Raw genomic sequence first — 57,671 nt, forward strand, 5'->3', positions numbered from 1 at the left:
AAATCCGGAGTCCGTCGACGGCTGTCAGCCGCTCCGTGGCGCGGCGCAGCAACGCTTCTTCGTGCGCCTCGATCTCCGCCGGGTCGAATCGCTGCATGAATTTTACCGCCTCGCCCAATCCGATCGCCCCGACGAAATTAGCCGTTCCAGCCTCGAATTTCAGCGGCACGGGGGCATAGGTGGTCTTGGCAAAGGTCACCGTATCGACCATATCGCCGCCGCCCATAAACGGCGGCATGGCTTCGAGCAAATCCCGCTTGCCGTAAAGAACGCCGATACCCGTCGGGCCGTAGAGTTTATGCCCCGAAAAGGCGTAAAAGTCACAGTCCATCTCCCGGACATCTACCCCGCCGTGCACCACGCCCTGACAGCCGTCGACCACGACGATCGCCCCGGCGGCATGCGCCACTTCGACAACGGGCCGCAGGTCGGGCCGCGTGCCGAGCGTATTCGACGCCTGCGTCACGGCCACGATACGCGTACGCGCATTGATCAGCCCGGGCAGCAGGTCCATGCGCAGCGCTCCGGCATCGTCGAACGGAAGCACCCGGATTTCGGCGCCCTGGCGTTCGGCCAGCATCTGCCACGGAACGATGTTGGAGTGGTGCTCCATCTCGCTCACGACGATATTGTCCCCGGCCTTGACGAAGGCGCCGCCCCAGGCGTAAGCCACCGTGTTGAGCGACGCCGTAGCGCCCGCCGTAAAGACGATCTCCTCCTTTTCGGCCGCACCGATAAACGAGGCGATCCGCGCCCGGGCGGCTTCGTACTGCTCCGTGGCCTCTTCCGAGAGGAGATGTACCCCACGGTGGATGTTGGCATTCAGGTCGCGGTGGAGGCAATCGACCGTATCGATCACCGACAACGGTTTCTGCGCCGTAGCCCCGCTGTCGAGGTAAACCAGCGGTTTGCCGTAAACCTCCCGGGAAAGGATCGGGAACTCCCCGCGTATTTTTTCGACATCGAACATCGCTATAATTTTTCCATTTTGGCCGACGCCAGTTCCAGGATCGCCCCGCAAAGCGGCTCGATGCCGCAGCGGACGACCACGTCGCCGACGAACCCTTCGATTTGCAACCGCCGGGCCTGGGCCTCGCTCAGGCCGCGCTGGCGCATGTACAAGATAGCCTCCGCATCCATCTGCCCCACCGTCGCTCCGTGCGAACATTTCACGTCGTCGGCATAGATTTCCAACTGCGGCTGGGTCGTGATGCGGGCCGTTTCGCTCAGCAGGATGTTGCGGCTCTGCTGCCGGGCATCGGTGCGCTGGGCATCGGGAGCCACATAGACCATTCCGCAGAACTCGCCCACGGCACAGCCTCCGGCGACACCCTTGACATAGGAATTACTGCGGCAGTCGGCAACATTGTGCGCCGTGTGCAGTTTCAGCACACAGTGCTCCTCGCCTGCGGCAAGGAAGACGCCTCCCAGTTCGTTTTCGGCATCCGCACCGTCGAGATCGATCCTATACGACGCGTTGGCGCTAGACAACTGCACCGTCGTCAGGCGGCAGCGGCTGTGCGCAGCCTGCGTCACGTACACCTCGGCAAATGCCTCTGCCGTGAATAATTCGGTCAGTTCCAGATGCGCTCCTTCGGCCAGTTCCACCCGGAGTTCCGACATTTCGGGTGCAGTGTGCAGCACGACGACCTGCGCCGAAGCGCCTGCCGCGGCTTCCACCCGCAGTTTCCGGGGATCGACCGCCACAAACGGTTCGGCCTCCACCCCGGCGATCCGGAGCACCTCGCCGTCTGCCGTACGAAACCGGCGGATTATGTCGAGAATCGTCTCCATTACTCCTTGTGTTCGTTGATCAGCCAGTCGTATCCGTCTTTTTCGAGCCGGAGCGCCAGCGATTTGTCACCCGAATGAATGATGCGGCCCTTGTAGAGCACGTGCACCACGTCGGGCACGATATAATCCAGCAGACGCTGGTAGTGCGTGATGACCACCGTAGCGTTCTGGGGCGTGCGCAGTTTGGTCACTCCCGTAGCGACGATCCTGAGGGCGTCGATGTCGAGGCCCGAATCGGTCTCATCCAGGATCGCCAGTTTCGGGTCGAGCATCGCCATCTGGAAAATCTCGTTCTTCTTCTTCTCGCCGCCCGAGAACCCTTCGTTCACGGCCCGCGAAGTGAGTTTCGACGAGAGTTCCACCACGGCACTCTTCTCGCGCATCAGCTTCAGGAACTCGGCAGCGGTCAGCGGTTCTTCGCCGCGGAACTTACGCTGCTCGTTGACGGCCAGCTTCATGAAATTGGCCATCGTGACACCCGGAATCTCGACCGGGTACTGGAAACCCAGGAACAGGCCCAGGCGCGCACGGTCCTCGATCGGCATCGACAGCAGGTCGTGACCCATGAATTCAGCCGAACCTTCCGTGACGGTAAATTTTTCATTGCCCGCCAGCACCGAAGCCAGCGTCGACTTGCCCGAGCCGTTGGGGCCCATGATGGCATGCACCTCGCCGGCCTTGACTTCGAGGTCGATGCCCCGGAGAATCTCCTTGCCGTCGACCGAAGCGTGTAAATTACGTACCTTTAACATATCTTTTTTCTTTTATTATCCTACACTTCCTTCCAACTGCAAGGCCAGCAGCTTCTGGGCCTCGACGGCAAACTCCATCGGCAGTTTCGACAACACCTCACGGGCATAACCGTTGACGATCAGCCCCACGGCATCTTCGGTCGAAAGGCCGCGTTGGTTGCAGTAGAAAAGCTGGTCGTCGGAGATTTTCGAAGTCGTGGCCTCGTGCTCCACCACGCCCGTACGGTTGCGGACATCGATCACGGGGAACGTATGCGCCCCGCACTTGTCGCCGATCAGCAGCGAATCGCACTGCGAATAGTTGCGGGCGTTCTCGGCCCCCTTCGCCACACGGACCATGCCGCGGTAGGAGTTCTGGCTCCGGCCTGCGGAGATACCCTTCGAAACGATGCGGCTGCGGGTGTTGCGGCCGATGTGGATCATCTTCGTACCCGTGTCGGCCTGCTGGAAATTGTTGGTCATAGCCACCGAATAGAATTCACCCACGGCATTGTCGCCTGCAAGGATGCAACTCGGGTATTTCCACGTGATCGCCGACCCGGTCTCGACCTGCGTCCACGACAGGCGGGCGTTCTCGCGGCAAAAACCGCGTTTGGTGACGAAGTTATAAATGCCTCCCCGCCCCTGCTTGTCGCCGGGATACCAGTTTTGGACGGTGGAATACTTCACCTCCGCATCCTTCTCGACGACGATCTCGACCACGGCGGCATGCAACTGGTTTTCGTCGCGCTGCGGCGCGGTGCACCCTTCGAGATAACTCACGTAGGAACCCTCGTCGGCCACGATCAGCGTGCGTTCGAACTGCCCCGTACCGGCGGCGTTGATGCGGAAGTAGGTCGACAGCTCCATCGGGCAATGCACCCCTTTGGGGATGTAGCAGAACGAACCGTCGGAAAAAACCGCGGCGTTCAGCGCTGCATAGAAGTTGTCGGTATAGGGAACCACGCTGCCGAGGTACTTTTTCACCAGTTCGGGGAAGTCGCGCAGCGCCTCGGAGATCGAACAGAAGAGGATACCCTTTTCGGCCAGCACCTCCTTGAAGGTGGTCTTCACCGACACGGAGTCCATCACCGCATCGACGGCGACGCCCGCCAGCGCCATCTGCTCTTCGAGCGGAATGCCCAGCTTGTCGAAGGTGCGTTTCAGTTCGGGGTCCACCTCGTCCATCGAGTTCAGTTGTTTTTTGGACTTTGGGGCCGCATAGTAGATGATCTCCTGAAAGTCGATCGGGGGGATCGTCAGGTGGGCCCACGTCGGGGGCTCCAGCGTCAGCCAGTGGCGGTAAGCCGCCACGCGCCGCTCGGTCATCCACTCCGGCTCGCCCTTTTTGGCGGAGATCAGCCGCACGACATCTTCCGAGAGACCCTTGCCGATGGTTTCGGTTTCGATGTCCGTCGTAAAGCCGTACTTGTACTCCTGCTCTCCGATATTTTCCAGTATGTCTTTTTCGTTTTCTGCCATTATGTGCAAAATTTCAAACCTAAGATCGTGCAGCCCGAAGGCAGGGCGGTATCTTTAGCCATGCCATAGGAGCGCCTATCCAAGCCGAAGTCTATATTCGGCAAAGGTACAAAAATCCATTTACTTTTCACAATGCGACCCTGCAAATCTGGTTCCGGAACGGTCAAACGACAAAAAAGGGGCGCGGAATAATCCGCGCCCCTTTCCTGCAAAGCCTCCGGCTATTTGGTGTATTCGATCACGACCGAGCCGACTTCGATATTCGTGGCGGTGTCCGTAAAGTCGATCCGGAAATCGTCCGAGTCGATTCCTGCCGAAGCGAAATCGAAGGTGATTGTGGAGGAATTCGTTCCGGTCGGTTCCGTGGCGGCCAGAACCGTCGCAGAGGTTCCGTAGGTACACGTCAGCAGTTCGGGCTTGCGGGCCGAATTCGGGTTGATCGTGATCTTACGGATTTTACCCAGTCCTGAAGCCGCGACATGCGTTTCCGCCTTGCCCTTGTTGAAATACCACACGATATTCTTCGTAGCGCTGTTGCTGTAATAGATATTACCGGTGAAGGTGATCGTGCTGGTGCCCGTATTGTCGGTTGCCGTCCACGTGTTGTCTCCCCAACTGGCCGGCAGTCCCGAAATGTTGGACGAAAGGACACCTGCCGTAGCCGAGAGGGTCATCGTGTAGTCGGTTCCCGAACCGCCGGGAGTCGATCCGCCTTGCGGGGTCCAGATGATCGAGAATACATTGATACCACTGTTCTTGCTGTAAATCGTGATCGTCGATCCGGCTGAGGCCGACGAACAATCATAAGTCAACTTTGCGGCATTCTGCGTCTTGTCCGGAACATCCTGCGTGGACAACTCCATACCGTCAATGGCCACAGCCAACGGACGGGCAGCATCCCCGCCGGAAACAGCCTCAACGACCAGCGTACCAGGGGCATCCACCTTGAACGACACGTTTGCCTTAGTCAGGCTGCCCGTGCCTCCAAACTGGAAACGGAGCGCCTTTTGCCCGTCGGCATTGTTGTTTTGCGCAAATTTGAACTTGCCACCGCCCATCAGGAACGAAAGGCCCTTATAAGTGAAGCCGTCGGCATCTTTTTTCAGGTCGGCCGTCTCGGTCATTGTCGTCAGTGCCGCTGCGGCAATATCGCCCGTGCTGTTGCCAAACCCGGCCCAGATAGCCGCAAATTCATCCGCGCCCCATACCGAAGCCGTACCAGGTCCCGTCGAAGCGTCGGCGACGGTCAGTTTGGCCGTACCGGCATCGGAAGCCTGCGCCGAAGCGTCGGCGGGATTGGCGACCACCGAGATCGTATACTCGCCCACGGCAAGCGCAGCGACCGTTGCGGCGGAGATCGTGTAGGAGGCTGCATTCACCGTCTCGGAAGTGCCGCCATTGAAGGTGACGGCATACGAAGCCGCACCGTCGACTGCCGCCCACGAAGCCGTTACGGCAGACGAAGCGCCCACGGTAACCTTCGCGGGATCGAGCGTCACGACGGGAGTCGCCAGCTTGGTGTCGTTGACCGTCAGCGTGGCGCTGCCTGCCGGCGAGGGCTTGTAGAGGTAGTCGGAAATGGCGGCCGCAGTCACGGAAATCGTGTAGGTTCCGGGCTTGAGTTTGGCAACGGTGGCGGCCGGAACGGTCATCTCGGTCGTCGAAACAGTCTCCGAGAGGCGTACGACCTCCTCGGTCTCGCCGACAAGCGTTGTCAGCGCGAGACGATAGGTGTAGGCCGAAGCGTTGGGAACAGCGGCCCACGAGAAGGTCACGGGAGCGTTGTCGCCCTTGGTTACCTCGGCGGGATCGGCCGTCACCACGGGAGCATCGAGCGGCGTGGCGTTCTGCCCCGGAGCCTCGGTTCCCTCATACCAGCCGATGCTGTAAATATGGTTGATCGTCGCATCGGTCCAGATCGAAACCTTGGCCGCTGCCGGGATGCCCGGACAGGGAATGTAGACCTTGCCGCGGTTGTCGGCCGTGGGAGCTTCAAAGGGTCCGAAACTCTTGCCCAGTGCATCGACATAAGCGTAGAAGTTACGTCCCGAGCCATTGGCGTAGCAGTCGATGGCGATCACGCCTTCGCCCACGACGGAGAACTGCAAAGCGCGTTCGGTGGGAGCCTCGCCCGTCTTGACGGTCGACTTGCCGCGCAGGTCGAGGTAGTTGTAGCCGTAGTCGGCATCGGCGCTCACCTGGACGTTTTTACCCGAAGAAGTGGCCAGAATCGTGAGCCCGTCGATGGTCTGAACCGATTCCCAGTTCACGACCGGCCACTTCGAGGCGTCGGTGAAGTCCCAGAAAGTGGACTGTCCCAGGGTCGTAACGACCAGGTTGCCCGACTCGACACCGGCGATATAGACCGAAACCGCGTACTCGGTCTGCGCCTTGAGGCCTTCGAACGTATAGGTATGCGCGGCAATCTGGGCATCGGTCAGCGTGACGTTGCGTTCGTCGTCGCCGCCCTTCAGCACGAGGCTCGTAACCTGCTGCTCGGCGCCCCAGGCGAGGGTAACCGTCGTTGCGGTCTTGTCGACCACATCCACGTCGATCTTATCCGAAGCGACGAACGACACCGTACCGCGTACAGCCTCGTCGCGGAGCAGCTCGACCGTGTAGGAAGTACCCGTGACGAGATCGGTCAACTGGTACTCACCGGCGGCGATTTGGGCAGATGTCAGTTTGAGCAGGCCCACGTCGGGCGTGACGTTCAGGTGCGTGACGTTCGAACCAGCAACCCAGCGCAGCAGGGCCGTCGTGGCCGTCACGTCGTCGTCACCCATCTTGCCGTCGTTCAGGAAGAGATTCTCGACGCCCGTTGCGAACGTGCAGGTCGCGGCTTTCGAATCGGCGACACCCGCACGCTGCGACACGGCGACCAGTTCGGCGATCCACTCGCGGTTGCCGGGCAGTTCCCTGAACGAGTATTCCATCGTCTTGACGGTGTTGCCGTCGCCGTCGAGCGGGGCGATCAGGTCGACCTGGTCGTAAACGCCGCCCTCGCCGTCGGTATAGGAGAGCGTCAGCGTATAATCGGCGATTCCGGTCATGACCGTCCATGAGAAGGTTACGTTGACATTGTTGGACAACGTATGGGTGAAATTCAGCGGGGAGAACTCGCGGCCGTAGGTGATGTCGTCGAGAATCCCGTCGGGGTCCGAACAGCTGTGAAGCGCCGCCGATCCGGCGAAGAGCATCACGAGCAGAAGGAATTTATTGATGATCGTTTTCATGCGTTTTCTTGTTTGTTTCCAATTCGGGGCGCTATTGCATCGGATAACCATAGTCGTTGACCAGTTGTCCGTTGGTCGTGATCGACTGTTTGAACATCGGCCAGAACATGTGCACATCGGGATCGTACTGGTAGATCATGTCGATACGTGCCGTGGCGGTCGTGCCGCTCTTGATATACTCCTCCTCGGTCGTGCCGTCGGTCTTCTTCGAGGTGAAGAGCGTCCAGCCCGTGCCCTCGGGATCGCCGGCCTCGCCGACATCCAGTCCGTGAAGCTGGATCGTCTCGCCGTCGGCGTCGTACTTGTAGTAGACCTTCGAGCCGATAAGGTCGAATTCATAGGTTTTGCCCGTCAACTCCGACGTGTATGACATATGGTCGAGCATGGCCTTCATCTTAGCCTTCGTGTCGTCGAGCGACGCTTTGAGCAGCCCCCAGCGGATCAGGTCCTGCTTGCGAACCTGCTCGCAGTTGAATTCGAGCATGCGCTCCCTGTAAATGGCCTTGAACATCGCGTCCTTCGAACCGATCGAAGCGAGGTAGGTATCGACCGCATTGTCGGATTTGAAAGCGCGGTAGCGGACCTTGCGCAACTGCACTTTGGCATAGTCGAGGTCGTTGAGTTCGTTGGCGGCTTCGGCGGCCATCAGCAGCACGTCGGCATAGCGCATAACGATCGGCTTGATGCCGCAGTCGTTGCCCGAGATGACCTCGTTCATCCATTCGTAGCGGTATTTGCCGCTGTACCATTTCTGGATATTCTCCAACTCCTGCTTGCCGGAATTCCAGCGGTAGGGAACGCACGAGATGTCGCGGCGGCGGTCGTTCTTGTCGAACTCGTAGAAGAACGTCGGAACCGGGCCGATCGTACCGCCGGCATTGGCCTTGCCGCAGTATTTATCCGCCGTGTAGTGTTTCACGGCATAGTTGTTCATCCACTGGCCGCGGTTGTCAGCGAAAGGAATCACGAAAAGCGTCTCGCCTCCGGCGGCGACTTCGCGCTTCATCATGTCGCGCCATATCTCCTCGAAACTGCCTTCCAGCCCTACACAGGCATTCTCCTTGGCAATAACCTCCTTGCAGGCATCGAGCGCCGTTTTGTAAAGGGCGTTGTCGCCCCATACCTGGCCGCTTTCGGTGAGTTTGCTGCGACGGTTCTGCCCGACATTGCCCGTGCCGATCTGCCCTTCGTCGGGGCGCTGCGAATACCCGGCGGCCGAGAGGCACACACGGGCCAGCAGGCCGTAGGCGAAAGCCTTGTTAACGCGGGTCGTCAGGCCCGTCTTGCCGGACTCGTTGGGCCAGTAAACATAGTTCACAGCCTCTTCCAGGTCGCCGATAATCTGCTGGTAGATCACGTCGCGGTCGCTCTTGGGCTTTACGACATCGCCCGTTTCGCCGATCGGCTGGAAACGCGCGGGAACGTCGCCCCAGGCCTTGATCAGGTCGTGGTAGAAGAGCGCGCGCAGCACCAGTGCTTCACCCAGCAGGTAGCGCATCCCGGCATTGCTCTCGACGTTGCCGTACTTGCGCAGGCCCGCGATGGCGAGGTTCGCATTCTCGATAGCGGTGTAAGCCAGTGCAAACTGGCCGTTGCTTTCGTTGAGCTGGCTGTTCGCATCGTCGTACGAAGGGTTATAGGTATAAATCAGCGTCTTCGTATCGGTGGGTTTGTCGGGCGACGCACCGACGTACCACTCCGTATCGGTATTGACTCCGTAATAAACCAGCCAGCGGTTGCGATAGGACTTATCGACGCCGAACTGGCGGTAGATATTCATGATAGCCGCCTCGGCATAGGTCTCGTTCGAGAACATGGTCGCCGAATCGGACGAGGAAGACGAACGGGTATCCAGCAGGTCTTCGCCGCACGAGGTGGCCAGCAGGCCGGCGCAGGCAAGGATATAGATTAACTTTTTCATCGTTGAATTGTTTTCTGTCGGTTAAAGGTTAGAAGCTGATGTTCGCACCGAAAACCCACGAACGGCTCTTCGGATAGGCCGAGTAGTCGACGTTGGGGGTCATGGGCGTCGCGCGGCGCGTGTCGACCTCGGGATCGAAGCCGCTGTACGGCGTCCAGCAGAAGAGGTTGGTTCCGGTCGCATAGAGACGCACCTTGCTGATGCGTACCTTGCGCGTCCAGCTTGCGGGGAGCGTATAGCCCACCGTCAGCGACGAAAGGCGCAGGTAAGAAGCATCCTCCAGCAGCCAGCTGTGAACGACCGTCTGCGGCATGTAGGGCGACCACATGCTCGTCGCGGCATTGGCGGCAGCCAGCTCTTCGGGATCGGTGATCAGGGCGCCGGTCTCCCAGTTGACATTGGTCCAGCGCCTGCCCAGGGCCATCGCATCCGACAGGTTGCGGATCACGCCCTTGCCCGTGTATTTCTGCGACGAGGTGAACTCGACGTTGTTGGCATTGAAAACCTTGTTGCCGTAGGAATAGGTGAAGTTCGCAGCCACGTCGAAACCGTAAGCATAGGCCGAGAGCGAGAAACCGCCCGTGAACTTGGGCTGCACGTTACCGATCTTGCCCTGGATGGGATTGCCGTCGGCGTCGCAGAGCAATTTGAGCGATCCGGGACGCATGTCGCCCACCACGCCGGCGCAGTTCGATCCGTCGAGGGTCTTCCATTTGCCCGTCTCGTTGTAGTAGTCCAGGTCGAAATCTTCGACCTCGTAGCGGCCCAGCGTCGTATAGCCCCGGATGTCGCCGATGGCGCCGCCCAGGACGGCATAGTAGTCGGTCACGTTGTTGTTCCAGCCCGACGACTGCGAATAGGTCTCCAGTCCGGCCAGGTCCATGATGCGGCTGCGGTTGAACGCGATGTTGGCATTGAAATTCACCCCGTACTTCGCCTTTTCGACGATCACGGCAGCCACCGACACCTCCAGGCCGCGGTTGCGGATCGTTCCGGCGTTGCGGTACTGGAAACTGTACCCCGAACCGGAAACCGGATAGCGCATCAGGATGTCCTCGGTGGTATTCTGGTATACCTCGACCGATCCCGAGAGGCGGTTGCGCCAGAACCCGAAGTCGAGACCCAGGTTGTGCGAATAAGTCGTTTCCCACGTCAGGTTGGCATTGGCCATGTAGCTTTCGCTGGCGCCGTTGCCGTTGGGCGTCCAGTAAACCGGATCGCCGTAAATGAAGCTGCTGCCCGTGCCGACCTCGTAGAGCTGCGTCAGGCCGCCCATGCCGGTCGGGATGTTGTTGTTACCCGCCGTACCGAAGCTGTAACGCAGTTTGAGGTTGTCGAGCCACTTCTGGTCCTTCAGCCCCCACTCGTCGGAAATGCGCCACGAAGCGGCCACCGAGGGGAAATAACCCCACTTCTGGCCCTTCGAGAACTTCGACGAACCGTCGCCTCGCATCGTAGCCGAAAGCATGTACTTGCCCTTGAAGTCGTAGTTGAGGCGTCCGAAATAGGAAAGCAGGATGTCGTCGGCCGCATAGTTCATGTTCGACGAACTGGCGTTCGAAGCCGAGCCCATGAAGGTCCACGCCTGCTCGGCGGTGTAGAAATCGGGCAGTCCGTCGACCCATGTATTGAACGTCCGCTGCTCGGTGATGATGTATTCCTGGCCGAGCAGCACGTTGAGGTGGTGGTTGTCGTTGCTGATGAGTTTCTTGAAATCGTAGTTCAGCGTATTGGTGTTGCGTACGCGGCGGCGCGACACGTCGTTATAGTTGGTCGAAGGGGTTCCCGGAACGGTCGAACCCGAACCGCCGACCTTCGAATAGTAGGTCGTCACGCCGTAGAACGAGTTGGTCTCCTGGCGGTAATCCTCCAGGCCGGCCTCTACTTTCAGATTGAGGTTGTCGACGATCTCCCACGTAAAGCCCGCATTGGCGGTCCAGTTGGTGCGCTCGCGCTTGCGGTCCGAATCCGAAACGGCGACCGTCGGCATCACGGCGTCGGAGGAGTTCTCCTCCAGGTCGTCGCCACCCTCGATCTGGGCCTTCAGCGGAATGGGCGTATAGAGCATGGCGTTCTTCAGGCGGCCCGTAGTCTGCGACCCCGAGTCGTTGAGCGAGTTGGCGCCCGCGCCGCGAACCTTGATGCGCGAATAACGGATGTTAAAGTCGAGCGTAATGCGCTTGTTGGCCTTGAACTGCGTTTTCAGGCCGAGGTTGTCGCGGCTGTAATTCGAGCCGATCATGATCGCCTTGTCGTACAGACGCGCGTAAGTGGCGTTCCATTTGAATTTATCGCCTCCGCCCGAAACCGTCAGGTTGTGGTTGAACTGCTCGCCCGTGCGGCCGAAGAGCTGGTCCATCCAGTTGTTGCCGGTGATTCCGTCGTAGAGGTCGATGTCGGAGAACGATCCGAAATAGGGTTCGTAGTTGTCCGAGACTTTGTTCTGCATGGCGGCAAGTTCATACTGCCACTTGGCGAACTGCGAGGGGTCGAGCGCCTGCACCTGGTTCTTGCGGGCGATATCCTTGAAACCCCAGTATACATTATAGTTTACATTCACTTTACCCTTCTCGCCGCTTTTGGTGGTGATCAGCACAACGCCGTTGGCGCCGCGCGAACCGTAGATCGCCGTCGAGAAAGCGTCCTTCAGGATGTCGATCGACTGGATTTCCGACGAGGAGATGTCGCTGATGCTCTCCACGGGGAAGCCGTCGACGATATAGAGCGGTGCACCGTCCGACGAAAACGAACCGGCGCCGCGCACGCGGATACGGATTTCGGCATCGGGGTCTCCCTCCGTCGCCGTCACCTGCACACCGGCCATGCGGCCCGTCATCGCCTCGGCGACCGAAGCCACGGGCATCTGCTGGAGCGTCTCGGCGTTGACCGAGGCGACCGAGCCCACGACATCGCGGCGTTTCACGGTGGCGTAACCTACGACCACCACGTCGTCCATCGCCGTCGACTCGTCTTCGAGCTTAACGTCGATCTGCGTCTTGTTGCCGATGGGTATACGCTGGGTCTTCATCCCGATATAGGAGATCACCAGCGTCTTCTTCGAAGCATCGGGGACGTTGAGCGACCATTGCCCGTCGACGCCCGAACTTGCTCCCAAGGTCGTACCGTCTACGATCACCGAAGCTCCGATAACCGGTTTGCCCGCCGAATCCTTGACGACTCCTCCGATTTTCTGAGCCGCGGCCGTGGAGGCCAGACCCACACCCAGCAAGAACAACAGGGCGAACTTTAGAGTAAAGCTTTTCATATAAAAGGTTTTGGTTAATAATTAGGTTTTCGCTTTTCCGTAAAAGGGGGTATTTCCCTATACAAAAATAAATTGCCCCGGAGGATTCGATTGGTAATTTTTATCACTTCTCATGGATAATTTGTCAATCCGGCCCGAATGGCCCTCCAGGGCCCTGGGAAAGGAAAAGCGGGGCAAAAAATCCTCCCTTTCAGGAGGATTTTTCAGAAGACAATTTTCCGCAGAGGGCCCTGAATCCGGCTTCGCCAAGCCGCAGCGAATCAGTCTGCGGCTGTTCCCGACACCGGTTTTTTAAGCCGGTCGTATTCCATCGACGCCCAGATGAAGGGCCCCACGCCCTTGCAGTCGTTGTCGATCACCGGCTCGGAGATGTAATATTCGAACGTACCGCTGCGCATCTGCTTACCGCCCAGGCCCGCCACGGCGCAGCAGTCAGTCAGGGAGATCGTGCCGTCGGGATTCTCCTTCACGAAACGTTCGACGAATTTTTCGTAAAGCCGCCGTGCCTCCGGCTCCATCTCCGCAGGCAGGTAACCCAGACGCACCCCTTTGAGCATGGCGTAAACGAACATCACCGACCCGGTCGATTCGAGGTAATTGCCCTCGCGGCCCGGCTGGTCGAGCACCTGATACCACATGCCGGTCGCAGGGTCGGCATATTTCGGCAGCACGGTGTAAATATGGTTCAGGATTTCGACCATCGGCTGCGTCGAATTGTCTACGCCGAGGTATTGCAGCGTCTCGACGATGGCCATGGCATACCACCCCATCGCACGCCCCCAGGCATGCGCCGACTGCCCCGTGGCCTTGTCGCACCAAAACATCTCGCGCGAATCGTCGTAGGCATGGCGGTAAAGCCCCGTGACAGGATCGTAGGTATGCGCGGCCACCACGACGAACTGGTTCACGATATCGTCGACAGCCTTTTCGTATTCGGCCCCGGAGAAGTTCCGGGCAGCATATTCGGCATAAAACGGCTCGGCCATGTAAAGCCCGTCGAGCCACATCTGACGGGGATAAACCGCCTTGTGCCAGAACCCGCCGTCGGGGTTGCGGGGCTGTCCCTGCAACTGGGCGTAAAGCGTGTCGAGCACCATTTTATAGCGCGCCTCGCCCGTCCGGTCGTAAAGTTCGAAAAGCGCGCGGCCGGGGCAGACGTGGTCGAGGTTGTATTTCGACCGCTTGTAGGTCAGCACACTTCCGTCGGGTTGCACGATGGTGTCGAAATAACGCGCAGCATAGGCCTGAAACTCGGGATGGTCGTACATCTCTCCGGCATCCGCGATCGCGAGCAGTTCGAGACCGGTCGTATAGTTCCACTTCACCTTTCCGGCGGGGATGCCGTCGAGGTTCGTCGGTGAAGGGTTGCGGGCGATTTCGCTCGCAGCCATGCGGACGGCGAGGGGTTTGCGGGAGTGCGGATTGCAGGCCACCGTGGCGGCGAGCGCACACAGCACAGCAGAAATCAGGAGTCTTTTCATGCGGTCTTGGTATCTTGGTCTTGTTTCAGGTTATGGGTCTTGAGGTATTCGGCGGGCGACATGTGGTACTGGTCGCGGAAACACCGGCTGAAATAGCCCGGATCGGAGAACCCCACCTTGTAAGCCACCTCCGACACGGAGAACTGGCCCGTGCGCAGCAGCAGTTTCGATTTGGTGATGCGGTACTCCTTGATCAGTTCGACGGGCGACTTGCCCGTGAGGCTCTTGAGTTTGTTGTACATCGTCGTACGCCCCAGCCCGAGGTGCGAAGCCAGTTGGTCGATCGTGAGTTCCGAATTTTCGATATTCTCGCCCAGCCACGCCATCACATTCTTCATAAACTCCTCGTCGCGGTCCGTGACGACGACATCCTCGACCGCCAGTTCGACGACTTTGTTCCGGGCCGACTGCGAAGAGAACTTCTCGAAGAGTTTGCGCCGCTGGGTCAGCAGGTTGTCGATGCGCGCCAGCAGCAGTTCGATGCTGAACGGCTTGGTGATATACCCGTCGGCGCCGAACTCCATGGCCTTCACCCTGTCGTCGGGCGAGTGCCGTGCCGTCAGCATCACGATCGGAATATGGCTCATCGTGAAGTCGTGGCGCACCTTGTCGATCAGCTCGATGCCGTCCATGCGGGGCATCATCAGGTCGGTGATGACGATGTCGGGCATCTCGCTGCGGATCTTTTCGAGCGCCTCGACACCATCGTCGGCCTCAACGACGTAATAAGTATCTATCAGGCTGTTGTACATGAAGATGCGCAGCTCGCGGTTATCCTCGACCAAGAGGATTTTCTGCGCATCCTTCGGCGGCAGGACATCGACGCGGCGCTGGCTGTCGACAGGCGTGAAGTCGCTGACCATATAGTCGTTGCGACGTTCGCCCTCCCGGGTTCCCGCCCCGGTGAAATCGATCTGCTCCATGCCGAAATGGGCGTTGCCGAGTTTAAGCCTCACGGTGAAGGCCGAGCCTTCGCCCGGGCGGCTGTCGACCACAATTTCGCCGTGGTGCAGGGCCACGATGTCGCGGCACAGCGAAAGTCCGATACCCGAGCCCTTCATATTGCTGTCCACGGCGCGCGAAGCCTGCGCGAAGCGTTCGAAAATAACCCCCTGTTTGTCCTTGGGGATGCCGATGCCCGTGTCGCGGACCGTGAGCGTCACGCACTCCTCCTCTTCGCGCAGCGAAAGTATTACTTCAATCCGCCCGCCGTTGGGCGTGAATTTCAAGGCGTTGGATAACAAGTTATAAACCACGCTCTCCATGCGTTCGATATCGACCCACACCAGCACCGAGCGGCGCGAGACGGTGAACAGCAGTTCGATCCTGCGCTCGGAGGCCATTTCGCGGAAATCGTCGAGGGCGTCCTCGACCAGCGGTACGAGGTCCACGCGCGAGATTTTCAACTCCATTTTGTTCTTCACGATCTTGCGGAAGTCCAGCAACTGGTTGATCAGCGTCAGCATGCGTTTGGCGTTGCGGTGGGCCAGCGTGAGGCTGTTTTCGCCGCGCGGCGTCAGGCAGTCGTGCTTCTTCACATCCTCGATGCCGCCGAGAATCAGCGTGAGCGGCGTACGCAGTTCGTGCGAAATATTGGTAAAGAAACGCAGTTTGAGGTCGGTCATATTCTGCTCGACACTCGCTTCGCGGCGGATGCGCATGACCGAACCGGCAATGCGGAAAGCGACGACCGTCACAACCAGCGCCAGCAGGACGTAGAGGGTCTTAGCCCACCAGGTAAGCCAGGGGGGGGGTAACACCTCGACCCCGATCGTAATTCCCTCGTCGGCGGCATCGGCATTGCCGACGAACGCCTTGACATGGAACTTGTAATCGCCGATCGGCACGTTGGAGTAAGCCGCCCGGTTGGTCGTTCCCGAAATATTCCAGTCCTTGTCGTAGCCTTCGAGTTTGTACATATACCCCACTACGTGCTGGATCGCGAAATTCAGGGAGGCGAACTCCATGCGAAAATTCGAGAAATTATAAGGCAGCACGATGCGGTCGGCCTCGGTCACCGACTCCGCGAGCGGCGAACGACGGCCTGCAACGACGGGAATGTTGCGCACGTCGAGGCCCGTAAAACGCAGGTCGTAGTCGATCTTCGCAGCGCGAACCTCGTCGGGATTGAAGCGGTAAAGCTGGCGGCCGCTGCCGAAAAACACGTCGCCGCGGGGCGAGGTGAGCGCCGTAGCCTCGCTGAAAACCGCATTGCGCATGTTGTCGTAGAGGTAATAATTCGAGAATATCTCGCGGCGGGGATCGAACCGCGACACGGCATTGTGGGTCGAAACCCACAAATCACCCTGCTTGTCCTCGGTCAGGGCCATGCAGATATTGCTGGCCAGCCCCGAGGATTTGTCATAGCACCGGAACCACGGCGCACCGTCGGCGTCGTAGCCTTCGATCCGGTTCAGGCCGCCGCCGAAAGTCGCCAGCCAGATGCGCCCTTCGGAGTCCTTGAGCATGTGGATGATATCGTTGTTGCCCAGCGACTTCGCATCGCCCGGAATCTTCTGCATCAGCCGGAAGTGCATCAGTTTGGCGCTGGCCCCCGGATCGAAAACCAGCAGTCCGTCGACCGTGGCGGCGAACATCCGGTCCGGACGGTCGTAAAGCAGCCACCGCACGCGCCCCGCCTCGTCGAGCGGATAGTGCGCCATCATGTTTCCAGCATGGATGAAGCGGCTTCCGGCAGGGTCTTCCAGCAGGTTGATGCCCCCGCCGTAGGTCGCCACCCAGATACGGCCCGCGCCATCCTCCTCGACACAGTAAATCTGGTCGTCGCTGAGCGAATAGGCGTCCGTGTCGGAGTGTGCGAAATGCGAGACTCGATAACCGCTGCCCTCGGGCGTCAGGCGGTAAAGTCCTTCGCCCTTGGTCCCGACCCAGATATTGCCCGAAGAGTCCTCCTTCAGGGCGTAAATCATTCCGGTCCCACGCCGGCCCTGCGCCGGAAGCGTATAGACGGGTTTATTCGCCCCGTCGAAAGCGATCAGGTCGCCGTCGCGCGTACCGACCCACATCCGCCCCCGGTTGTCGGTCATCAAGGCGCGGATTTCGCCCGAAAGCGGGTCCGGGGATTTCGAGTCGAGCGTGAACACCTCGGCGGGCTGGCGCAGCAACACCGCCTTGCGCAGGCCGCGTTCGTTGTAGGTCGAGAGCCACAGCACGTCGTCATGCACGTCGAAGCGCACGACGGCATTGGTCATCTGGCAGTTCGGCTGCTTGGGATCGTTGTAAAAGGGTTCCACCGTATCGCGCTCGCGGTCGTAATAACCGAAGCCCCAGTTATTCATCTTAACCCACAGCAGGCCGCCGCCTTCGGCGATCTTGGTGATCGTGTCGACGTTGTAGGAGACCGTGTAAGGCTCCTGCTCAAAATGCTTGTAGTCGTCCGTCGAGGGATTGTAACGCGTGATGCCCGTCTCGGCCGAGGTCACCCACACGATGCCGTGGGAGTCGGCCGCAAGATTGCGGATGCGGTGCGGGCGCACCCCTTTGGGATCGAGCCGCGCGAGACGGTCGCCGCTGACACGGAAGAGTTCGCCCGAACGGCTGCCGGCGTAGACCGTGCGCCGCACCGTGTCGGCGACAAGGGCCGTCAGCGGAGCCGCACCGCCCGGCAGGCGGTCGACCCTGCCGTCCTGTTTCCCGACGCGGATCACCTCGCCGGGGGTGGCGCAGTAGACAGATTCGGCATCGACCGTAAAGGCAAAGGCCGGGGCCGCGGTTTCGCAGAGCGTACGGGCCGCGGCGGTCCCCGCGGCAATGTAATTCAACTGACCGTCGTCAGCGCCGATCCAGACACCGTCGCAGTCGTCGACATACATCGCCGCAACGTCGCCGCCCAGCACCGGAGCGTCGAAAAAGGCATCGACGCGCACGGAGGAGGCATCGGCCGCATCGGTAAAGCGGGCTACGCCCAGCCCCGCGATGGCGACCCACGTACCGCCATTGCTGTCGTGCAGGCAGTGCGTCATGCGGTAATGCTTCGAATCGACGCCGTCGATGAGCGACACCACGTCTTCGAACTGCTCCGTATAGCGGTTCAGGCGGTAGACGTGGAGGTTATAGGTCGTAAACCAGAGGTGGCCGTTCGAATCTTCGCTCACCGCGACGAAGCGGTGGTGCGAGAGGGGCGAAAAATCGCCCGGCGTGGTGCTGAAATTCTTGAAGGTATATCCGTCGAAACGACTGACGCCGTACCACGTGCAGACCCACACGAAACCGCGCGAATCGGTGTAGATGTCGGCGATACGGTCGTGCGTCATCCCGTCCAGCGTGGAGTAGGTCTGGAAAATACACTGCGGGGGCGACGTTCGGGAAAATCCCGGAACGGCGAGGGCGAGCAGCAATAGAGTCAGTAGCAGTCGTTTCATGGTTATTAACAATTCCGATCGCAGTAAATATACAAAAAAATCGGATTCCAAAGTCTATTTTTCAAAGGCCTCAAGCGCCTGCCGGGCTTCTTTTCCGGTCAGTTGCCGCGACCACCCGACACGGCTCCGGGGTGCGGCTCCGGGACCTTCGGAGTGATATTCAGCATAAAATGCAGTCCGCCGGGCCTGCGGTCTGGACCAGTCGTGCCACCCTTCGGGAACAATGTGCGCTCCCAAATAGCACTCAACAAAAACGGTCTGCGCATAATCGCGCCACGGACGGCCCAGCCAGCAGCGCGTAACTCCCTCGGCGGCGGTCAGGCGGCACTCCACGAAAATCAGCCCGCACGGCTGCCCGCGGCAGGTCGAGGCAGCCGTCACGTAGGAATCGGCCTTCGAGCGGATTTCGCAGCGGCGGAACAGGGCCGCGGCCGAACCGAAAATGAAGTCGGTCGTCCCCTCGACATAGCAGTCGTCGAAGCAGATATGCGCATTCTCCGTGACGGTCTGCCCGTCGCGGTTGCCCGCGCCGTAGAGGTAGAGCGTATCCTGGTTACCCAAAAAGCGGCAGCCGATGAAATGCAGGCCGGTCCCGAGGCACTGCACGGCAACGGCCTGCCCCACCGGTCCGGCGGCATTTTCGAACGTCAGGTTGCGCACCGTCCAGCCGTCGCCGCCGAAATAGACGGTCGAAGAGCCGGAAGTACCCAGCGGATGCCCGGTTGCGCCGACTCTCGCGGCGTAGTCGTCCCACGTGACCGTCACGTCGCCGCGCCCTTCCAGAACGACGTTGCGTTTGGACGCAGGGATGGCGATTTTCTCCCGGTAGACACCTCCGCAGACCGTGATACGGGTCGTATCGCGGCAGAAATCGGGAACGGCCGCCACAGCCTCGGCCAGCGTGAAAAAGTCGCCCGAACCATCCTGCGCAACCACGAAGTCGGCGTCGACGAGGCGTCGGCCCAGTTCCGGAACCACTTCCGGAAGCTGCCCGGCGATCATCCGCGCCACAGCGCGCGCTCCGCGCACATTGAGGTGGGTGTTATCCGTACGGCCGTCGGGCCAGCGTGGATTAGTCCCGGGGTCGACCCACATGTAATACGCCTTCGAGCGCTCGTCACCCAGCGACGAAATCCACGCGCGGGTCAACCGCCCGGCGTCGATCAGCGGCGCACGCTCCTCAACGGCCACACGACACACGGCGGCGGCGTAAAGTCCGTGGGTGTCGACGAGCACGCCGTCGGTAAAACGGCGACGGACAATGGGCGTCAGCAACACCGGGATACCACCCTTTTCACGCGTCTCGCACACATAGCGGCGCAGGTTTTCGGCATACTGCTCCGAAGAGGCGTAGCGGGTCGAATCGTTCTGCTTCTGGTCGTTGTGCCCGAACTGGATAAAGACGTAATCGCCCGGCTGCAATTTGTCATAAACGGCCGCCCAGCGCCCTTCGTCGCGGAACGATTTGGTCGAACGTCCGTTCGCAGCGTGGTTCTCCACCCCAACCGACGCGTCGAACAGCGGTTGGAACATGTGTCCCCAGCCCCGCTCGGGATTCTGCTTCGCAAGGTCCTTGGTGGCGCACGTCGAGTCGCCGACGAGGTAGACACGCAGAGTCTGCCCGCAAACAAATGCAGACGACAATATACATAGTATCAACAGGAAAACTCTTTTCATCTCAAGCATCGGTTTAAACGACAGGGCGGGAGGCTGCACAACCTCCCGCCGAATCGGGTCAACTTATTGCAAGGCAGTATAGGAACCGCCCTTCACCTGCGAGGCTGCGATCTCCTTGACCAAATAATGGAAGTAAACTTCGATATTGGAATAGACCTTCTGCGGGTCGAGCGTCGTAGCTGCGGCATCGGAAACGTCTTTCGGATCGAGACCGAGCAGGGTCTCATAGTAGTCGGGAATACCGTCGCCGTCGATGTCGACCGAAGCGCGCGCGACCTGGTCGGAGGTCGCCTTGAGTTCGGGCCAGCCGCCCACGGCGCTCTGCGAATCGATCAAACCGCCCGTCGAGCCGTTGCCGCCGTCCGGGAATGTCGCTTTGCCGCTGCGGGCGTCGGTCTCGGCCCGTTTGTCGACGGCATCGCGGCTGAGCGAGGCTCCGGCGTAAGTCACCACCGACTCGAAAGCCTCGGCGGCCGTATGCGTTGTGGTATAGCAGATCGTCACGTCGCCCGCCTTGATCGGGAGCGGCGCGGAAAGACGCCCGGCCGTGGTCGAGGGATCGTTGCCCTGCGGATGGAAATAAACGCCCGCCCAGTTGTCGGCGTTGATTGCCGACGCATAGCTTCCGGCATGGTAGTTCCCGGACATATAGAGCCGGGGATAAGCCGAACCCACATTCGAATCGGAGTTATGCCAGTAAGCGTCGACGAAATACTTCTTCTCCTTCGAAGCCGGACCCGGTTTGTAATAGTTGTTCACGATATTGAACGAGCCGTCCTCGCCGCCGTAGGTCGAATTGCTGCCCCAGTTGTAGATCACGTTGTTCCGGTAATCGACATTGCCGCGATGCGTCGCGAGGTAGTTCCCGTAAATCCCCGGATGGTCGATGCGGGCGTTGCGGCTGTCGTGGTTGGCCAGCATGTTGTGATGGAACGAAGCGTTCTTGCCGCCCCAGATGCCGCCGTAACCGTGCTCGCCCTTGCCGTGCGCCGATTTACGCAGGCTCTCGGTCAAGAGACACCATTGCATCGTGAAATTCTGATTGGCATAGAACGACGCACACTCGTCGATCGACCACGACATCGAGCAATGGTCGAGGATGATATTCGAATGGTAACGGCCCCAGATGGTGTCCGATCCGTCGGAAAGATTGCCGCCCTTGTTCAGGTCGCCCAGGCGGAAACGCACATAACGGACAATCACATTGTCGGCATCGATCACGACCGTTCCGCCGCTCACGCAGATGCCGTCGCCGGGAGCGGTCTGACCGGCAATGGTCAGGTTTCCGTTTTTGATGCGCAGGTCGCTGAGCAACTCGATCGTACCTGCCACATCGAAGACGATGATGCGTTTGCCCGACGCTTCGGCGGCGGCACGGAACGAGCCCGCGCCCGAATTATTGAGGTTGGTCACATGGTAAACCGTTCCGCCGCGGCCTCCGGTCGTATACATGCCGCCGCCCTCGGCGCCGGGGAAAGCACGCAGCACGCCGTCGTTCTCGTTAGCCAGGGGAAGCCCCAGGTCCACACCCGGATCGACGGGCGCACGGTCGGTCGTAAAGGCGACCGCTTCGGAATAGGACGAATCGTCGCCGTCCTCGCCAGCCACGGCCTTCACGCGGAAACGATAGGTGGTATTGGCCGAAAGTTCCGTAAGGGCGACGGTCGTCCGGGGCGTCTCGCCGCTCCGCAGTGCGGTTTCGGCATCCCCTTCGTAGAGTTCATACGCATAGTTCTCGGCTCCGACAACCGTCGTCCAGGAGAGCGTCGCAGCATTGTCCGATTTCTCGACGAGCCGCGCGGCAGGAGTTCCGAGCATGTCGCCCGAAAAAACCACGAAATCGGAAAATTCCGAGTCCTGCCACTCCACCGAACCGATAGGCGCGGTGGCATGAACGCGGAAACGGTAGGTAACGCCCGACTCCATTTCGAAGCGCTGCGACCCGAGGCGCGTCGTAGCCGACTGCAAGGGCGCGGCAGCGTCGCCGGCATAAAGTTCGAAGGTGAAGCGCACGGCCTCGACGGCCTCGGAGATGCTCCAGCGCACGGTGGCCGTCTGGTTCGAAACCGCTACGGCGACATCGGGCACGGGAAGGGTTTTCACGTCGGGAGCTGCCTCCGTAGAGTCTTCGCCGCAAGCGACGACAAGGGCCAGGATCCCGAACAGCAAAAAGAAATTATTACGAATCATTATCATGGCTTGTTTATTTGATTGCGACATACCGGGCGGCGCCCTTCGACAACGAGGTGTTGGCCCCGGTGATCTGCGGCGAGGAGACCTCGATCGAGCGGTTGCGGCTTCCCGTTACGACAAATGCGCGCTCCAGACCCTCGGGACAAACGAAATCCTCGGCCGAAAGGTTCCGGACGTTGTTGAGCATCAGCGCAGGCCCCTGCTCGGGAATGATCTTCACGTTGCGCAGCACGACATCCGAAGACTCGTTGATCTGCGCACCCGTCGTGGCGTAAATCCGGGTATTTTCCACCGTGACACGCTCGACGTTCATCTCCGGAAGCCCGTTGAAATACATGGCGCGCCGTGCGCCGCGACACCACACGTTCTTAATATGAATATCCCGGAAAGCCGGCGTGGTTTCGTCGACGGGTTTCGGGGCGATGTCCGTAACTTCGGCATCCCCACCCTCGGCAAGCGCCTCGGAGGCCGATTTACCTCCGTAGAAAAGATCGAACAGCAGCGGTTCCTGCAGAATGTTATTCATGGCGATGTCCTCGATCCAGATGTTTTCGACCACCCCGCCGCGTCCGCGCGCGGATTTGAAACGCAGTCCTACGTCGGTTCCCGAAAAGACGCAGTTCGAAACCTTGACGTTCCTGACCCCGCCCGACATCTCGCTGCCGACGACGAATCCGCCGTGGCCATGGAAAACGATGCAGTTGTCGACGAGGATATTCTCACACGGAATCCCGCGATCACGCCCCGCCTGGTCCTTACCGCTCTTGATACAGATGCCGTCGTCACCCACGTCGAAACGCGAATCGGTCAGCACGACATTACGGCACGACTCGATGTCGATGCCGTCGCTGTTCTGCGCATAATCGGGACAACGGACGGTTATATCGTTCACGATCAGATTGGTGCACATTGCCGGATGAATATTCCAACAGGGGGAATTCTGAAAAGTGACGCCCTCCAGCAATACATTTTCACAATGGTGGATGGCAACCATCACCGGCCGCAGGAAATCGTGCATGCGTTCGAAATCGGCACGCGTCTTCGCCCAGGTCGAAACGTTCTGGTCGGCTCCCGACGTGGCCCCGAACTTATAGCTTTCGGAAGGATACCATGTTTTTCCATCGTCGGAGAGGATATCGCCGCTCTTGACCAGGTCCTTCCACTGGCGGGGATTGACCTTGTCCTGCTTCACGGCGCGCCAGGCATCGCCGTTGCCGTCGATCACGCCACGGCCCGTAACGGCCACGTTCTTTACGCCCCGGGCCGAAAGCGGAGACTGGCAGCGCAGCGTATTGAGACCTTCGAAAGTGGTCTCCACGAGCGGGTAAAGCGATTTGTCGCTGCTGAAAACGATGACGGCATTCTGTTCGAGATGCAGCTCGATATTGTCTTTCAGCACGATGGGGCCGGTATACCAGACGCCTTCGGGAACGACCACGCGACCGCCGCCTTTCGCCGTCAGGGCGGCAATGGCATCGGCGAAAGCCGCCGTATTGAGCGTATAGCCGTCGCCCGTACCGCCGAAATCGGCGACGCTGACCGAGTGTGCAGGAATCGCAGGCCGCGCGACCTGCGGCATCTCGAAGGGGAGGTTGCAGGCCGGAGCAGAGGAGCCCGGGGCGTGTGCACGGCATCCTGCGGTCGTTGCCAGGACCGCCGCCACACAAATCGTCACTTGTCTGAGGTTCATAAGAGAGGTAGTTTATTCGTATACGTAAAATTTTCAAAATTTCAGGTATACAAAAGTAAACTGCCTCAGCCTATCGGACAGGGATTTTTTGACGCAAACGATGTACTTTTTTTCAAATCTACTCCATCCGCGAAACAATGACCGGAGTCTGGGCCGAACGCACCGACTCCATCAGCCCCACGACGCGTTCGGTATCGCTGCGGTCTTTCAGCCATTCGCTCTTGCGCCAGATCATTTCGAACACGTAGTCGATCCGTCCGCGGGCATCGGGCGTAAGCTGGAAAAGATAACTGGTCTTGTCGTCGGTCTGCGAGGCGATCTGCTTCCGCGGCACGGCGACGGCCAGCCCGACGTTCTCGCGCTCCCATTTCACGGTGTCGTTCTCGGGAAAATCGCGCCCGAAGGCGGCAATCACATTGTCGTCCTTATACACTTTGTTCTCGGCCATCTTCATCACTCCGGTCGTGAAAACCAATCCCTTGAAATCACCCTCGATGCGGTTTTCGACCTGCACGTCGCCATGTCCGGCATAGAGGATGTAGCGCGAAGTCATCGTGATCTCCCGGCCGCCGTAGCGCCACCCTTCGACCCGCATTTCGACCACCGTGCGGATCGGTCCGTTGACCAGGATACGGGCCTCGCGGCGTTTGAAATCGGTGATATGGATCATTTTTTTCTTTTCGGCATCCCAGCCTTTGAGCGTACCCACGCCCACCGAACCGAAGACGCGCAGGTTATCGTGGCCGTAGCCCCGGGCCAACAGCTCGTCCGAAGGATACCACATCGTCTCGGCCAGTTCGAGCTGCGGACGCTTCTTGCCGTAGGTATCGATGGTCTGCTTGTTATCGAAATAGATGCGGTAAGCGGCGTATTCCGACTCGAAGGCCGGGCCATGGTGGTGCAGTTTGTGGTACATGTCGTTTTTGTCCGAAGCGACACTGTCGACGGCACGCAGGGTTTTGTCGGGATTTTTAAGCCACATCTGGGCATGCACGCGGTCTTTGAAAACCCGTTTGTCCGGGTTCGAAGAGTAAGTTACCTGGAAATTCTGGCTGCCCGAGATCGTCGAGACAAAGACCAGTTCGCCCAGTTCCCGGTCCAGCTGCGAAGGAATCTGGTGAACGCCGCCGAGCGACACGACGGCGCTCTGGGCCCATTGGGGTACATCCCGGATTACGACCGGACATTCGGGACGGCTGCCTGTAACCGTAACGTGGTAAAGGCATTTCTGGGTTTTGGCGCTCAGGCTGCAAACCGCGCCGAGGGCCAGCATCAGCAAAAGAATCCGTTTCATGGCTATTTCAGTTTTTCGATGATTTGTTCCAGTTGTGTGCGGCTCCGGAGGGCCGTTGCAGGCAATTCGCCCGAAAAAGCCCGCAATGCCGCTTCGGGCAGGAGTTCGACACGGGCCTCATCGGCCTGTGAGGCGTCGAGGCCCAAAGTCTCGGCAAAAAAAGCATAGACCGCACGGCGTTTGTCCACGCCGTAATCATGCCGTCCATCCGGAAAGTGGACGTTACGGACCTGCCCGCCGGCATCATAAAAATCCCAGATTCGCCGCAGGAAAGGATATTCCAACACCGGATAGGTCGCCGTCCAGTCGCCGCCGTCGCTGACGGCCAACACAGGACGGGGAGCCATCGCCGCAGCCAGAATTTCCGGCATGCAACTGCCTCCGGCGGCCAGCGTCACCGGACGGCCGCTCTCGCAGGGGCATCCTCCGTCAAAATGCGATACCAGATGGACCACGGGCGCCAGAGCGGCGAACCGTCCGTCGGTCACAGCCAGCAGCAAAGCATGCGTAGCCCCGCCCGAACCGCCCGTCGCGGCCATGCGTGCGGTGTCGATGTCGCGGCGCGAAGCCACGATCCAGTCGGTTACGGCTTTCGCCCACAGCGCCTGCACCTGCATCGAATAAGCGGCCTCATGCGCCTCGCGCCCGACCTGTCGTTCCGATTCGCCCCAGCCGAAGATGTCCATATCGACCGCCACAGCCCCCATGCGGGCGAATGTAGCCATGCGCATCTGCTGGTCGGCGCGGTAGCGCCCGCCCGCCCAATGACCCGAAGGCGAAACGATCAGGGGACGGCGTACCGGAGCATGCGGCCTCCGGCCCCGGGAAATCATCCGCCCGCCCGGAAGCGGCGGCCCGGAGGGCGCATAGACCGTTCCGCAGACATAAAGCCCCGGAAGGGTTTCAAGAGCATAATTTCGGGTCGTATAGCCGTCATGATAAACCTCAGGGCCCAGCACGACATCCGGAACTGCCGCCAGTCCCCGGAGGAACGGGCCGAGGTCCAGGGCCTCGCGCACACCTTCGAGCAGGGCCTCCCGACGCTGTTCCCACGCCGTACGGTCGGCATACTGTTCCAAAAGCCAGGCCAGCAGTTTTTCGCCGTCGGCAGGCGTACGGCGGTAATATTCGTAAGGCTGCACGGTGATCTTCCCTGCACCGCTCCATACCAGATCTAACGGATGCAGCAGGCCGTCCAAGGTCTCCGGAAGCGAATAGGGTCGCACCCGGAAATCGGCGTAAACGATCTGCATCGTATCGGGATCGAAGCGCTTACAGGCAATACGCACGCCGAAACGCTCCCCCACATCCCGCAGGACCTCGCCGAGCGGCCGCACAAAGCGGTTCCCCGGCGCGGGCTGCGCTGCGGCGGATACGGCGGCAAAGCAGCACGCCATATATAATATGCAATGGATACGTTTCAAATCGAGGCCCACGGATTTATGCAAAAATACAAATTTTGACCGCATTTCTTTGTATTTCCCTAAAAAGATTCTATATTTGCACACCCTTTCGGAGTTAACAGCCGTAAGGAGTGCCCGGAGAGGTGGGTGAGTGGCTGAAACCACCGGTTTGCTAAACCGACGTACGGGGCAACCTGTACCACGAGTTCGAATCTCGTCCTCTCCGCAAAAGTCGACAGACAAAATACAGAACCCTGCAAATCAATCGTTTGCAGGGTTTATTTCATCCGATCCAGGAACTGCCTGAAACGAAAATACACACTTATGTCATTCTGGTCACGTCATTTCGGCCCGGACCACAAGCCCCGGATGGGCGGTCTGGAAATATTCAAATACATCGGCCCCGGACTGCTCGTAACGGTGGGATTCATCGACCCCGGCAACTGGGCTTCGAACCTCGCGGCGGGCGCCGAATACGGCTACTCGCTGCTGTGGATGGTGACGCTTTCGACCGTCATGCTGATCGTCCTGCAACACAACGTCGCCCATCTGGGCATCGCCACGGGTCTCTGTCTCTCGGAAGCGGCGGCGGTCCACCTCAAACCCGCATGGTCGCGGCCGTTGCTGGGGTCGGCCATCCTGGCGTCGATCTCCACCTCGCTGGCCGAAATCCTCGGCGGAGCCATCGCCCTGCAAATGCTGTTCGGGGTTCCGGTGCGCATCGGCGCACTGCTGGTCCTCGTGTTCGTCCTCATCATGCTCTTTACGAACAGTTACCGCCTGATCGAGAAATGGATCATCGCGTTCGTTTCGATCATCGGATTGTCGTTTATTTACGAACTGTCGCTCGTGACGATCGACTGGCCGGAGGCGGCCCGCGCCTGGGTGACGCCCTCGTTTCCGAACGGCTCGATGGTCATCATCATGAGCGTTCTGGGCGCGGTGGTCATGCCGCACAACCTGTTCCTCCATTCGGAAGTGATCCAGAGCCGCCAATGGAATCTGAGCGACGACGCGGTTATCCGCAAACAGTTGCGCTACGAATATGCCGACACGATCTTTTCGATGCTGGTCGGCTGGGCGATCAACAGCGCGATGATCCTGCTGGCCGCAGCAACCTTTTTCGCGTCGAAAACGCCTGTGGAAGAGTTGCAGCAGGCCGATTCGCTCCTGACGCCGCTCCTGGGTCCGAGTGCCACGAACATCTTCGCCATCGCCCTGCTGTTCGCGGGCATCTCGTCGACGATCACATCGGGCATGGCCGCAGGTTCGATCTTCGCGGGCATTTTCCGCGAACCCTACGACATCAAGGACAACCACTCGCGCACGGGCGTGATGATTTCGCTCGTCGCGGCGTTCCTCGTCATCCTCGTGATCAGCGACCCGTTCAAAGGACTGATCTACTCGCAGATGCTCCTCAGCATCCAGTTGCCTTTCACCGTATTCCTGCAAGTGCACCTGACCTCCTCGGAGCGCGTGATGGGCAAGTACAAAAACTCCCGTTTCACGAAGTACCTGCTTTATGGCATCGGCGCGGTGGTGACCGTCCTCAACGTGATGCTGCTCGTCAGCCTCTTCCGCTGATCCGGACCGCTGTTGTTGTTGACCCGAGGCGCCAAAAGGGTTTGGAATAGTTATTGTTGACCTCTGTCGGCAATACAAAGTTCCGAACCCCGAGATGTTAAAAGAAGGATTTCTTTTCACGTTCATATCCGCTTTCATGGCGCTGTTCCCGGTCGCGAATCCGGTGGGAGCCGGTTTCCTGGTCAACGGACTGCTGTCGGGACTGAGCGACGCGGATCGGAAGTCGATCATCCGCAAAATCATCATCGACTACCTGCTCGTCGGGATAGGCAGCCTGGCCGTCGGGCATTTCGTACTGATGCTCTTCGGGCTTTCGCTCCCGATCATCCAACTGGGCGGAGGAGTGCTCATCTGCCGCACAGCCCTGCAATGGCTCGGCGATTCGGACTCCGCGGTGAAACCCACCGAGGGCAAGGACATCAACCCGATGCACAAAACCGCCATCGAAACACAAATCTTCTACCCGATCACCTTCCCGATCAGCATCGGGCCGGGCAGCGTCTCGGTCATCCTGACGCTGATGGCCTCGGTCAGCCTGAAAGACGGGTGGGCGCGGGGGCTGCTCTCCTATGCGATCATCGCACTGGTTATCGTACTGATGTGCCTGATACTCTATCTGTTTCTATCGCAGGGAGAACGCATTATCCGTAAAATCGGCAACAGCGGCAGTATCGTCATCAACAAGATGGTCGCCTTCTTTACCTTCTGCGTAGGCGTCCAGATCGTCATGACGGGAATCGCCAAACTGTTCGACCTGCATATCTGATTTACAACCGTAGTGCTTATGGATTCGCAAATTCTGATCACCGACGTTGAGATTTTCAACGGAAAGGAGCCAAAGACCGTTCGCGGGAACGTGCTGATCACGAACAACCTGATCGAAAAAATCACGTCGGGATCCGGCCAGGCCGATCCGGCCGGCGGAGTACAGGTGCTCGACGGAAAAGGACGGTTCCTGATGCCCGGACTGATCGACGCGCACTGGCACGCCTACCTGTGCTGCAACACGATGCAGGACCTGCTGGCATCGGCCCCTTCGTATACCCATCTGGCGGCAGGGCGCGAAGCCGGGGCGACCCTGCTGCGCGGGTTCACGACCATCCGCGACGCAGGCGGCCCGGTCTTCGGACTAAAACGGGCCATCGACACCGGACTGCTGCCGGGACCGCGTATCTACCCCAGCGGCGCCATGCTCTCCCAAACCTCGGGACACGGCGATTTCCGGATGATTTACGACCATTTCCACGGAGGATGCGGGTGTGAAATCGCGCATATCGAACAACTCGGGGCATCGCGTATCGTCGACGGGGCCGACGCCGTAACGGCCGCCACCCGCGAAAACCTGCGGCAGGGGGCTTCGCAGATCAAACTGATGACCGGAGGCGGTGCGGCCTCGCTCTACGATCCTCTGGATGTGACCGAATTCTTCGAAGAGGAGATTCGCGCGGCGGTGCGTGCGGCGGAAGATTGGGGAACCTACGTCATGGTGCACGTCTACAACCCGCGGGGCATCACGCGGGCAATCGCTGCCGGTGTCAAAAGCATCGAGCACGGCCACCTGATCGACGAACCGACAATGGAACTGGTCGCAGGGAACGACATCTGGCTCAGCATGCAGGCATTTGCCGTCGAGGACAATACCTACCCTTCGCCCGTACAACAGGCCAAACATATCCAAATCACCGAAGGAACGGACCGCACTTACAAACTCGCGAAAAAATACGGTGTAAAACTGGCCTGGGGAACGGACCTGCTGTTCAATCCGGCCAACACCAAAAACCAGAACCACGGCATCGTCAAACTGCAAAAATGGTTCACGCCGTTCGAAATCCTGAAAATGGTGACGTTCGACAATGCGCAACTGCTGGCAATGTCCGGGCCGCGGAATCCCTATCCGGGGCGGCTGGGCGTCATCGAAGAGGGGGCATTGGCCGACCTGCTGCTAATAGACGGCTGCCCCCTGCAACAAATCGAACTGTTGGAAAATCCCGCGGAAAAATTCGTGCTAATCGTCAAAAACGGCGTCATCTGCAAAAATATCCTCTGACACGCCCGCAGGTCACTCCATCTCGGTCAGGTGCTTCCAGTAACGGCGGGGCATCATGCGACGCTGCTGGCGCTCGTTGATCCGCTGGGGAATGGCCAGCGCCCGGAAATAGTTTTTCCACAGGAGCTGGAACTGCCGTTCGTCTTCGGCGAGCCATTCGTCGGCGAGTTTGTCGGCGATCATCCCCCGGTCGTCCTCCAGCGTGACGCGCCGCGCCGTATGACCGTCGTAATAGTAGCCGTAGTCGCGCCGCCGGTCGTAGATAAGCCACCGCTGGTCGGCAAACCGGTCGGTAAAATAGTCCAGTCCCAACGGCAGGGCGTTGTGCTCGGGCGTGACGGCAGCGAAATAAGTGCCGTCGGCAGCTTTCTGGAGGCGGACGAACTGCTTGAGGCGCTCCCGCTCGTGGGAGACCTTGAGCGCCAGCTGATAGAGGGATTTCATAGCGGGGTCGGCCTGGTCGGCCATCACACCCCCGCCCTCGTCGAAAACACGGCGCAGGCAGCGCAGCAGCAACAGGTCGCTCTGCGGCTGCTCCCCGTGCCAGGCATAGACGATCATCGAACGGGTGCGGGCGATCAGCCGGCGTTCCAGTCCGCGCCAGACGCGGGCGGCATGCGCCTCGTCGGTCACAACCTCGTGGACACGCTCCGTGAAGAGCGGCTCGGGCTCCCCAGGACCGATCAGCGCTTCGGGAAACGCCCGCAGCGAGTAGGCATCGAAGAGGGCCGACAAAAGCCCGTCGAAAGATTTATCGTATCGGAAAACCAGCATCGCCGTCAGAAAAGGGTTAGTTGCCCCTCGTTATTATCCGTCTTCCGCCGCTGCGGAGCGGTCAGCAGGCGGCGCACCTGCTCCGGACGGAGTTCATTCACGCCCTGCCCCATGGTCAGTTCACGGCAGCAGATGAAATACTGCGCCTTCTTCATCACCACGCCGATCTGCCGCAGCGACTGCTGCGTCAGCGCACGGTAACGGCGCGAGGTGACGATCAGACGGGCCGACTTGACCCCGATGCCCGGCACGCGCAGCAGGGCTTCGTACTCCGCACGGTTCACGTCAACCGGAAAAAACGCGGGATTCCGCAGGGCCCAGGCCAGTTTGGGGTCGATATCCAGATCAAGGCGGGGTGTTTGCTCATTGGCAATTTCGTCGGCCCGAAACCCGTAGAAACGCATCAGCCAGTCGGCCTGATAGAGCCGGTTCTCCCGCACGAGGGGCGCTTTATCGAGCGTCGGCAGCCGTTTGTCGTAGGGATTTACGGGGATGAAGCCCGAATAGTAAACCCGTTTCATCGTCGGCCGGTCATAAAGCGCCGACGAAAGCTGCAGGATGTCGCGGTCGGTTTCATCCGTAACTCCCACGATCATCTGCGTGCTTTGCCCTGCCGGGGCGAAACGGGGTGCATGGCGGAACCGCGTGCGCTCCTCGGCGCTCTGGAGCACCCCCTGCTGGATATAGCTCATCGGGCGGTAGATGCTTTCGTAATTCTTGTCGGGGGCGAGCAGTTGCAGGTTGCGTTCGGTCGGGATCTCGATGTTGACGCTCAGGCGGTCGGCATAACGTCCGGCTTCGGCCACCAACTCGCGGCTGGCGCCGGGAATGCTCTTCAGGTGAATGTATCCGTTAAAGCGGTGGACCGTACGCAGATCGCGTGCGACGCGAACCATGCGCTCCATCGTATAGTCGGGATCACGGACGACGCCCGACGAGAGAAACAGCCCTTCGATGTAGTTGCGGCGGTAGAACTCGATAGTCAGCTCGGTCAGTTCGCCGGGAGTGAACGCGGCGCGCGGAATGTCGTTGCTGCGTCGGTTGATGCAGTAGGCGCAGTCGTAAATGCAAACATTGGTGAGCATGATTTTCAGCAGCGAGACACAGCGTCCGTCGGCCGTGAAGGTGTGGCAGATGCCCCACCCCGCCGTGCTGCCAACGTCGCCCGCACGATGCTTGCGCGTCACACCGCTCGAAGCGCACGAAACGTCGTATTTGGCCGACTCGGCCAGCACCTTGAGTTTTTCGAGCACCGTCTCCTTCATGGCGGCAAGTTATCGTTTTTTTCCGAGAAACCCGAGTTTCCGAAGTTAATTTTTCAGGCTGTTTTCCGATGTCGCTGGGCGTGTGGAAAATAGACCGGAAAATTGTTTTCATTCCACTTTTTCACTATATTTATACGATATATCACCTACCCTAATCTCCGGTCGCCATGAAACGAATCGTCACATTAGCCGCTCTCCTGTCCTCAACCTGCATTTCCGGATTCTGTCAGCAGAAAGAACCGGAATACGAAGCGTACAAAACCGAATACGCAACAGACAGCACCGGGAAATCAGTTCCCGTGGAGAATCCGGAATACTACCGCATACGGGCAAAGGACGGCTCGTCCTGGGGTTTTAAAAAAAAGACCGGGGAATTTGCGATCCCCCTCGGCAAATACAAATTCATGAATACCATCGACAATCGGGGAATGATTCTGGCCCATAAAAAAGGAGGCAAAAAGGGCTACATTGATATTACCGAAAAAGTGCTTATTCCGTTCGTCTATGATGAGATCGGGGTCTTTTCCAAATGCCAGGCGAAGGACCTGGCTCCGGTCATTATCGACAAGAAACAAGGATTCATCAACCGGAAAGGCGAAGTCATTATTCCCCTAGAATACGACGCCCAATCGCGCGTTGCATATTTTTACGAACCCGGAGTGGCTATATTGACGAAGAACGGCAGGGCCGGAGCCATCGGTCCCGAAAACAATATTATCGTTCCATTCGAATACGACGAGGTCAAACGGTCTGACAACAGGGATTGTCTGATCGCTCGAAAAGGCGATAGCTGGATTATTTTTTCGACCGAAGGAAAACAGTTGTCCGATTACAGCAACCATACGATCGTCGAAGCTCCGTTCGGCTCCCTTCCGGCCGACAGCAAGGGACTTCCGATGCTGATTGCCGAAAACGGCTACGAGAAAATCCGGAACAGGCTACAAAGCAATATAGAATACATGAACGGCTCCCGACGGGTCAAAGACTCGTTAAAAATGCTTGCCAAGTTGAAATATGCTTATATCGACAGTACGGCCCGCGCAATCGTCCCCTTCGGCGTTTACGATTACGCCGAACCTTTCGGGTTGGGACGCAAGGCAATCGTCGTGAAGGATGGAAAATACGGGTTAATCGACGAATATGGCAAAACCGTCCTCCCCAATAGCTACGATTATCTGGAACGGCCAATGAAATATTCGCATTTCGCCGACATCTACGTAGCGACCCGGGGAAATGAGATCACGCTATTCGATAAGGATGCGAATGTGTTTCCCATAAAAGGAATTACATCCTACTCCAACATAGACGGTCTATTAATCGCAGCAGATACACAAAACAAAACAGGAGTTATAAATTACCAGGGCAAACAGACGATTCCGTTCCTGTACGACACACTATACAGTTGCAAATATGGTGGATTCATTGCCAAAAAGGATGCCCTTTACGGATACATATCACCTAAAAACGAAATCATCCATTCTTTTGATTATCGGTATATTTACCGGCTGAAAGCGGGTATGGCCTACATCAACAGCGAAGGAAAGGTCGGGCTCTACGATCATAAAAACCGACTGATCATCCCGTTCGAATACGATATGATCTACGACTCGTATTATGGCCAAAAGGGGAAAGACCGGTATATCGTCCAGAAAGAGGGGAAAGTAGGCACTGTTGACAGCGACAACGAAGTGGTTATTCCGATCCTATACGACGGACTGTCCGGATGGGTCGAGTATGGTCCCAAAGGACATTTCGTCAAAAAAGACGGCAAATACGGACTGATCTCACCCGAAGGTAAAACGATCGTACCAATCGAATACGACTATGTGGGGCTGCCCGTCAAGGGCGTCATCGTTGTCCGCAAAGCAGGAAAATACGGGGCCATATCTTGGAATAACAGGGTAATCCTGCCGTGCATCTACGACAAATTGATCGACGATATCAGTTTTTGGAGTTTTGATTTTGGAGAGAAGCACGAAGACAAACTGGTGGCCCTGAAAGATGGAATATGGAGTTATTTCGACCCGACAGGTAAACTTATCCGCACGAACGTGCCGAAAGAGGAAATCCAAAAATATTACCAATATATCTTCGACTGGGGCGAACCGTCCAACGAGAGTCCAGACTTCAACATGATACAGGCAGGCGGTCTTGTGTGGGAAGATATGCAATAAAAAAACGGGGCGGTAAAAACCGCCCCGCTCCGTATGGTATGGGGAGAAGACTTCCCCTGAGTCCGTTCTGAAATAATCCGGAGATTAGTACCGGTTGCGACCGTAGCCGCCGCCGTTGCCGCCGTAGCCACCGCCACGGTTGCCGCCGCCGTAACCGCCTCCACGGTTGCCACCGCCGCGATTGCCGCCGAAGCTGCCCGAAGGACGCTCCTCACGGGGACGAGCCACGTTAACCGTGATCGTCTGACCCTCGAAGTTGGTTCCGTTGAGCTGGTCGATGGCCTTCTGACCCTCTTCCTCATTGGGCATCTCGACGAAGCCGAAACCGCGCGAACGGCCCGTCTCCCGGTCGGTAATAACGTTAGCCGACGCGACTTCGCCGAACTGCATGAATAAATTTCCTAAGCTCTCACTGCTCGTGCCCCAGCTCAGATGCGAAACATAAATGTTCATTCTCTTGATAAGTTAATTAAAAAAGTGTTATTTGTTAATGATAGCTATTCGTACTGCATTCATTCCCCGCGTACCGCGTTCGAGTTCGAACGTTACCTTGTCTCCCTCGGCAATACCTGCCGGGGCATTGGTAATATGGAAAAAGTATTTCTCGGAACCGGCGGCATCCTTGATAAAGCCGTAGCCTTTGGATGCGGTGAAATATTCCACCCGGCCGCTCATCGGTTCTTCTTCCTCGATTTCCGACTGTCTCGGTACGGAAACTTCGATCAGCGAAGCGTCGATCTCCTCCTTGGGTTTCACGTCCTGCGGGGTTGTGTGAAGAACGCCGTTTTCATCGACATACGCCAGCATGTCCTCGAAACTGCGGCTCCCGCCGCTCAGACGCTCCTCTTTTTTCTTCTGCTTGTCCTGACGTTTGGTCTGCTTTAATTTCTCTCTTTCTCTTTTTCCCGATGTAATTCGTTTGGCCATTTATCAATTTAATTTTTTGCATTACCGAAGCGCACGCAAACGTACTGCTCCCAACAAAAGAGCAAGCTAATGAGGTCGATTTTGAGAATGGGGGAAACCACGGTGGACTGCGGGATCAAACACCTACAAGAAAGATTCAGAACAAAACTCGATTGTTTGGCAGCAAAGATACATATATTATTCCAGATTTCCTATTTTTCTGATTTTTATCTCGATTACAATGTCATTTCACCGCCCGGAAGCCGCCTGGCGGCCTGCATTTCAAATTCGTTTCAGATTTAGGCCCCAACTTTGCATCACCGTTTCCCGGACTCCGCATATTTTTTGTACTTTTGTACGGGACGTAACCGAAAGAGAATTAACAGACAGAAATGATGAGAAAATTAACGGTCCTGCTCCTGCTGACAACCTGCTGGTCGTTGGCCGCAGCCCAGGAGGCGACACAACCCCAGACGACGCAAAAGCGCAAACCCCGCACCGAAATCTTCGCCGCCGATTCGACCGGCGAGTTGTTGGCGCAACTGCGCAACATGCCCAATATCGAGATCGGCAAGGGTATCACCTTCCGCCCCAAAAACGACTGGTTCGAACTGACGATGCGTTTCCGCATGCAAAACCTGCTGGCGCTGTCGTTCGACGACGATTTCACGCTCACCAAGACCGAAGCCCGCGTGAAACGGCTCCGGCTGCGCTTCGACGGATATATCTACTCGCCCAAACTGGTCTACTCGGTCCAGTTGGGCTTCACCTCCTACGACACCGAACCGCTGCCCGACGGCAGCATGAACATCGTGCGCGACGCCATCGTCTACTACGTGCCCAACGCCACCTGGAATATCGGGTTCGGACAGACCAAGATCAAGGCCAACCGGGCGCGGATCAACTCGTCGAGCGCCTTACAGTTCGTCGACCGCAGTATCGTCAACAGCGAGTTCAACCTCGACCGCGATTTCGGATTCTTCGGTGAATACAACATGCGCCAGAGCGAAGGTTTCAACCTCTCGGCCAAAGGCTCCGTCACGCTGGGCGAAGGCCGCAACTGGGGCAGTTCCCCGAACGGTGGCCTGGCTTACACGGGACGCCTGGAACTCTATCCGCTGGGACGTTTTAAATCGAAGGGCGATGTCATCGAAGGCGATTACGAATACGAAGAGCAGCCTAAAATACTGCTCGCCGGGGCCTACTCCTACAACCACAAAGCTTCGCGGCTGAAGGGCCAGCGGGGCGGCCTGATGCCCGACGACGCAACGCGCAACCTCGGCTCCTACTTCGTCGATTTCATCCTCGAATACCGGGGATTCGCCTTCTATACCGATTTCATGGGCCGCTCGTGCAGCGAACCGCTGTTCGATCCCGAAAGCAACGCCTTTGTATATAAGGGGCAAGGCCTCAACCTACAGGCCAGCTACCTGTTCAACCGCAAATGGGAAGTCGCCCTGCGCAACTCGACGCTCTTCCCCGACAGCGAGGTACAGCCGTTCGCGGGATATAAAAACTGGAACCAGACGACGCTGGGCGTCACGCGTTACATCATCGGCCACAGCCTCAAAGTGCAGGCCGACATGTCGTACAACAGCCGCAGCCAATCGCTGAACCCCAACTACAACCGCTGGGAAATGCGGTTCCAGTTGGAACTGGGGCTTTGATAAAAGAATCCCGGACTTTCGGTCCGGGATTTTTATTTTACAGGATTTTCAAGGCGATTTGCGCGCAGGCTTCGGCGTCGGCCAGGGCGTGGTGGTGGTTTTCGAGTTCGAAACCGCAGGCGGCGGAGACGGTATGCAACTGGTGGTTGGGCAGGCGGCTCCCGAAAGTGCGGCGCGAAGCGCGGCAGGTGCAGTAGAACGTATAACCGGGATATGGCATGCCGTAAAGATCGAACACGGCGCGCAGGCAGCCCTCGTCGAAAGGCGAGTTGTGGGCCACGAGCGGCAGCCCCGCGATACGGGGTTCGACCTCGTGCCACACCGACGCGAAATCGGGCGCTTCAACCGTATCTTCATAAGTCAGGCCGTGAATAGCCGTCGTAAAACGGCTGTAAAAATTGGGCCGGGGACGGATCAGGCGGTAAAACGTATCGACCACCTCGCCGCCGCGCACGACGACGACGCCCACCGAGCAGACGCTCGTGCGTTGACCGTTGGCAGTTTCGAAGTCTATGGCTGCAAAATCTTTCATCGTTTCAGTATATGCGTCCTGCAAATATACGCATTTCCGCGTCGGGACGTACATCCCGAACGAAAAAAAGCTCCGCCTATTGCAGACGGAGCCGGATGAAGTTCAGGATAGGATAGTCAGGTGGCGAGGTCAACCGCCATGGTTCACGCTGCAAAACTACCCCGCCGCCGTTTCACCCGTACGACGGTCCCGTGACAATAAAACGAACGAACCGTTGCAAACGGGTTACAACGGTGCGTCCGGATCTTCAGGCAGGATCGCTACCAGTTCTCGCCGCCGATGGCTGCCCAGTCCTCGACCTGCGCCCGGGCGGCCCACGCCTCCCATTCGGCAGCCAGTTCCCGCACCAGTTCGGGATGCTGCGCCGCCAAATCGCGGGTCTCGGTGCGGTCCGTTTCGAGGTCGTAGAGTTCCCATGCGCCGCCCGACGGATAGGCGCGCAGCGTACGCCAACTGCCCGGATATTCGGCGACGAGTTTCCACCGTCCGCGCCGGACAGCCTTGTTGCCCTCGTGCTCCCAGAACATCGTGCGAGTCGTGTCGATACGGTTTTCGCGGAACGTCGCAGCGAAACTCCGGCCCTCGGCCGGAATGGTTTTCAGGCCTCGGATCGAATCGGGATATTCGCCGCCGGCCAGTTCGAGGAATGTGGGCATAAAATCGGCGATACCGAAAACGCCGTCGCGGAAAGCGCCTTTGTCGGTGATTTTTCCGCCCCATGAGACGATCATCGGAGCGCAGATGCCGCCTTCGTGAATCCAGCTCTTGTAACGGCGGAACGGCGTGCCGCAGAGGTGCGCCCACTGGGGCCCGTAGCTGCCGTAGGTGTCGTCGGGACCGAGCGCCAGGCCCGGGATGTCGCCCGCGTGCACGGGGCGTCCGTCACGCGTCCGGACGGGAATCATCCGGTCGCCCCAATGTTTTCCGGTACGTTCGACCGTATTGTGCAGATGCCCTTCGTTCGAAGCGCCGTTATCCGACAGGAAGACGATCAGCGTGTTGTCGAGCAAGCCGCGGCGGCGCAGGTCGCCGACGATCTCGCCCACGCCGGCATCCATCTGTTCGACCATCGCGGCGTAGACCTCCATGCGCATCTGCTGCCACTCCTTCTCGGTCTCGTCGGCCCAGTCGTAGCATTGTTCGTCTTTTGAAGGCAGCACGGCGTCGGCAGGGAGGACGCCCATGCGCTTCATCCGCTCGAAACGCTGCATGCGCAGCGAATCCCAGCCCGCTGCAAAACGTCCCTTGTATTTTTCGATGTATTCGGGACGGGCGTGCAGCGGATAATGGGGCGCGGTGTAGGCCACATAGAGAAAAAACGGATTGTCCTCCCCGGCCATCTCCCCGATAAACTGCCGGGCGCGGTCGGTGATGGCCTCCGTATAATAATAGTCGCCTTCGGCGCGGATCGGGGTGTTGCCGTCGAACAGGCACTTGGGATCCCAGAAACTGCCGTGCCCGCTCAGCGTGCCGTAAAAGCGTTCGAAACCGCGCTGCATGGGCCACTGCGAAGTGTCGCCCGCAGGATCGGTATTGTTCGTAACATGCCATTTGCCCGACATGGCCGTCTGGTAACCGCTCGCACGAAGCGCCTCGGCCAGTGTCACGGAGTTCGGGGCCAGCGTACCGCGGTAACCCGGATAGCCCCGGTCGGCGACCATGTGGCCGACGCCCGCAAGGTGGGGCGTAAGGCCCGTAAGCAGGCTCGCCCGCGAAGGACAACTGCGCGCCGTGTTGTAAAACTGGCGGTAACGAAGGCCGTTGGCGGCCAGCGAATCGAGGTTGGGAGTCGAAATCTCACCCCCGAAACAGCCCAGGTCGCTGAACCCCAGGTCGTCGGCAAGAATCAGCACGATGTTGGGCCGTTCGTCGGCAGGGGCCTTTTCAGCGCAGGCCGTGAGCGTCGCAACTCCCGTCACGGCGGCGCCTGCAAGGCAGAATTTTTCCAATGCGTTCGGTTTCATGTTGTAGGTCGGTTAGTCCGGAAAGTGATATTGAATCCTGTATCCGGTCGATTAATCTTATTTGTCTGACAAATATAAGCGTTTTTTCAGGAAAAACAAAAAAACAGACAGTTTATCAACATCTCATATAGCCGGGACAGACAATATAACCCGGCAGACAGGAGGCCGCAGGCCGGGGAAACCGCCGGCCGGAAGGGAATATCCGGCTGACAGAAGCGAAATGGCCTGCCGAAACGACACGGCCGGGAAAACGGGCGAATGCCTGGAATCAGCCCCTCGCCGGTTCGGCCGCACCGCCCCCGAGGCCGATCGACTGCACGCACTGTTCGAAATCGCCCTCTGCGACGAGCGAGCGCAGCCGCGTGCGCGAACGGTAGCTGTACACCGTATTGACCGAACAATGCAGCAGTGCGGCAATCGTCGCCGTGTCGGTAATGCCCAGCCGGACCAGGGCGAAGATGCGCAGTTCCGTCGTGAGGCTTCCCGCACGGCGGACTTCGACACGGGCATCCTCCGCGAGCAGGCGGTTGAACTCCCCGATAAACGAAGGGAAAAGCCCCAGGAAGGTGGTGTCGAAATTGTGGTAGAATTCCTTCAGTTCGTCGCTCCGGACATCGGTTCCGGCATACTCGCGCCGCAGTTCGTCGGAACGTCCGTCGCGCAGCATTTTACCGACATAGCGATAGGTGTCGGCCAGTTTGTAGATATATTCGGAGATCGTCTTAAGGAAGCCGCCGATATAGACCTCCTTGATACGGTTGGCGTCGGCGATGCGGATGTTCTGCCGGCTCAGGTCGGCATTGGTCTCGCGCAGGCTGGCGGCCAGTTCGGCCAGTTTTACGTTCGACTCGCGCAGGGTTTGCTGCACGGCGTTGAGCCGCCGGTTCTGGCGCAGGACGAACAGCACGCCCCCGATTGCCGAAAGGGCGAAAAGGAAAGCGAAAAGGGTCAGCACGACATACATCGTGCGTACCCGGGCATTGCGCTCGCTGTACGCCTGTTCGATCTGCGGCAGGATCGCCATATCGCGCCACGAACGGATGGGCGAATTGTAGGCCTGCGTATCGTTGATCGCAACGCGGATGCACCGCATCGCCCGCCCGGCATCGCCGCGGCGCAGCAACTCTTCGGCCACTGCGCCCAAGGCGCCGTAATCGCGGACCGCCCCCCGCACATCGGCCATGGCGGCACGTACGAGCCACTCGAAGCGCGCCGCCTCGTCGCCCCGGTACTTTTCGCTTTCCGATTTGTAAAATGCCGCGCGGGCATAGTCGTGCGACGCAGGCGGAACACATGCCAACGCACTGTCGCACGCCGCAACGGCACGGTCGTAATCGCCCTCGTCCACAGCGACGAGGTAAGCGAAGTAGAAACGTTTCGAAACAGCGTCAGTGGTCTCCAGCGCACGGCGGGCATAATAGTCCTCGCAGGCCCGGAACCGGTCGCGCTGGGGCCCCGGTTCGCTCTGGCTGCGGCACTCGCGGTTCTGGCGGTGCTGCGCGGCATAGTAAGCCGCCTGCGTCGCACGGCTCATATGCAGCGTATCGATGATGCCCGCAAGCACCCGGTCGGCTTCGAGGAAGCGGCCGTTCATGCTGTAACACATCGCCATGACGGACTTGGCACGGATCGTCAGGTCGGCATCCCCGGCCTTCTCGGCCAGCGCGATGCTGCGGCGCAGGTAACCGATCGTCGAATCGCTCTGGTAGGCGAAATAACGTTCGGCGATCTCCGCCGTGACGGCATAACGCTCCCGAAAGCCGAGCGCATCGTTCCGCAGCAGGAGTTTGAGCGAATCGAGGCGCGTCTCGTGCCGAAGCAGGAACTCCTCCCGGCGGTCGAGCAGGCCGTCCAGGCGGCGAAGCAGCGTATGTATATCCGAAGGTTCCCCGGCACGGACACCGGACACGGTGAGAAAAACGACAAAAAGAGCAAGCAGTTTTTTCATTTCAAACGGCAGATTTGCGCAAATATAGCGATAAAAAGCGGGGGAAAGCAAATTTAACCGTCCCTATTATTTGTATAATCCGGAGGTCCGACAAATAACATATTATTGATTTACAAGAAAATAGCGCCAAATATCGTTTATATTTTTCCGAGCACCCGTCCCAGCGGGCTTTTCCTGCGCTAACTTTGCAGAAAATCGAACCGTAAACCAAGATCGAAAAAACAATGAAAACCTCCGTAAAACTTTTGCTCGCCCTCGTGACGGCAGCAGCGGCCATTGCGCCGGCCGGCGCCCAGCAGGTCGTCGGATGGGACGAAGCCTACCGACAGGCCGACGCCCGGATCGCACGACTGACCCTCGACGAGAAGATCTCGTTCATGCGCGGCTACTCCTCTTTCTTCTTCTACGGCGTGCCCGAAAAAGACATGCCCTACATCTATCTCTCCGACGCCACGCAGGGCGTACACATGCGCGACAACCTGTCCGATCCCACGATGGTCCGGCAGTTGGAGCGTTCGACGGCCTTCCCGTGTCCGATAGCACTCGCGGCGACCTTCAATCCGTCGCTGGCCTATAAATATGCCGAGGCCGTAGGCGAAGAGTGCCGGGCAGGAGGTATCGAGGTATTGCTGGGTCCGGGTATGAACATCTACCGCAACTCGCAGAACGGACGCAACTTCGAATACATGGGCGAAGACCCGCTGCTCTCGTCGGCGATGGTCGCCGAATACGTGAAGGGCATGCAGTCGACGGGAACCGTCGCGTGTCTGAAACACTTCATCTGCAACGAAACGGAGTTCTACCGCCGCCGCTCCAATTCGATCGTCGACGAACGGGCGCTGCACGAGATCTACCTGCCGCCGTTCAAAGCCGGTATCGACGCGGGTGTAGGCTATGTGATGACCTCCTACAACCGCCTCAACGGAGAATGGGCCGGGCAGAACGCCGACCTGATCCAGCGTATCCTGCGCGGCGAACTGGGATTCCAGGGCTGCGTGATGAGCGACTGGACCTCGGTGAACGATACGGAGAAGGTGGTTAAAAGCGGCCAGAACGTCGAAATGCCGGGTCGCAAGGAGTTCTTCGGCGAGGTGCGCGAACTGCTCAAGACGGGCCGCATCACGGAGAAGGACATTGAAAAGATGATCCGCCCCAACATCGCCACGAGCATTGCATTCGGTCTTTACGACCGGGAAAAATACGTTCCCGAACTGTTGGAGAAATTCCCGGCACACAAACAGACCGGCTACGAGGTAGCCGCAGAGGGCATCGTACTGCTGCGTAACAACGGCATCCTGCCGCTGGCCCCGGGCCGCAAAATCCTGCTTACGGGACGCTTCACCGAAGCGATTCCGCGCACGGGAGGCAGCACGTCGTCCTCGGCCGAGGTACTGGGCTACGACAATGTGACCCTGACTGCGGCCCTCCGCAGCGTCTACGGCGACGCGGTCCGCGTCGTCGAAAAACCCTCCCGCGAGGAGTTGGCGGCGGCCGACGTGGTCCTGCTGTCGACGGGAACGATCGACGTAGAGTCGTTCGAACGCCCCTTCGCACTGCCCAAGGAGGAGGAAGCCTTCGTCCGCACGGCGGTCGAGGCCAATCCCAATACCATCGTGCTGGTCAACTCGGGTTCGGGTATCCGCATGGGCGGCTGGAACGGCAAGGCCGCGGCGGTTATCTACGGCTGGTATCCGGGACAAAGCGGATTCACGGCGCTGGCCGACATCCTTTCGGGCAAACTGTCGCCCTCGGGCAAACTGCCGATGACCATCGAGAAGGAGTTCAACGATTCGCCGGCCAAAGGCACGATGCCCGCCGGTGCTGAGTTCTACAACAAAGCGCCCCGCGCCTACAACGAACGCCTGATCCAACTCTACGACATCGACTACAAGGAGTCGGTGCTGGTCGGCTACCGCTGGTACGAAACCAAGGGTGTCGAACCGCTCTACCCCTTCGGATTCGGGCTTTCGTACACGACCTTTGCGCTGGAAAAACCCCGCGCCCCGAAAGTATTCCCCGCGGACAAACCGCTGAAGGTGAGCGTCACGCTGACCAACACGGGCGACCGCGAAGGCGCGGAGGTCGTACAACTCTACGTCTCGGAGAACAATCCGACGGTGCTCCGTCCGAAAAAGGAGTTGAAAGGCTTCCGGAAGGTAGCCGTAGCCCCCGGCAAAAGCACCGTCGTGGAGTTCGAACTCGACCGGCAGGCGCTGGCGTTCTGGGACACACAGTCGCGCGGCTGGAAAGTCAACCCGGGCGAATACACCCTTTCGCTGGGAACCTCGTCGGCCGACATCGCCGCTACGCTGCCCGTTACGGTAAAATAGACAAGAAACACCTGACAAAAGCGCCGCATCTGTAACAGATGCGGCGCTTTTCGTATCGGGAAATACCCTCCTACTCCCACTCGATGGTTGCGGGCGGTTTCGAGGAGATGTCGTACACGACGCGGTTGACCCCCTTGACTTTGTTGATGATGTCGTTCGAAAGATCGGCCAGGAACTCGTAGGGCAAATGCACCCAGTCGGCCGTCATGCCGTCGGTCGAGGTCACGGCACGCAGGGCCACGCAGCTTTCGTAAGTACGCTCGTCGCCCATCACGCCGACGCTCTTCACCGGAAGCAGGATAGCTCCCGCCTGCCACACCTGGTCGTAAAGCCCGGCGGCACGCAGCGAGTCGATATAGATTTTATCCACGTTCTGGAGGATTTCGACCTTCTCGGGCGTGATGTCGCCCAGGATACGGATCGCAAGGCCCGGTCCCGGGAAGGGATGGCGGCCTATCAACTGCTCGGAAATACCCATCGAACGACCCACGCGGCGCACTTCGTCCTTGAACAGCAGGCGCAGCGGTTCGACAATGCGAAGGTTCATCTTCTCGGGAAGTCCGCCGACGTTGTGGTGCGACTTGATCGTAGCCGAAGGGCCGTTGACCGAGCACGACTCGATCACGTCGGGGTAAATCGTACCTTGCGCCAGCCACTTGACATCCTTGATCTGGATGGCCTCTTCGTTGAAAACCTCCACGAAGTCGCGGCCGATGATCTTGCGTTTCGTTTCAGGATCCGTAACGCCCGCCAGGTCGCCGAGGAATTTGGCCGAGGCATTCACGCCCTTGACGTTCAGGCCCATGTGCTTATACGATTCGAGCACCTCCGCAAACTCGTTCTTGCGCAGCAGGCCCGAATCGACGAAAACGCAGTAGAGGTTCTTACCGATGGCCTTGTGCAGCAGCACGGCGGCTACCGACGAATCGACGCCGCCCGAAAGTGCCAGCACGACCTTGTCGTCGCCCAGCTTCTCGCGCAACTCGCGCACGGTCGACTCCACGAAACTCTCCGAGGTCCACGACTGTTCGCAGCCGCAGATGTCCACGACGAAGTTCTTGAGCAACTGCGTGCCGTCGGTCGAGTGGTAAACCTCCGGGTGGAACTGGATGCCCCAGGTCTGCTCGCCCTCGATGTGGAACGCGGCGACACGCACGTCTTCGGTGCTGGCGACCAGTTTATAGGTTTCGGGCACACGCGTAATGGTGTCGCCGTGCGACATCCACACCTGCGTGCGGGCAGGAAGTCCCTGCATCAGCGCATCCGACGAATCGCCCACGGTAAGCATCGCGCGGCCGTATTCGCGGCTGGGAGCGGGCTGCACCTCACCGCCGAAAGCCGAGGCAAGGTATTGAGCTCCGTAGCAGACGCCGAGCAGCGGCAGTTTGCCCTTGATGGCCGAAAGATCGGGGGTCGGGGCCTGGGCGTCCCGCACGGAGAAGGGGCTGCCCGAGAGAATCACGCCCCGAACCGACGCGTCGAGCGGCGGAACTTTGTTGAAGGGGTGGATTTCGCAATAGACGCAGAGTTCGCGCACACGCCGTGCAATGAGCTGCGTGTACTGCGAACCGAAGTCGAGAATCAGGATTTTTTCCATCTATTTCAGATTTATTTTTTCTTTTGCAAAGAGCGGTAAGCAACGTAGCCGGCCACGACCGCCGTTGCTACGAGCGACAGGGAGGTGAGCGTCCGGTTGTCCGACAAAAGATAGGTCAGCAGTCCCAGTACGGCGACGATCGCTGCCATCCATTCGTACCAGGCCGGTTGTTTCGAATCACCCGCCATCGCAACTAACGCTCGCTCGAATAGTTAGGCGCTTCGCTCGTGATGGCCACGTCGTGCGGATGGCTCTCCAGCATACCCGAAGCCGTAATGCGGATGAAGCGGGCCTGCTTGAGCGCCCCGATGTCCTTTGCCCCGCAGTAGCCCATACCCGAACGGACTCCGCCGATGAGCTGGTAAACCGTCTCGGAGAGGGAGCCCTTGAACGGCACGCGCGCAGCGATGCCTTCGGGAACGAGTTTGCTGATGTTGCCCTCACAGCCCTTCTGGAAATAACGGTCGGCCGATCCGGCCTTCATGGCGTCGATCGACCCCATGCCGCGGTAGCTCTTGAACTTACGGCCGTTGAAGATAATCGTTTCGCCCGGAGCCTCCTCCGTACCGGCGAACATCGAACCGATCATCACGCAGTCGCCGCCCGCAGCCAGCGCCTTCACCAGGTCGCCCGAATAGCGCAGGCCGCCGTCGGCAATCACCGGAACGCCGCTTTCACTAGCTACGGAAGCCACGTCGTAGATGGCCGTCAACTGGGGAACGCCCACACCCGCGATGATACGCGTCGTACAGATCGAACCCGGACCGATACCGACCTTCACGCCGTCGGCGCCGTTCTCGATCAGGTAGCGCGCCGCACCGCCCGTGGCGATGTTACCCACCACAACGTCGAGCGAGGGATAAGTCTCCTTGATGCGTTTGAGCATCGAAACGATATTGGCCGAATGGCCGTGTGCGGAATCGAGGACAACGGCGTCGACATCCTCGGCAACCAGCGCTTTCACGCGGTCCATGGCGTCGGGCGTAACGCCGACGCCGGCAGCCACGCGCAGACGCCCTTTCGCATCCTTGCAGGCATTGGGATGATCCTGGACCTTGGTGATGTCCTTATACGTAATAAGCCCCACCAGATGGCCTTCGTCGTCCACCACGGGGAGCTTTTCGATCTTGCTGTTCAGCAGAATTTCCTGGGCATGGGCCAGTTCGGGATTGTGCGTCGTCACGAGGCGGTCGCCGGGAGTCATCACCTCTTCGATGCGGCGCGTCATGTCGCGCTGGAAACGCAGGTCGCGGTTGGTGACGATGCCGATGAGGATTTTATCCGAATCCACGACCGGAATGCCTCCGATCCGGTTCTCTTTCATCAGATTCAGCGCGTCGCCGACGGTGTGGTCCTTGGAAATGGTCACCGGATCGTAGATCATGCCGTTCTCGGCGCGTTTCACCTTGCGGACCTGGGCGGCCTGTTCGGCAATGGTCATATTCTTGTGGATCACGCCGATTCCGCCTTCGCGTGCCAAAGCAATCGCCAGCGGCGCTTCGGTAACCGTGTCCATAGCGGCGGACACAATGGGGATGTTGAGCTTGATATTTCGCGAGAAACGGGTCTGGACATTGACCTCTCGCGGCAACACTTCCGAATAGGCGGGTATAAGCAGCACATCGTCGAAGGTAAGTCCTTCGGGCTGAACCCTTTCATTGATAAAAGACATAATGAACGTGGATTTTTGTTGCTCGCAAATGTAGTGATTATTTTCGAAACGGCCTAATTTCCGGCCCGATCCGTCGATTTTTTTATCAACATTTTATCAAGGAACTCTCCGCAGAAGGCTTTTTTTAGTAACTTCGACACGCAAACCAACCGGCTTTCCCAAAATGAACCGAATCCTGTTTCTCCTGCTGACCGCCGTCGTCTCGGCCTGCGCTCCCCGGCATACCGTCACGGGCCGGATCGACGGACTGACAAACGACACGCTGCTTATCACCTTCTGCGCCATCGAAGATATACCCCGACTCTCGGGCGATTCCGACGCCCGGATTACGTTCGACACAATCGTAGCACCCAACGGACGACTGGCCTATGACATCGCCGTGGAACGGCCGGCGCAAATCATCCTCACACCCGTGCAACTCACGGAGTTCCACCATGGGAAGCGCTATCCCACCAATACTTCCAACATGAAGTGTTTTCTTGACAAAGGCGAACGTGTCGTACTCGCGGGCCGGATCGACTCGACGGTTTTCAACTGCACGCTCTCGGGCACGCGTCTCAATGAAGATTACAGCCGCCATTATCAGGAACTGCTGCCGTTCTGGGTCGAAAGCCAGCGATTACAAGATGCCATAGCCGGAAAAACCCGCGCGGAACAGAAGGCGCTGTATGACAGATTCCAGGAAACGATGTCCCGTCGTGAAACCTGCGAAATGGAATATATCAATGCAAATCCGGACAATCCGCTTGCGGGATACTGCCTGCGGCGGATTCCGTCCGACAGCGTACTTGCCTATTATGAACGGCTGGGCGACGCAGCCCGCAACTCGATGTTCCGCCCATTGCTCGAACCGTTACTGGTCAAAGCCGAGAAACACCGGCAGGTCCGGCAGGCAAAAGCAAAGATCGTTTCCGGACACCCCGCACCGGACTTCACGCTGAAAACCACCGACGGCAAAGACTTCACCCTCTCGTCGCTGCGGGGGAAATATGTCGTGCTCGACTTCTGGGGAAGTTGGTGCGGATGGTGCATCAAGGGATTTCCGGAGATGAAAAAGATGTATGAACGCTACAAAGGGAAACTGGAAATCGTCGGCATCGATTGCAGGGACACACCTGAAAAATGGCTTCAGGCTGTTGCCGAACACCGACTGCCATGGATCAACGTCTACAACCCGGCGGAAACTCCGCCGTCGGAAGATGTCGCAGTCAGATATGCCGTCGAGGGATTCCCGACCAAAATCGTCATCGACCCGGAAGGCCGTATCGCCTCGACATTCAGCGGTGAGGGCCCCGATTTTTACGAGTCACTGCACAAGACGCTGAAATAGGCAGCAAAAGGCCCGGCTTTCAAACCGGGCCTTTTACAGACAGCGCAACGCTTAATACTGCTCCTTCTCGTTGGGGAAATCACAGTCCTTGACATCCTTGACATACTGCTCCACGGCCCCGGTCATCACCGAATGCAGATCGGCATAACGACGCAGGAAACGCGGCGAGAAGCCTTTGTTGATGCCCAGCATGTCGTGAATCACAAGTACCTGGCCGTCGCAGCCCCCGCCTGCGCCGATACCGATCGTCGGCGCGGAAATCTCCTTCGTGACCCGGGCGGCCAACTCGGCCGGAATTTTTTCGAGCACGATGCCGAAACATCCCGCATCGCTCAGCAGGTGTGCGTCACGCAACAGCTTCTCGGCCTCGGCCTCCTCCTTGGCGCGAACGGCATAAGTGCCGAACTTGTGGATCGACTGGGGCGTCAGGCCGAGGTGTCCCATGATGGGAATGCCGGCCGACAGGATGCGCTGCACCGATTCGAGGATCTCCTCGCCGCCTTCCATCTTCACGGCATCGGCTTCGGTCTCCTTCATGATGCGGACAGCCGAGTCGAGGGCCACCTTCGAGTTGCCCTGGTAGGTTCCGAACGGCAGGTCGACAACGACCAGCGCACGCTCTACGGCGCGTACGACCGAGCGTGCGTGGTAAATCATCATATCGAGGGTGATGGGAACCGTGGTCTCGTAGCCGGCCATCACATTGGCAGCCGAGTCGCCCACGAGGATCACGTCGATACCTGCGGCATCGACGATCTTCGCCATCGAATAATCGTAAGAGGTAAGCATGGCGATCTTTTCGCCCCGCTGCTTCATTTCCGTAAGGCGGTAAGTCGTAACCGCACGAACTGTACTTTCAACAGACATTACTTCGGATTTTAATTTTTAAATCGGGGCAAAGATAGCGCAAGCCGAGCGCAATGACAAATTTATTTGAGCATTGCCAAGGCGCAGTCTGTCTAAACCGGCCCCCGGTAAAGTCGCGCAAGCCGAGCGCAATGGCAAATTTATTTTGAGCAGGACAGAACAGCGGCGGCAAAGCCGGTTTCCGGCCCTAAAAACAACCTTTCAGTTGGGCGAAGAAAGTCCACAAAACGACACCGCCCGAGACCGACACGTTGATCGAATGTTTCACGCCCACCTGCGGAATCTCGACAGCTCCGTCGCACAGGTCGACGGCCTCCTGCCCTACGCCGTCGACTTCGTTGCCGAAGACGAGCGCATACTTCACGCCCGGCTGTGTGCGGAAATCGTCGAGCATCACGGCCCCTTCGACCTGCTCCACGGCGTAGATCGCATAGCCCTCTTCACGCAGCCGCGCGATACACTCCTCCGTCGTGCCGTAATAACTCCAGGGTACGGTCAGTTCGGCGCCCAGGGCCGTCTTGTGGATGTCGCGGCTGGGCGGCGTGGCGGTGATGCCGCACAGGGCGATCCGCTCCACGGCGAAGGCGTCGCCCGTGCGAAAAAAGGCCCCGACGTTCTGCGACGAACGAACGTTGTCCAGGACTACCGCGACAGGCATCTTCGCCATTGCGGCGAACTCCGAAACCGAAGGCCGGCCGAGCTCTTCGTTGGTGATTTTACGCATAATGGGTCGGAATGTATGATTTCGGGGGCAAAAGTAAATAAAATTAAAATCTTTTCCTTACTTTTGTCAGCTATATTCCGTTGATCCCTATGAAAAAACTCTTACTCTTGCTCGCCCTTTCCGGAAGCACCCTCGCAGGATACTCGCAGGAGATTCTGTTAGGAACCGATTTCAAAATGTATTTCGACAACAAGGAGTTCGGCAGCAATGAATTTGCCGTTCCGGGTTTGGACATCGAATCCGGAACGGATTTTGCGGCCCGGCTGACGCCCCGCGTGGGCATCCGGTGGGACGAGAAAAACACGCTCGTCATCGCCGCGGACATGATCAAAAATTTCGGTTCGGCGGAATCGGCCTATCTTTCGGAGATCAAGCCCGTCTTCTACTACCAGTTCCAGACGCCCAAGGTGACAGCCGTGGCCGGTATCTTCACACGCGACATGATGCACGACGACGACTATTCGACGGCGTTCTTCACCGAGTCGTACCGCTTCTACCACAACCGCATGAACGGTGTGCTGGCGCAGTACAACGGCAAACGGAACTCCTACGTCGAATTCGCCTGCGACTGGGAAGGCATGTATTCCACCCTCTCGCGCGAGAAATTCCGCATCCTGCTCGCCGGGCGTCACTACCTCGACACCTTCTACTACGGATTCAACTATTCGATGTTCCACTTCGCCGGCCAGAAAGACGCGGCCCTGGAGAACGTCGTCGACCTGCAGTTGCTAAACCCCTGCGTCGGCGTGAAGTTCAACGCCTTCTTCGATTTCGACATCAAACTGGGAGCTTTGCTCACAGCTCAGCGCGACCGCAGTTTCGGACACAAATGGGAAAAGCCCTGCATGGGAGAATTCGCCTTCAGGATCAGCCGCTGGGGCTTCTCGCTCGACGAAAGGCTGTATGTAGGGGACAATATCCACCCCTTCTTCTACGGAAACGAGCTGGAGAACAACGACGGTACGACAACCCACATCCCCTACGGCCGCGAGCTCTACCCGGGTGAGAGTTTTTTCCGCACCGATCAAAAAGTATACAGCCGCACGGCGCTCTCCTACCGCCGCTCGTTCTTCGACGACACAGTCTCGGTCCGTGCCGAGTTCGCCGCCCATCACGACGGAACCGCCCTGGGAACCCAGCAGATGCTGGTCGTGGGCGTGAAACTGCTCAAAACGGTTTACAACAGTAAAAATCATAAAAAATAGCAATATCCAACCATATGGCAAGCGAAACAAACGAAACACGGGAGAAGTCGCTGAACTTCCTTGAAGAGATTATCGAAGAGTCGATCGCAAAGGGCGAAACGCGCGTACAGACCCGTTTCCCGCCCGAGCCGAACGGCTACCTGCATATCGGCCACGCCAAGAGCATCTGCATCAACTTCGGCCTGGCCAAGAAATACGGCGGCAAATGCAACCTGCGTTTCGACGACACGAACCCCGTCAAGGAGGACGTGGAATACGTCGACTCGATCAAGCGCGACATCCAGTGGCTGGGATTCCAATGGGAGCTGGAACGCTATGCGTCGGACTATTTCGACCAACTCTACGAGTGGGCCGTCGTCCTGATCAAAAAGGGGCTGGCTTACGTCGACGACCAGACGCAGGAGCAGATTCGCGAGAACCGCGGCACGGTTTCGGTTCCGGGTACGCCCTCGCCCTGGCGCGACCGCTCGGTCGAGGAGAACCTCGACCTGTTCGTCCGCATGAAGAACGGTGAATTTCCCGACGGGGCGAAGGTGCTGCGCGCTAAAATCGACATGGCGCACCCGAACATGCTGTTCCGCGACCCGCTGATGTACCGCATCATCCACACCAGCCACCACCGCACGGGCGACAAATGGTGCATCTACCCGATGTACGACTACGCCCACGGCCAGAGCGACTCGATCGAGCAGATCACCCATTCGATCTGCACGCTCGAATTCGACGTACACCGCCCGCTCTACGACTGGTTCATCCAGGCGCTAGAGATATTCCCCTCGCACCAGTACGAATTCGCACGTCTGAACCTCACCTATACGATGATGTCGAAGCGCAAACTGCTCAAGCTCGTGCAGGAAGGCGCCGTGATGGGCTGGGACGATCCCCGCATGCCGACCATCTGCGCCCTGCGCCGCAAAGGTTATACACCCGCCTCGGTACGCAATTTCGCCGAAATGGTGGGCGTCGCCAAACGCGACAACGTGATCGACCTGGGCAAACTGGAATACTGCGTGCGCGAAGACCTGAACAAGGTCGCCGAGCGACGCATGGCCGTGCTGAATCCGCTGAAGGTCGTGATCACGAACTACGACGATGCGAAGACCGAGCTCTTCACGGCGATCAACAACCCGGAGGACGAAGCCGCCGGAACGCGTCAGGTTCCCTTCTCGAAGGTAATCTACATCGAGCGCGACGATTTTATGGAGGAGCCGCCCAAAAAGTTCTTCCGCCTCTGCCCCGGCGGCGAAGTGCGCCTGCGCTACGCCTACCTGATCAAGTGCGAGGAGGTCGTGAAAGACGCCGAAGGCAATATCACCGAGCTGCGCTGCACTTACGACCCGATGTCGGGCGAAGGTTCGTCGAGCGACGGCCGCCGCGTAAAGGGCGTGATCCACTGGGTGTCGGCGAAGGATGCCGTAGAGGCTGAAGTCCGGTTGTTCAACCCGCTCTTCACCAAAGAAGATCCCGACGACGTAGCCGAAGGCCAGACCTGGGAGGACAACCTCAATCCGGAGTCGATGGTCAAGGTCATGGGTTACCTGGAGCCGTCGCTGCGCGATATCCCGGTAGGACAGGCCGTGCAGTTCGAGCGCGTGGGCTACTTCTGCCCCGACACCGACTCGACGCCCGAGCACCTTGTATTCAACCGCACGGTGACGCTCAAGGACTCGTGGGCTAAAATCAATAAATAAGCAGTCAACATCTATCTCAAAAAGGCATCCGAATTATTTCGGATGCCTTTTTGAGGTATTTTTCGCCCGGTCTTTCCGTTTTTTGATTATCTTTGGGAAATTAACAAACGACGGGATCGGATGTATCTGTTATTATCGATAGGGATAGTCGTGTTGGCGGCAGCCTGTGTTTTTCTGGTCTGGCGCTGCTATTATCAATGCCGATATATAAAGATAAGCAAACGCGTCAACGACGAAGTACTGCGCAACGTAGCCGCTTATATCCTGCTGGTCGATCCGGATTTCGATGTCCTGCAAACCAACTATTACACCCTGACCGGCACGCCCCTGCCATCCCGGCCGCCCAAGGTCGGCAACCTGCTGCGCTGTAAAAACGGCGAGGATGCCGGGATCTGCGGGACACACGACCTATGCGCCGACTGTCCGGTCCGCGCGGCCATCGGCGAAGCGTTCCGGTCGAAAAAAGGGTTCTCCGGGCTGGAAGCCCCGATGGTGCTTTACACTTCCGACGACCACTCCGAGGCCATCGACTGCGACGTGAGCGTGTCGGGCAATTTCCTGACCATAGCCGGAGAATCCCGTGTCGTGCTGACCGTGAGCGATATCACAGCCCAGAAACGCACGCAGCGCGAATTGGAGAAGGCACGCATTCATGCCGAAGAGTCCGACCGCATGAAGTCGTTCTTCCTGACAAACACGACCCACGAGTTGCGCACGCCGCTCAACGCCATCGTCGGTTTTTCGGAACTGCTCATGACCGATTCCGCCCCCGAAGATAAACAGGAGTACATGCGCATCATCCGCCTGAACAGCGAAGTATTGTTGCATCTGATAAACGACCTGCTCGACCTCTCGAAAATCGAAACCGGAACGCTCGACTACGAATATTCGGACGTAGAACTGAACGCCGTGATGGAGGAGCTGGAAGGCGGTTTCCGCATCCGCCAGCCGGAGAACAGCCCCGTGCGGATCACTTTTCACAGACAATATCCCGCAAGCTATCTCCATACGGACCGCAAGCGGCTGATCCAGGTGGTTGCAAACTTTTTGAGCAACGCCGTGAAATTCACGGCAAAAGGCTCCATCGACTTCGGATTCGAAATCCGCGGCAGCGAACTCTACATCTATGTCACCGACACGGGAACAGGCATCTCGGAAGAGCACCAGCGGGAACTTTTCCAGCGGTTTACCAAAGCAGGATCGTTCAAGCAGGGCATCGGCATCGGGCTGGCGATCTCGAAGTCGATCGTCGAAACGCTGGGAGGAGACATCGGTGTCGAATCCCAAATCGGGAAAGGCTCGACCTTCTGGTTCACGCTGCCCTACGGGACGCAACAATAATCACGGACGCGGCGTCCGCTCCGTCCGCGGTTTCCAGACCTCCCCGCCCCTGCGCAAGGGAATAAAGCAGGCCTGCTCCTTCCAACTCCCTTCGACCCAGTAGGCATCCCAGCGCGTTACGGAACGGAAAGTTCGTACCGCCGCCTGCAAGCGCGGATCGGCGGAGTCGCTGACAATCTCTTTTTCCGGCATCAGCAACTGCGCCCGGGCAATCCGCACGACCCGGCCCGTGGAATCGGCGGCAAAAACCATGCAAAGCGTCAGCACATCGGGCAACTCACCGACATACAGGCTGTCGAACGCCGCGGCGGCGCGCCGTACATTATCCTCCAAATCCATACCCTTTTTATAAAGGCGGTTTCGGTAGGCTTTCGTCTCCCTGACACGCCCCTCGGACACCTTGGCGATCCATTCCCGTTCGAGGTTCCGCATAAATCCGTCGTGCTGGTAATGGACCATGCCGCCCGTGCCATAGCGAATCTCCCCGCTGAACCAGCCGGCTCGGGCATGTGGACCTTCTGCAAATTCGGGAACCAACTCCGCTCCGGAAATAACGAAGTCGCCGTCCTCGGTGTTCATGCGCTCAAGCCACAATATGCCCTCCCCGTCCAACCGCCAGACTCCGATACAGCGTCGCCAGCAAGCCGTGGAGCCGGAGGCGTTGAGCACGTCCAGCCGTTTTTCGAGCCGGGCGAGCACAGCCGAATCTGCCGTCTCCAGCGGCAGGGCAAACAGGCACATCGTATCGCGCCCGACGATAAGCCGCTCGGCAGCCTGTCCGGTCGCCGAAACGCGGAAAGGCAGTAAGGCAGCAGCAACTAACAACAGGAGAAAGGCGCGTATCATAAGCAACGGGATTTTCTGAAAGATACGCAAATTCGCACGCATTTACAAATCCCCGCCACCATTTTCTGCACGGCAGGCCGTACCAAAACGCAACGGGGCCGGGAAGACAGTCTTCCCGGCCCCGTACGATCATAGCCGGACCGGTGCGGCAGCGGCTACGCCAGCGGAATGTAAATCTCGGTTTTCAGCTTTTCGGCCGGAACCCGGTCGGGACTGTTGATATACTTTTCGAAACAGGGACTGTCGCGCAGTTCACACCCGCTTCCGGGCAGCCACTCGCCGCAAATCTTCTTATAAGCGGCTCCCAGTCCGGTGTAGGGACCCGTATGGAGGAATACGGCGTATTTGCCTCCGGCAATCTCCTTCACGCCGATATCGCCGTCGGCAACCGGCCCTGCGGGCAGCGCCAGACAGACATCGCAGCGAAGGTCGCCATCCTGCGAAATATCGGGGTCGTTGTGATAAATAACAATGTTCTCGACCCCGGCCGAAAAGAGTTTGTGCTCCTTGACATAGCTCCACAGGCGAAGGAAATACGAACAATAGTCGACCTGGCTGTAATTTCCCTGTGCGCGGATGTAAGCCACGGTTTTAACGGGAATCTCCCGGATTTTGGGTTTCGACAACCGGATTTCGGCGTCGGGGTGCATGTTGCTGTTCATCATCGGACGGTTTTTAGTGATTCGGTACGTTTTGGGCGAGATGCCGAAAAACCGCCGGAACGCCTTGCTCAGCGACGAGGGCGTGTCGTAGCCCACGCGGTAAGCAACCTCCGACACGGGAATGTCCGTATAGCGCAGCAGCCGTGCGGCGGTCTCGATCCGCGTACGGACGATGAATTCGCCGATAGGCTCGCCGAGCATCGCCGAAACGATGCGGTGGAAATGGTACGGGGAAAAAGCCGAAATTCCGGCCAGGGTGCGCAGGTCGATCTCCTCGTCGAGGTGCATCCGGATATACTCGACGACCAGGTTCAGGCGCCGTTGGTAATCGTTCGTTGTGGCAGGTTTGTTCTTCATCTCGCAGCAAAGGTAACGCATGCCGCACGAAGCGACTTTTCCAGTCTTGCGGATTTCACCCTCAGCGCATCATACTGCCGAAGGTACGCCGCCCGAAAAGATAGCGCAGCACCACCGAGCCGCGGTAGATGTTCTCCGACGCCGAACCTTTGCGGGTTTCGCGAATCGCTCGGCGCTTGCGGGCCAAGGCCCCGTGCCAGCGGATGAAGTCGCCGTAAGCGCGGAATACGGCCCGGAAATTATCCCTGCGGCCCTGCACCAGGTACGACAGCGCAGCGAGCACATCGAGCACCGGGCGCGCAACGGCCACGAAAAGCCGCTGTGCGGGCGAGGTGCATTTATAGAGCATGGCGAGGTTGTTCCGGTGGTTGTAGAAAACCTTGGTCGGAGAATCGGTCTGGAGCGTACCCCCTCCCAGATGGTAAACCGTGCTCTGCGGCACGATCCGCACGCGGTAACCGGCCAGTTGCATCCGCCAGCAGAGGTCGATCTCCTCCATATGGGCAAAGAAATCGCCGTCGAAACCGCCCAGCGCCCGGAACACGTCGGCCCGGCAGCAGAAAGCCGCACCGCTCACCCAGAAAACGTCGCGCTGGTCGTCGTACTGGCCCCGGTCCTTCTCCACGCGGCGCAGGATGCGGCCCCGGCAGAAAGGATAGCCCAGGTAGTCGATAAAACCGCCCGAAGCCCCGGCGTATTCGAACTCCGTCCGGTCGGCATAGGAAATCAGTTTCGGAGCGACTACCGCCACGTCGGGATTGCGGTCCAGGCAGTCGAGGATAGGTTCGAGCCATCCCGCGGGAGTCTCTATATCGGAGTTGAGCAACAGGTAATAGTCGGCGTCGATCCCCTCCAGCGCCCGGTTGTAGCCCCCGGCAAAGCCGTAGTTGGCATCCATGCACAGGACCGAGACAGACGGAAATTCAGCAGCGAGCACCGCCACGGAATCGTCTGTCGAACCGTTGTCGGCAACGATGACCTCGACGCCTTCGGGCGCCGCAGCCACGACAGACGGCAGAAAACGGCGCAGGTGCTCTACGCCGTTCCAGTTAAGTATTACGATTTTAGCGACAGCCATGAATTCGTTTGTGTTTCCAGCGACGATGCGACCACATCCACAGTTCGGGACACTCGCAAATCATCTTCTCCAGTTTACGAACGTAACGTTCCGTGATTTCGTATTCGGCAACCTCTTCTTTACCGTCATAAATCAGTTCGAAGGACATCTGATAACGGCCCCGCCGGAGGCGTTCCATCTTCACGAAGTAGACCGGAAGGTTACAGCGCAAGGCCAGTTTTTCGCCGCCGTCGAAAAAGATCGTATCCTGATTGAGGAAGCGGAACCAATGGCTGTCGGGCCGCCGCGGAGGGTTTTGGTCGGCGATAAGCCCCATCACGAGGTTCTTGCCTTCGACGCCCTTCGCCCGGTTGCGCAGGTAGAAGCGCAGGCTCTCTTTCATCGAAACGGTCATCGAATTCTCGTAGTTGCGCAGCCGCTGGTAGAGTTCCTCCATCACCACGCTGCGCAGCGGATGGTAAACGGCGACCAGCATCTGCGAACGCTCGTACAAGCCCCAGTAGGAGCAGTACTCCCAGCACCCGAAATGGGCCGTCATGGCGATCCAGTCACGGCCGTGCA

The 57,671-nt window shown here is 58.7% G+C and carries 40 protein-coding genes and 1 tRNA gene (2 of these 41 running past the window's edge); 11 read left to right on the forward strand and 30 right to left on the reverse strand.

Annotated features, from left to right (window positions below; translation table 11 throughout):
* The 14 genes from I2E69_RS00500 to I2E69_RS00565 all read right to left on the reverse strand — a co-directional run.
* Positions 1–970: the 5' portion of an aminotransferase class V-fold PLP-dependent enzyme gene (locus tag I2E69_RS00500; RefSeq protein ID WP_195458196.1), read on the reverse strand. The gene continues 248 nt to the left of window position 1, outside the view; only the first 970 of its 1,218 coding nucleotides appear in the window; its start codon is at positions 968–970; its stop codon lies off the left edge, out of view.
* Positions 971–972: 2 nt separating this feature from the next.
* A complete protein-coding gene (locus I2E69_RS00505; protein ID WP_195458197.1) occupies positions 973–1,794 on the reverse strand; it encodes a SufD family Fe-S cluster assembly protein in 822 nt (273 codons plus the stop codon).
* Entirely contained in the window at positions 1,794–2,546 is a 753-nt protein-coding gene (gene sufC, locus I2E69_RS00510; protein WP_195458198.1) for a Fe-S cluster assembly ATPase SufC, read from the reverse strand. The genes I2E69_RS00505 and sufC overlap by 1 nt, the downstream gene beginning before the upstream one ends.
* Before the next feature lie 15 nt (positions 2,547–2,561).
* A complete protein-coding gene (gene sufB / locus I2E69_RS00515) occupies positions 2,562–4,007 on the reverse strand; it encodes a Fe-S cluster assembly protein SufB (RefSeq protein WP_195458199.1) in 1,446 nt (481 codons plus the stop codon).
* A 221-nt stretch (positions 4,008–4,228) separates the two neighbouring features.
* Positions 4,229–7,243 (reverse strand): hypothetical protein, encoded by a 3,015-nt coding sequence (locus tag I2E69_RS00520; RefSeq protein ID WP_195458200.1) that lies wholly within the window; start codon positions 7,241–7,243, stop codon positions 4,229–4,231.
* Between the two features lie 31 nt (positions 7,244–7,274).
* A complete protein-coding gene (locus tag I2E69_RS00525) occupies positions 7,275–9,164 on the reverse strand; it encodes a RagB/SusD family nutrient uptake outer membrane protein (RefSeq protein ID WP_195458201.1) in 1,890 nt (629 codons plus the stop codon).
* Between the two features lie 28 nt (positions 9,165–9,192).
* A complete protein-coding gene (locus tag I2E69_RS00530; protein WP_195458202.1) occupies positions 9,193–12,429 on the reverse strand; it encodes a SusC/RagA family TonB-linked outer membrane protein in 3,237 nt (1,078 codons plus the stop codon).
* 260 nt (positions 12,430–12,689) lie between these two features.
* Positions 12,690–13,910 carry a glycoside hydrolase family 105 protein gene (locus I2E69_RS00535; RefSeq protein ID WP_195458203.1) on the reverse strand — a complete coding sequence of 407 codons (1,221 nt, stop codon included), beginning with the start codon at positions 13,908–13,910 and terminating at the stop codon, positions 12,690–12,692.
* The gene (locus I2E69_RS00540; RefSeq protein ID WP_195458204.1) at positions 13,907–18,292 is read right to left on the reverse strand and encodes a two-component regulator propeller domain-containing protein; all 4,386 of its coding nucleotides are present in this window, start codon (positions 18,290–18,292) and stop codon (positions 13,907–13,909) included. The genes I2E69_RS00535 and I2E69_RS00540 overlap by 4 nt, the downstream gene beginning before the upstream one ends.
* Before the next feature lie 54 nt (positions 18,293–18,346).
* Positions 18,347–19,969 (reverse strand): pectinesterase family protein, encoded by a 1,623-nt coding sequence (locus tag I2E69_RS00545; RefSeq protein WP_195458205.1) that lies wholly within the window; start codon positions 19,967–19,969, stop codon positions 18,347–18,349.
* A 63-nt stretch (positions 19,970–20,032) separates the two neighbouring features.
* Entirely contained in the window at positions 20,033–22,159 is a 2,127-nt protein-coding gene (locus I2E69_RS00550) for a fibronectin type III domain-containing protein (RefSeq protein ID WP_229095300.1), read from the reverse strand.
* A gap of 13 nt (positions 22,160–22,172) precedes the next feature.
* Complete coding sequence (locus I2E69_RS00555) at positions 22,173–23,852, reverse strand: glycoside hydrolase family 28 protein (protein ID WP_195458206.1); 1,680 nt, start codon at positions 23,850–23,852, stop codon at positions 22,173–22,175.
* A gap of 118 nt (positions 23,853–23,970) precedes the next feature.
* Complete coding sequence (locus I2E69_RS00560) at positions 23,971–25,146, reverse strand: DUF4861 family protein (RefSeq protein WP_195458207.1); 1,176 nt, start codon at positions 25,144–25,146, stop codon at positions 23,971–23,973.
* A gap of 2 nt (positions 25,147–25,148) precedes the next feature.
* Positions 25,149–26,570 (reverse strand): alpha/beta hydrolase family protein, encoded by a 1,422-nt coding sequence (locus I2E69_RS00565; protein ID WP_229095302.1) that lies wholly within the window; start codon positions 26,568–26,570, stop codon positions 25,149–25,151.
* Between the two features lie 116 nt (positions 26,571–26,686).
* Between I2E69_RS00565 and I2E69_RS00570 the strand changes: the two genes are divergently transcribed.
* From I2E69_RS00570 to I2E69_RS00585, 4 genes are all read left to right on the forward strand, one after another.
* Positions 26,687–26,775: transfer RNA gene (locus I2E69_RS00570), tRNA-Ser, on the forward strand.
* A 98-nt stretch (positions 26,776–26,873) separates the two neighbouring features.
* Entirely contained in the window at positions 26,874–28,133 is a 1,260-nt protein-coding gene (locus tag I2E69_RS00575; protein WP_195458209.1) for an Nramp family divalent metal transporter, read from the forward strand.
* 94 nt (positions 28,134–28,227) lie between these two features.
* Positions 28,228–28,899, forward strand: a complete 672-nt coding sequence (locus tag I2E69_RS00580; RefSeq protein WP_195458210.1) for a MarC family protein — start codon at positions 28,228–28,230, stop codon at positions 28,897–28,899.
* Between the two features lie 18 nt (positions 28,900–28,917).
* Positions 28,918–30,180: a metal-dependent hydrolase family protein gene (locus I2E69_RS00585; RefSeq protein WP_195458211.1), complete on the forward strand. Its 1,263-nt coding sequence runs from the start codon at positions 28,918–28,920 to the stop codon at positions 30,178–30,180.
* A 12-nt stretch (positions 30,181–30,192) separates the two neighbouring features.
* Here the strand turns inward: I2E69_RS00585 and I2E69_RS00590 are convergent, their stop codons facing one another.
* Positions 30,193–30,954, reverse strand: a complete 762-nt coding sequence (locus I2E69_RS00590) for a TIGR03915 family putative DNA repair protein (protein ID WP_195458212.1) — start codon at positions 30,952–30,954, stop codon at positions 30,193–30,195.
* A 5-nt stretch (positions 30,955–30,959) separates the two neighbouring features.
* Positions 30,960–32,219: a putative DNA modification/repair radical SAM protein gene (locus I2E69_RS00595; RefSeq protein ID WP_195458213.1), complete on the reverse strand. Its 1,260-nt coding sequence runs from the start codon at positions 32,217–32,219 to the stop codon at positions 30,960–30,962.
* A gap of 167 nt (positions 32,220–32,386) precedes the next feature.
* Between I2E69_RS00595 and I2E69_RS00600 the strand changes: the two genes are divergently transcribed.
* A complete protein-coding gene (locus tag I2E69_RS00600) occupies positions 32,387–34,393 on the forward strand; it encodes a WG repeat-containing protein (RefSeq protein ID WP_195458214.1) in 2,007 nt (668 codons plus the stop codon).
* An 84-nt stretch (positions 34,394–34,477) separates the two neighbouring features.
* On the opposite strand, the gene I2E69_RS00605 is transcribed toward I2E69_RS00600, so the two are convergent.
* Both I2E69_RS00605 and I2E69_RS00610 read right to left on the reverse strand, forming a co-directional pair.
* Positions 34,478–34,846, reverse strand: coding sequence for an RNA recognition motif domain-containing protein (locus I2E69_RS00605; protein ID WP_195458215.1), 369 nt, complete (start codon positions 34,844–34,846; stop codon positions 34,478–34,480).
* A gap of 27 nt (positions 34,847–34,873) precedes the next feature.
* The gene (locus I2E69_RS00610; protein WP_195458216.1) at positions 34,874–35,320 is read right to left on the reverse strand and encodes a cold-shock protein; all 447 of its coding nucleotides are present in this window, start codon (positions 35,318–35,320) and stop codon (positions 34,874–34,876) included.
* Between the two features lie 374 nt (positions 35,321–35,694).
* Here I2E69_RS00610 and I2E69_RS00615 point away from each other — a divergent pair, with 374 nt between their 5' ends.
* Entirely contained in the window at positions 35,695–36,966 is a 1,272-nt protein-coding gene (locus tag I2E69_RS00615) for a porin (protein ID WP_195458755.1), read from the forward strand.
* A 37-nt stretch (positions 36,967–37,003) separates the two neighbouring features.
* On the opposite strand, the gene I2E69_RS00620 is transcribed toward I2E69_RS00615, so the two are convergent.
* The 3 genes from I2E69_RS00620 to I2E69_RS00630 all read right to left on the reverse strand — a co-directional run bounded on the left by I2E69_RS00620 (position 37,004) and on the right by I2E69_RS00630 (position 41,410).
* A complete protein-coding gene (locus I2E69_RS00620; protein ID WP_195458217.1) occupies positions 37,004–37,498 on the reverse strand; it encodes a 3'-5' exonuclease in 495 nt (164 codons plus the stop codon).
* A gap of 260 nt (positions 37,499–37,758) precedes the next feature.
* On the reverse strand, positions 37,759–39,462 hold the full coding sequence (locus tag I2E69_RS00625) for an arylsulfatase (RefSeq protein WP_195458218.1): 1,704 nt from the start codon (positions 39,460–39,462) through the stop codon (positions 37,759–37,761).
* Between the two features lie 268 nt (positions 39,463–39,730).
* On the reverse strand, positions 39,731–41,410 hold the full coding sequence (locus I2E69_RS00630; RefSeq protein WP_195458219.1) for a DUF6377 domain-containing protein: 1,680 nt from the start codon (positions 41,408–41,410) through the stop codon (positions 39,731–39,733).
* Positions 41,411–41,634: 224 nt separating this feature from the next.
* Here I2E69_RS00630 and I2E69_RS00635 point away from each other — a divergent pair, with 224 nt between their 5' ends.
* The gene (locus tag I2E69_RS00635) at positions 41,635–43,740 is read left to right on the forward strand and encodes a beta-glucosidase (RefSeq protein ID WP_229095304.1); all 2,106 of its coding nucleotides are present in this window, start codon (positions 41,635–41,637) and stop codon (positions 43,738–43,740) included.
* A gap of 70 nt (positions 43,741–43,810) precedes the next feature.
* Here I2E69_RS00635 and guaA read toward each other — a convergent pair whose 3' ends face one another.
* The 3 genes from guaA to guaB are packed head-to-tail and all read right to left on the reverse strand — an operon-like array spanning position 43,811 to position 47,009.
* The gene (gene guaA, locus I2E69_RS00640) at positions 43,811–45,337 is read right to left on the reverse strand and encodes a glutamine-hydrolyzing GMP synthase (RefSeq protein WP_195458220.1); all 1,527 of its coding nucleotides are present in this window, start codon (positions 45,335–45,337) and stop codon (positions 43,811–43,813) included.
* Positions 45,338–45,348: 11 nt separating this feature from the next.
* Positions 45,349–45,486, reverse strand: coding sequence for a hypothetical protein (locus tag I2E69_RS00645; RefSeq protein WP_195458221.1), 138 nt, complete (start codon positions 45,484–45,486; stop codon positions 45,349–45,351).
* Between the two features lie 44 nt (positions 45,487–45,530).
* On the reverse strand, positions 45,531–47,009 hold the full coding sequence (gene guaB / locus I2E69_RS00650; protein WP_195458222.1) for an IMP dehydrogenase: 1,479 nt from the start codon (positions 47,007–47,009) through the stop codon (positions 45,531–45,533).
* Between the two features lie 163 nt (positions 47,010–47,172).
* On the opposite strand from guaB, the gene I2E69_RS00655 reads away from it, so the two are divergent.
* Positions 47,173–48,339, forward strand: a complete 1,167-nt coding sequence (locus tag I2E69_RS00655; RefSeq protein ID WP_229095308.1) for a TlpA disulfide reductase family protein — start codon at positions 47,173–47,175, stop codon at positions 48,337–48,339.
* A 51-nt stretch (positions 48,340–48,390) separates the two neighbouring features.
* Here the strand turns inward: I2E69_RS00655 and panB are convergent, their stop codons facing one another.
* Both panB and I2E69_RS00665 read right to left on the reverse strand, forming a co-directional pair.
* Positions 48,391–49,206: a 3-methyl-2-oxobutanoate hydroxymethyltransferase gene (gene panB / locus I2E69_RS00660; protein WP_195458223.1), complete on the reverse strand. Its 816-nt coding sequence runs from the start codon at positions 49,204–49,206 to the stop codon at positions 48,391–48,393.
* A gap of 187 nt (positions 49,207–49,393) precedes the next feature.
* Positions 49,394–49,930, reverse strand: a complete 537-nt coding sequence (locus I2E69_RS00665; RefSeq protein ID WP_195458224.1) for a TrmH family RNA methyltransferase — start codon at positions 49,928–49,930, stop codon at positions 49,394–49,396.
* 89 nt (positions 49,931–50,019) lie between these two features.
* Between I2E69_RS00665 and I2E69_RS00670 the strand changes: the two genes are divergently transcribed.
* The 3 genes from I2E69_RS00670 (at position 50,020) to I2E69_RS00680 (ending at position 54,167) form a co-directional block, all read left to right on the forward strand.
* Positions 50,020–51,135 (forward strand): hypothetical protein, encoded by a 1,116-nt coding sequence (locus I2E69_RS00670; protein WP_195458225.1) that lies wholly within the window; start codon positions 50,020–50,022, stop codon positions 51,133–51,135.
* A 14-nt stretch (positions 51,136–51,149) separates the two neighbouring features.
* Positions 51,150–52,826, forward strand: coding sequence for a glutamine--tRNA ligase/YqeY domain fusion protein (locus I2E69_RS00675; RefSeq protein WP_195458226.1), 1,677 nt, complete (start codon positions 51,150–51,152; stop codon positions 52,824–52,826).
* A gap of 120 nt (positions 52,827–52,946) precedes the next feature.
* A complete protein-coding gene (locus tag I2E69_RS00680) occupies positions 52,947–54,167 on the forward strand; it encodes a sensor histidine kinase (RefSeq protein WP_195458227.1) in 1,221 nt (406 codons plus the stop codon).
* On the opposite strand, the gene I2E69_RS00685 is transcribed toward I2E69_RS00680, so the two are convergent.
* The 4 genes from I2E69_RS00685 to I2E69_RS00700 form a co-directional block, all read right to left on the reverse strand.
* Positions 54,168–55,013, reverse strand: coding sequence for a hypothetical protein (locus I2E69_RS00685; RefSeq protein ID WP_195458228.1), 846 nt, complete (start codon positions 55,011–55,013; stop codon positions 54,168–54,170).
* 155 nt (positions 55,014–55,168) lie between these two features.
* Complete coding sequence (locus tag I2E69_RS00690) at positions 55,169–56,032, reverse strand: GyrI-like domain-containing protein (protein ID WP_195458229.1); 864 nt, start codon at positions 56,030–56,032, stop codon at positions 55,169–55,171.
* Positions 56,033–56,093: 61 nt separating this feature from the next.
* Positions 56,094–57,110: a glycosyltransferase family 2 protein gene (locus I2E69_RS00695; protein ID WP_195458230.1), complete on the reverse strand. Its 1,017-nt coding sequence runs from the start codon at positions 57,108–57,110 to the stop codon at positions 56,094–56,096.
* Positions 57,097–57,671, reverse strand: the 3' portion of a protein-coding gene (locus tag I2E69_RS00700) for a lysophospholipid acyltransferase family protein (RefSeq protein WP_195458231.1). Its footprint extends 346 nt past the window's final position; only the last 575 of its 921 coding nucleotides appear in the window; the start codon falls outside the window, past its right edge; its stop codon occupies positions 57,097–57,099. The genes I2E69_RS00695 and I2E69_RS00700 overlap by 14 nt, the downstream gene beginning before the upstream one ends.

Source organism: Alistipes sp. D31t1_170403_E11 (assembly GCF_015553985.1).
Lineage (GTDB): Bacteria > Bacteroidota > Bacteroidia > Bacteroidales > Rikenellaceae > Alistipes > Alistipes montrealensis.

Bases quoted from the DNA above. Each gene is read 5' to 3' on its own strand.
- I2E69_RS00535 (WP_195458203.1), bottom strand. From the start codon at position 13,910: ATGAAAAGACTCCTGATTTCTGCTGTGCTGTGTGCGCTCGCCGCCACG.
- I2E69_RS00580 (WP_195458210.1), top strand. From the start codon at position 28,228: ATGTTAAAAGAAGGATTTCTTTTCACGTTCATATCCGCTTTCATGGCG.
- I2E69_RS00600 (WP_195458214.1), top strand. From the start codon at position 32,387: ATGAAACGAATCGTCACATTAGCCGCTCTCCTGTCCTCAACCTGCATT.
- I2E69_RS00645 (WP_195458221.1), bottom strand. From the start codon at position 45,486: ATGGCAGCGATCGTCGCCGTACTGGGACTGCTGACCTATCTTTTGTCG.
- I2E69_RS00545 (WP_195458205.1), bottom strand. From the start codon at position 19,969: ATGAAAAGAGTTTTCCTGTTGATACTATGTATATTGTCGTCTGCATTT.
- I2E69_RS00615 (WP_195458755.1), top strand. From the start codon at position 35,695: ATGAGAAAATTAACGGTCCTGCTCCTGCTGACAACCTGCTGGTCGTTG.
- guaB (WP_195458222.1), bottom strand. From the start codon at position 47,009: ATGTCTTTTATCAATGAAAGGGTTCAGCCCGAAGGACTTACCTTCGAC.
- guaA (WP_195458220.1), bottom strand. From the start codon at position 45,337: ATGGAAAAAATCCTGATTCTCGACTTCGGTTCGCAGTACACGCAGCTC.
- I2E69_RS00620 (WP_195458217.1), bottom strand. From the start codon at position 37,498: ATGAAAGATTTTGCAGCCATAGACTTCGAAACTGCCAACGGTCAACGC.
- I2E69_RS00680 (WP_195458227.1), top strand. From the start codon at position 52,947: ATGTATCTGTTATTATCGATAGGGATAGTCGTGTTGGCGGCAGCCTGT.
- I2E69_RS00690 (WP_195458229.1), bottom strand. From the start codon at position 56,032: ATGAAGAACAAACCTGCCACAACGAACGATTACCAACGGCGCCTGAAC.
- I2E69_RS00595 (WP_195458213.1), bottom strand. From the start codon at position 32,219: ATGAAGGAGACGGTGCTCGAAAAACTCAAGGTGCTGGCCGAGTCGGCC.
- I2E69_RS00670 (WP_195458225.1), top strand. From the start codon at position 50,020: ATGAAAAAACTCTTACTCTTGCTCGCCCTTTCCGGAAGCACCCTCGCA.
- I2E69_RS00685 (WP_195458228.1), bottom strand. From the start codon at position 55,013: ATGATACGCGCCTTTCTCCTGTTGTTAGTTGCTGCTGCCTTACTGCCT.
- I2E69_RS00590 (WP_195458212.1), bottom strand. From the start codon at position 30,954: ATGCTGGTTTTCCGATACGATAAATCTTTCGACGGGCTTTTGTCGGCC.
- I2E69_RS00575 (WP_195458209.1), top strand. From the start codon at position 26,874: ATGTCATTCTGGTCACGTCATTTCGGCCCGGACCACAAGCCCCGGATG.
- sufB (WP_195458199.1), bottom strand. From the start codon at position 4,007: ATGGCAGAAAACGAAAAAGACATACTGGAAAATATCGGAGAGCAGGAG.
- I2E69_RS00625 (WP_195458218.1), bottom strand. From the start codon at position 39,462: ATGAAACCGAACGCATTGGAAAAATTCTGCCTTGCAGGCGCCGCCGTG.
- I2E69_RS00665 (WP_195458224.1), bottom strand. From the start codon at position 49,930: ATGCGTAAAATCACCAACGAAGAGCTCGGCCGGCCTTCGGTTTCGGAG.
- I2E69_RS00610 (WP_195458216.1), bottom strand. From the start codon at position 35,320: ATGGCCAAACGAATTACATCGGGAAAAAGAGAAAGAGAGAAATTAAAG.
- I2E69_RS00550 (WP_229095300.1), bottom strand. From the start codon at position 22,159: ATGATTCGTAATAATTTCTTTTTGCTGTTCGGGATCCTGGCCCTTGTC.
- I2E69_RS00505 (WP_195458197.1), bottom strand. From the start codon at position 1,794: ATGGAGACGATTCTCGACATAATCCGCCGGTTTCGTACGGCAGACGGC.
- I2E69_RS00635 (WP_229095304.1), top strand. From the start codon at position 41,635: ATGAAAACCTCCGTAAAACTTTTGCTCGCCCTCGTGACGGCAGCAGCG.
- I2E69_RS00540 (WP_195458204.1), bottom strand. From the start codon at position 18,292: ATGAAACGACTGCTACTGACTCTATTGCTGCTCGCCCTCGCCGTTCCG.
- I2E69_RS00530 (WP_195458202.1), bottom strand. From the start codon at position 12,429: ATGAAAAGCTTTACTCTAAAGTTCGCCCTGTTGTTCTTGCTGGGTGTG.
- I2E69_RS00695 (WP_195458230.1), bottom strand. From the start codon at position 57,110: ATGGCTGTCGCTAAAATCGTAATACTTAACTGGAACGGCGTAGAGCAC.
- I2E69_RS00585 (WP_195458211.1), top strand. From the start codon at position 28,918: ATGGATTCGCAAATTCTGATCACCGACGTTGAGATTTTCAACGGAAAG.
- I2E69_RS00655 (WP_229095308.1), top strand. From the start codon at position 47,173: ATGAACCGAATCCTGTTTCTCCTGCTGACCGCCGTCGTCTCGGCCTGC.
- I2E69_RS00630 (WP_195458219.1), bottom strand. From the start codon at position 41,410: ATGAAAAAACTGCTTGCTCTTTTTGTCGTTTTTCTCACCGTGTCCGGT.
- I2E69_RS00520 (WP_195458200.1), bottom strand. From the start codon at position 7,243: ATGAAAACGATCATCAATAAATTCCTTCTGCTCGTGATGCTCTTCGCC.
- panB (WP_195458223.1), bottom strand. From the start codon at position 49,206: ATGTCTGTTGAAAGTACAGTTCGTGCGGTTACGACTTACCGCCTTACG.
- I2E69_RS00605 (WP_195458215.1), bottom strand. From the start codon at position 34,846: ATGAACATTTATGTTTCGCATCTGAGCTGGGGCACGAGCAGTGAGAGC.
- I2E69_RS00555 (WP_195458206.1), bottom strand. From the start codon at position 23,852: ATGAACCTCAGACAAGTGACGATTTGTGTGGCGGCGGTCCTGGCAACG.
- I2E69_RS00560 (WP_195458207.1), bottom strand. From the start codon at position 25,146: ATGAAACGGATTCTTTTGCTGATGCTGGCCCTCGGCGCGGTTTGCAGC.
- sufC (WP_195458198.1), bottom strand. From the start codon at position 2,546: ATGTTAAAGGTACGTAATTTACACGCTTCGGTCGACGGCAAGGAGATT.
- I2E69_RS00525 (WP_195458201.1), bottom strand. From the start codon at position 9,164: ATGAAAAAGTTAATCTATATCCTTGCCTGCGCCGGCCTGCTGGCCACC.
- I2E69_RS00675 (WP_195458226.1), top strand. From the start codon at position 51,150: ATGGCAAGCGAAACAAACGAAACACGGGAGAAGTCGCTGAACTTCCTT.